Annotated in this window: 60 protein-coding genes (2 of these 60 running past the window's edge); 41 read left to right on the forward strand and 19 right to left on the reverse strand. The window is 29.3% G+C overall.

The features are described from left to right. Positions 1 to 236, forward strand: partial view of an HAD family hydrolase gene (locus tag C7U55_RS00920; protein WP_106986937.1) — the end only. Its footprint begins 571 nt before the window's first position; only the last 236 of its 807 coding nucleotides appear in the window; its start codon lies beyond the left edge, outside the window; it ends in the stop codon at positions 234 to 236. A 1-nt stretch (position 237) separates the two neighbouring features. After that, positions 238 to 936: a pseudouridine synthase gene (locus tag C7U55_RS00925; protein ID WP_227213582.1), complete on the forward strand. Its 699-nt coding sequence runs from the start codon at positions 238 to 240 to the stop codon at positions 934 to 936. A 5-nt stretch (positions 937 to 941) separates the two neighbouring features. Here C7U55_RS00925 and C7U55_RS00930 read toward each other — a convergent pair whose 3' ends face one another. Continuing rightward, complete coding sequence (locus C7U55_RS00930) at positions 942 to 2,126, reverse strand: MFS transporter (RefSeq protein ID WP_106986938.1); 1,185 nt, start codon at positions 2,124 to 2,126, stop codon at positions 942 to 944. Positions 2,127 to 2,293: 167 nt separating this feature from the next. Between C7U55_RS00930 and C7U55_RS00935 the strand changes: the two genes are divergently transcribed. The 7 genes from C7U55_RS00935 (at position 2,294) to C7U55_RS00965 (ending at position 7,767) form a co-directional block, all read left to right on the forward strand. Further along, positions 2,294 to 3,085, forward strand: coding sequence for an SDR family NAD(P)-dependent oxidoreductase (locus C7U55_RS00935; protein ID WP_162297382.1), 792 nt, complete (start codon positions 2,294 to 2,296; stop codon positions 3,083 to 3,085). 93 nt (positions 3,086 to 3,178) lie between these two features. Next, positions 3,179 to 4,417: an aminotransferase class I/II-fold pyridoxal phosphate-dependent enzyme gene (locus C7U55_RS00940; RefSeq protein ID WP_106986940.1), complete on the forward strand. Its 1,239-nt coding sequence runs from the start codon at positions 3,179 to 3,181 to the stop codon at positions 4,415 to 4,417. Between the two features lie 22 nt (positions 4,418 to 4,439). Continuing rightward, positions 4,440 to 4,709 carry an acylphosphatase gene (locus tag C7U55_RS00945; RefSeq protein ID WP_032090427.1) on the forward strand — a complete coding sequence of 90 codons (270 nt, stop codon included), beginning with the start codon at positions 4,440 to 4,442 and terminating at the stop codon, positions 4,707 to 4,709. 9 nt (positions 4,710 to 4,718) lie between these two features. Then, on the forward strand, positions 4,719 to 5,696 hold the full coding sequence (locus tag C7U55_RS00950) for an asparaginase (RefSeq protein WP_106986941.1): 978 nt from the start codon (positions 4,719 to 4,721) through the stop codon (positions 5,694 to 5,696). Positions 5,697 to 5,977: 281 nt separating this feature from the next. Further along, positions 5,978 to 6,328, forward strand: coding sequence for a MazG nucleotide pyrophosphohydrolase domain-containing protein (locus C7U55_RS00955; protein WP_106986942.1), 351 nt, complete (start codon positions 5,978 to 5,980; stop codon positions 6,326 to 6,328). Next, entirely contained in the window at positions 6,316 to 6,804 is a 489-nt protein-coding gene (locus tag C7U55_RS00960; RefSeq protein ID WP_032090425.1) for a hypothetical protein, read from the forward strand. Before C7U55_RS00955 ends, C7U55_RS00960 begins: the two co-directional genes overlap by 13 nt. A gap of 72 nt (positions 6,805 to 6,876) precedes the next feature. Continuing rightward, positions 6,877 to 7,767, forward strand: a complete 891-nt coding sequence (locus C7U55_RS00965; RefSeq protein WP_106986943.1) for an NAD-dependent epimerase/dehydratase family protein — start codon at positions 6,877 to 6,879, stop codon at positions 7,765 to 7,767. 773 nt (positions 7,768 to 8,540) lie between these two features. On the opposite strand, the gene C7U55_RS00975 is transcribed toward C7U55_RS00965, so the two are convergent. Then, the gene (locus C7U55_RS00975; protein ID WP_106986945.1) at positions 8,541 to 9,965 is read right to left on the reverse strand and encodes an alpha-amylase; all 1,425 of its coding nucleotides are present in this window, start codon (positions 9,963 to 9,965) and stop codon (positions 8,541 to 8,543) included. 89 nt (positions 9,966 to 10,054) lie between these two features. Between C7U55_RS00975 and C7U55_RS00980 the strand changes: the two genes are divergently transcribed. From C7U55_RS00980 to C7U55_RS00995, 4 genes are all read left to right on the forward strand, one after another. Further along, entirely contained in the window at positions 10,055 to 11,353 is a 1,299-nt protein-coding gene (locus C7U55_RS00980) for an ATP-binding protein (protein WP_106986946.1), read from the forward strand. 2 nt (positions 11,354 to 11,355) lie between these two features. Then, positions 11,356 to 11,865: a nitroreductase family protein gene (locus tag C7U55_RS00985; RefSeq protein ID WP_106986947.1), complete on the forward strand. Its 510-nt coding sequence runs from the start codon at positions 11,356 to 11,358 to the stop codon at positions 11,863 to 11,865. A gap of 10 nt (positions 11,866 to 11,875) precedes the next feature. Beyond that, positions 11,876 to 12,562 carry a Bax inhibitor-1/YccA family protein gene (locus C7U55_RS00990; protein ID WP_162297383.1) on the forward strand — a complete coding sequence of 229 codons (687 nt, stop codon included), beginning with the start codon at positions 11,876 to 11,878 and terminating at the stop codon, positions 12,560 to 12,562. 70 nt (positions 12,563 to 12,632) lie between these two features. Beyond that, a complete protein-coding gene (locus C7U55_RS00995; RefSeq protein ID WP_106986949.1) occupies positions 12,633 to 13,997 on the forward strand; it encodes an MATE family efflux transporter in 1,365 nt (454 codons plus the stop codon). Positions 13,998 to 14,154: 157 nt separating this feature from the next. Here the strand turns inward: C7U55_RS00995 and C7U55_RS01000 are convergent, their stop codons facing one another. The 4 genes from C7U55_RS01000 to C7U55_RS01015 form a co-directional block, all read right to left on the reverse strand. Next, the gene (locus tag C7U55_RS01000) at positions 14,155 to 16,062 is read right to left on the reverse strand and encodes an ABC transporter permease (RefSeq protein ID WP_106986950.1); all 1,908 of its coding nucleotides are present in this window, start codon (positions 16,060 to 16,062) and stop codon (positions 14,155 to 14,157) included. A 1-nt stretch (position 16,063) separates the two neighbouring features. After that, positions 16,064 to 16,822 carry an ABC transporter ATP-binding protein gene (locus C7U55_RS01005; protein WP_106986951.1) on the reverse strand — a complete coding sequence of 253 codons (759 nt, stop codon included), beginning with the start codon at positions 16,820 to 16,822 and terminating at the stop codon, positions 16,064 to 16,066. Positions 16,823 to 16,924: 102 nt separating this feature from the next. After that, positions 16,925 to 17,896, reverse strand: coding sequence for a sensor histidine kinase (locus C7U55_RS01010; RefSeq protein ID WP_106986952.1), 972 nt, complete (start codon positions 17,894 to 17,896; stop codon positions 16,925 to 16,927). Next, on the reverse strand, positions 17,878 to 18,561 hold the full coding sequence (locus tag C7U55_RS01015) for a response regulator transcription factor (protein ID WP_106986953.1): 684 nt from the start codon (positions 18,559 to 18,561) through the stop codon (positions 17,878 to 17,880). The genes C7U55_RS01010 and C7U55_RS01015 overlap by 19 nt, the downstream gene beginning before the upstream one ends. A gap of 100 nt (positions 18,562 to 18,661) precedes the next feature. Between C7U55_RS01015 and C7U55_RS01020 the strand changes: the two genes are divergently transcribed. The 5 genes from C7U55_RS01020 to C7U55_RS01040 all read left to right on the forward strand — a co-directional run bounded on the left by C7U55_RS01020 (position 18,662) and on the right by C7U55_RS01040 (position 24,071). Next, positions 18,662 to 18,991 carry a cupin domain-containing protein gene (locus C7U55_RS01020; protein ID WP_106986954.1) on the forward strand — a complete coding sequence of 110 codons (330 nt, stop codon included), beginning with the start codon at positions 18,662 to 18,664 and terminating at the stop codon, positions 18,989 to 18,991. A 68-nt stretch (positions 18,992 to 19,059) separates the two neighbouring features. Then, positions 19,060 to 20,454 carry an ROK family protein gene (locus C7U55_RS01025; RefSeq protein ID WP_162297384.1) on the forward strand — a complete coding sequence of 465 codons (1,395 nt, stop codon included), beginning with the start codon at positions 19,060 to 19,062 and terminating at the stop codon, positions 20,452 to 20,454. 106 nt (positions 20,455 to 20,560) lie between these two features. Continuing rightward, complete coding sequence (gene nadA, locus C7U55_RS01030; protein WP_106986956.1) at positions 20,561 to 21,466, forward strand: quinolinate synthase NadA; 906 nt, start codon at positions 20,561 to 20,563, stop codon at positions 21,464 to 21,466. Positions 21,467 to 21,475: 9 nt separating this feature from the next. After that, positions 21,476 to 23,503 carry an L-aspartate oxidase gene (locus C7U55_RS01035; RefSeq protein ID WP_106986957.1) on the forward strand — a complete coding sequence of 676 codons (2,028 nt, stop codon included), beginning with the start codon at positions 21,476 to 21,478 and terminating at the stop codon, positions 23,501 to 23,503. A gap of 22 nt (positions 23,504 to 23,525) precedes the next feature. Next, positions 23,526 to 24,071 carry a transcription repressor NadR gene (locus tag C7U55_RS01040; RefSeq protein WP_106986958.1) on the forward strand — a complete coding sequence of 182 codons (546 nt, stop codon included), beginning with the start codon at positions 23,526 to 23,528 and terminating at the stop codon, positions 24,069 to 24,071. 23 nt (positions 24,072 to 24,094) lie between these two features. On the opposite strand, the gene C7U55_RS01045 is transcribed toward C7U55_RS01040, so the two are convergent. Continuing rightward, positions 24,095 to 25,012: a PD-(D/E)XK nuclease family transposase gene (locus C7U55_RS01045; RefSeq protein WP_106986959.1), complete on the reverse strand. Its 918-nt coding sequence runs from the start codon at positions 25,010 to 25,012 to the stop codon at positions 24,095 to 24,097. Positions 25,013 to 25,114: 102 nt separating this feature from the next. Here C7U55_RS01045 and C7U55_RS01050 point away from each other — a divergent pair, with 102 nt between their 5' ends. After that, positions 25,115 to 25,663 carry a D-glycero-alpha-D-manno-heptose-1,7-bisphosphate 7-phosphatase gene (locus C7U55_RS01050; protein WP_204638373.1) on the forward strand — a complete coding sequence of 183 codons (549 nt, stop codon included), beginning with the start codon at positions 25,115 to 25,117 and terminating at the stop codon, positions 25,661 to 25,663. Between the two features lie 5 nt (positions 25,664 to 25,668). Here C7U55_RS01050 and C7U55_RS01055 read toward each other — a convergent pair whose 3' ends face one another. From C7U55_RS01055 to C7U55_RS01065, 3 genes are all read right to left on the reverse strand, one after another. Then, positions 25,669 to 26,529 (reverse strand): Cof-type HAD-IIB family hydrolase, encoded by an 861-nt coding sequence (locus tag C7U55_RS01055; RefSeq protein ID WP_106986960.1) that lies wholly within the window; start codon positions 26,527 to 26,529, stop codon positions 25,669 to 25,671. A 79-nt stretch (positions 26,530 to 26,608) separates the two neighbouring features. Next, positions 26,609 to 27,247, reverse strand: a complete 639-nt coding sequence (locus C7U55_RS01060; protein WP_106986961.1) for a ribonuclease HIII — start codon at positions 27,245 to 27,247, stop codon at positions 26,609 to 26,611. A gap of 53 nt (positions 27,248 to 27,300) precedes the next feature. Continuing rightward, the gene (locus tag C7U55_RS01065; protein ID WP_106986962.1) at positions 27,301 to 27,951 is read right to left on the reverse strand and encodes a Crp/Fnr family transcriptional regulator; all 651 of its coding nucleotides are present in this window, start codon (positions 27,949 to 27,951) and stop codon (positions 27,301 to 27,303) included. Positions 27,952 to 28,036: 85 nt separating this feature from the next. Here C7U55_RS01065 and C7U55_RS01070 point away from each other — a divergent pair, with 85 nt between their 5' ends. The 5 genes from C7U55_RS01070 to C7U55_RS01090 all read left to right on the forward strand — a co-directional run bounded on the left by C7U55_RS01070 (position 28,037) and on the right by C7U55_RS01090 (position 31,372). Beyond that, positions 28,037 to 28,888 carry a YitT family protein gene (locus C7U55_RS01070; RefSeq protein ID WP_106986963.1) on the forward strand — a complete coding sequence of 284 codons (852 nt, stop codon included), beginning with the start codon at positions 28,037 to 28,039 and terminating at the stop codon, positions 28,886 to 28,888. 64 nt (positions 28,889 to 28,952) lie between these two features. After that, positions 28,953 to 29,543, forward strand: a complete 591-nt coding sequence (locus tag C7U55_RS01075) for a GNAT family N-acetyltransferase (protein WP_106986964.1) — start codon at positions 28,953 to 28,955, stop codon at positions 29,541 to 29,543. Then, the gene (locus C7U55_RS01080) at positions 29,544 to 30,080 is read left to right on the forward strand and encodes a prolyl-tRNA synthetase associated domain-containing protein (protein ID WP_106986965.1); all 537 of its coding nucleotides are present in this window, start codon (positions 29,544 to 29,546) and stop codon (positions 30,078 to 30,080) included. After that, entirely contained in the window at positions 30,073 to 30,630 is a 558-nt protein-coding gene (locus C7U55_RS01085) for a hypothetical protein (protein ID WP_106986966.1), read from the forward strand. Before C7U55_RS01080 ends, C7U55_RS01085 begins: the two co-directional genes overlap by 8 nt. Next, complete coding sequence (locus tag C7U55_RS01090; protein ID WP_106986967.1) at positions 30,620 to 31,372, forward strand: hypothetical protein; 753 nt, start codon at positions 30,620 to 30,622, stop codon at positions 31,370 to 31,372. Before C7U55_RS01085 ends, C7U55_RS01090 begins: the two co-directional genes overlap by 11 nt. Here C7U55_RS01090 and dnaK read toward each other — a convergent pair. From dnaK to C7U55_RS01110, 4 genes are read right to left on the reverse strand one after another with little or no spacing between them, the layout of a single operon-like run. Then, complete coding sequence (gene dnaK / locus C7U55_RS01095; RefSeq protein WP_106986968.1) at positions 31,346 to 33,106, reverse strand: molecular chaperone DnaK; 1,761 nt, start codon at positions 33,104 to 33,106, stop codon at positions 31,346 to 31,348. The genes C7U55_RS01090 and dnaK overlap by 27 nt on opposite strands. Positions 33,107 to 33,118: 12 nt before the next feature. Next, positions 33,119 to 33,748 carry a DnaJ domain-containing protein gene (locus tag C7U55_RS01100; protein ID WP_106986969.1) on the reverse strand — a complete coding sequence of 210 codons (630 nt, stop codon included), beginning with the start codon at positions 33,746 to 33,748 and terminating at the stop codon, positions 33,119 to 33,121. Then, the gene (locus C7U55_RS01105; protein WP_106986970.1) at positions 33,745 to 34,578 is read right to left on the reverse strand and encodes a DUF5685 family protein; all 834 of its coding nucleotides are present in this window, start codon (positions 34,576 to 34,578) and stop codon (positions 33,745 to 33,747) included. Before C7U55_RS01105 ends, C7U55_RS01100 begins: the two co-directional genes overlap by 4 nt. A 2-nt stretch (positions 34,579 to 34,580) precedes the next feature. Continuing rightward, positions 34,581 to 34,973, reverse strand: coding sequence for a hypothetical protein (locus C7U55_RS01110; protein ID WP_106986971.1), 393 nt, complete (start codon positions 34,971 to 34,973; stop codon positions 34,581 to 34,583). A gap of 213 nt (positions 34,974 to 35,186) precedes the next feature. On the opposite strand from C7U55_RS01110, the gene C7U55_RS01115 reads away from it, so the two are divergent. The 12 genes from C7U55_RS01115 (at position 35,187) to C7U55_RS01170 (ending at position 48,419) form a co-directional block, all read left to right on the forward strand. After that, complete coding sequence (locus C7U55_RS01115; RefSeq protein WP_106986972.1) at positions 35,187 to 36,767, forward strand: vWA domain-containing protein; 1,581 nt, start codon at positions 35,187 to 35,189, stop codon at positions 36,765 to 36,767. 159 nt (positions 36,768 to 36,926) lie between these two features. Next, the gene (locus C7U55_RS01120; protein ID WP_106986973.1) at positions 36,927 to 38,612 is read left to right on the forward strand and encodes a hypothetical protein; all 1,686 of its coding nucleotides are present in this window, start codon (positions 36,927 to 36,929) and stop codon (positions 38,610 to 38,612) included. A gap of 48 nt (positions 38,613 to 38,660) precedes the next feature. Next, positions 38,661 to 40,412, forward strand: a complete 1,752-nt coding sequence (locus C7U55_RS01125) for an ABC-F family ATP-binding cassette domain-containing protein (protein ID WP_106986974.1) — start codon at positions 38,661 to 38,663, stop codon at positions 40,410 to 40,412. Positions 40,413 to 40,469: 57 nt separating this feature from the next. Beyond that, entirely contained in the window at positions 40,470 to 41,363 is an 894-nt protein-coding gene (locus tag C7U55_RS01130; RefSeq protein WP_048923275.1) for a DUF7916 family protein, read from the forward strand. A 106-nt stretch (positions 41,364 to 41,469) separates the two neighbouring features. Next, positions 41,470 to 41,649 carry a hypothetical protein gene (locus tag C7U55_RS01135; protein WP_106986975.1) on the forward strand — a complete coding sequence of 60 codons (180 nt, stop codon included), beginning with the start codon at positions 41,470 to 41,472 and terminating at the stop codon, positions 41,647 to 41,649. Between the two features lie 55 nt (positions 41,650 to 41,704). Then, complete coding sequence (locus tag C7U55_RS01140; RefSeq protein WP_162297385.1) at positions 41,705 to 42,565, forward strand: diacylglycerol/lipid kinase family protein; 861 nt, start codon at positions 41,705 to 41,707, stop codon at positions 42,563 to 42,565. Between the two features lie 10 nt (positions 42,566 to 42,575). Further along, positions 42,576 to 43,949 (forward strand): UDP-N-acetylmuramoyl-L-alanyl-D-glutamate--2,6-diaminopimelate ligase, encoded by a 1,374-nt coding sequence (locus C7U55_RS01145; protein WP_106986977.1) that lies wholly within the window; start codon positions 42,576 to 42,578, stop codon positions 43,947 to 43,949. After that, entirely contained in the window at positions 43,942 to 44,742 is an 801-nt protein-coding gene (locus tag C7U55_RS01150) for a Cof-type HAD-IIB family hydrolase (RefSeq protein WP_106986978.1), read from the forward strand. Before C7U55_RS01145 ends, C7U55_RS01150 begins: the two co-directional genes overlap by 8 nt. Continuing rightward, complete coding sequence (locus tag C7U55_RS01155) at positions 44,739 to 45,023, forward strand: hypothetical protein (RefSeq protein ID WP_106986979.1); 285 nt, start codon at positions 44,739 to 44,741, stop codon at positions 45,021 to 45,023. The genes C7U55_RS01150 and C7U55_RS01155 overlap by 4 nt, the downstream gene beginning before the upstream one ends. Before the next feature lie 65 nt (positions 45,024 to 45,088). After that, positions 45,089 to 46,426 carry an MATE family efflux transporter gene (locus C7U55_RS01160; RefSeq protein WP_318025900.1) on the forward strand — a complete coding sequence of 446 codons (1,338 nt, stop codon included), beginning with the start codon at positions 45,089 to 45,091 and terminating at the stop codon, positions 46,424 to 46,426. 9 nt (positions 46,427 to 46,435) lie between these two features. After that, complete coding sequence (gene pepD / locus C7U55_RS01165) at positions 46,436 to 47,848, forward strand: beta-Ala-His dipeptidase (RefSeq protein ID WP_106986981.1); 1,413 nt, start codon at positions 46,436 to 46,438, stop codon at positions 47,846 to 47,848. A 1-nt stretch (position 47,849) separates the two neighbouring features. Beyond that, complete coding sequence (locus C7U55_RS01170) at positions 47,850 to 48,419, forward strand: 3'-5' exonuclease (protein ID WP_106986982.1); 570 nt, start codon at positions 47,850 to 47,852, stop codon at positions 48,417 to 48,419. A gap of 11 nt (positions 48,420 to 48,430) precedes the next feature. Here C7U55_RS01170 and C7U55_RS01175 read toward each other — a convergent pair whose 3' ends face one another. The 4 genes from C7U55_RS01175 to C7U55_RS01190 all read right to left on the reverse strand — a co-directional run bounded on the left by C7U55_RS01175 (position 48,431) and on the right by C7U55_RS01190 (position 52,905). Continuing rightward, a complete protein-coding gene (locus tag C7U55_RS01175) occupies positions 48,431 to 50,779 on the reverse strand; it encodes a homocysteine S-methyltransferase family protein (protein ID WP_106986983.1) in 2,349 nt (782 codons plus the stop codon). Further along, positions 50,761 to 51,408, reverse strand: a complete 648-nt coding sequence (locus tag C7U55_RS01180; protein WP_106986984.1) for a vitamin B12 dependent methionine synthase — start codon at positions 51,406 to 51,408, stop codon at positions 50,761 to 50,763. The genes C7U55_RS01175 and C7U55_RS01180 overlap by 19 nt, the downstream gene beginning before the upstream one ends. Beyond that, positions 51,389 to 52,276 carry a methylenetetrahydrofolate reductase [NAD(P)H] gene (gene metF / locus C7U55_RS01185; protein ID WP_106986985.1) on the reverse strand — a complete coding sequence of 296 codons (888 nt, stop codon included), beginning with the start codon at positions 52,274 to 52,276 and terminating at the stop codon, positions 51,389 to 51,391. Before metF ends, C7U55_RS01180 begins: the two co-directional genes overlap by 20 nt. An 89-nt stretch (positions 52,277 to 52,365) precedes the next feature. Further along, positions 52,366 to 52,905 (reverse strand): DUF1836 domain-containing protein, encoded by a 540-nt coding sequence (locus C7U55_RS01190; protein ID WP_106986986.1) that lies wholly within the window; start codon positions 52,903 to 52,905, stop codon positions 52,366 to 52,368. A 141-nt stretch (positions 52,906 to 53,046) separates the two neighbouring features. Between C7U55_RS01190 and lspA the strand changes: the two genes are divergently transcribed. The 3 genes from lspA to C7U55_RS01205 are packed head-to-tail and all read left to right on the forward strand — an operon-like array spanning position 53,047 to position 54,896. After that, positions 53,047 to 53,547, forward strand: coding sequence for a signal peptidase II (gene lspA / locus C7U55_RS01195; protein ID WP_106986987.1), 501 nt, complete (start codon positions 53,047 to 53,049; stop codon positions 53,545 to 53,547). Beyond that, on the forward strand, positions 53,522 to 54,427 hold the full coding sequence (locus C7U55_RS01200; RefSeq protein ID WP_106986988.1) for an RluA family pseudouridine synthase: 906 nt from the start codon (positions 53,522 to 53,524) through the stop codon (positions 54,425 to 54,427). The genes lspA and C7U55_RS01200 overlap by 26 nt, the downstream gene beginning before the upstream one ends. Before the next feature lies 1 nt (position 54,428). Continuing rightward, entirely contained in the window at positions 54,429 to 54,896 is a 468-nt protein-coding gene (locus C7U55_RS01205; RefSeq protein ID WP_048923255.1) for a deoxycytidylate deaminase, read from the forward strand. A 25-nt stretch (positions 54,897 to 54,921) separates the two neighbouring features. On the opposite strand, the gene rnhC is transcribed toward C7U55_RS01205, so the two are convergent. Further along, positions 54,922 to 55,680, reverse strand: a complete 759-nt coding sequence (rnhC, locus tag C7U55_RS01210; RefSeq protein WP_106986989.1) for a ribonuclease HIII — start codon at positions 55,678 to 55,680, stop codon at positions 54,922 to 54,924. Between the two features lie 107 nt (positions 55,681 to 55,787). On the opposite strand from rnhC, the gene C7U55_RS01215 reads away from it, so the two are divergent. Beyond that, complete coding sequence (locus C7U55_RS01215) at positions 55,788 to 56,537, forward strand: CvpA family protein (protein WP_230324208.1); 750 nt, start codon at positions 55,788 to 55,790, stop codon at positions 56,535 to 56,537. A 2-nt stretch (positions 56,538 to 56,539) separates the two neighbouring features. Continuing rightward, positions 56,540 to 57,671, forward strand: partial view of an endonuclease MutS2 gene (locus C7U55_RS01220; protein ID WP_106986991.1) — the beginning only. It continues 1,172 nt past the right edge of the window; 1,132 of the gene's 2,304 nt are visible here — the first part of the coding sequence; its start codon is at positions 56,540 to 56,542; its stop codon lies beyond the right edge, outside the window.

Genomic DNA, 57,671 nt, shown 5'->3' on the forward strand with positions numbered 1-57,671 from the left:
TACCACAAAAAGCGACAAAAGCGCATGCTATTTTACAATTAAAAGACTATCTAAAATGTGAGAAAGTCGTTGCTTTTGGAGATGGGTTGAATGATCTATCAATGTTTGAAATAGCCAATGAGAGCTATGCAGTAGAAAATGCCTGTAAAGAACTCAAAGAAAAGGCAACAGGCGTTATTGGTCGTCATGATCAAGATGCGGTGGCGCATTGGTTAGAAAAGAATTATAAGGGTTAAGATGAAAGATTTATATTATATTTTAATGTACAATAATTTAGGTAATACAAAGGAATGCAAAACACTTATTAAACATGGGTTCATTCAAGTTAATGGTGTTGTTGAAACGAATTGTAAAAGAAAGATCCAAGAAGAGGATGTTCTTATTTATCAAGGAAAAAAGCTCAAGAGTCAACCATTTCACTATCTTATGCTCAATAAACCAAAAGGATATCTTTGTGCCAATAAAGATGAAAAAGAAAAATGTGTTGTTGATTTAATTGATTATTTAGATTGTTTTTGTTTAGGAAGATTAGATCGTGATACGACAGGACTTTTGATTCTTACCAATGATAAAAGTTTAAAGAAGCTTTTATTACCACAAAATCATGTAAAGAAAACCTATCTTGTTGAAACAAAAGAAAAGCTAAAAAAAGTAGATCAAGAAGTTTTTAAAAGGGGAATCATCATTGATCAAAGTATTCAATGCTTACCGGCTAAACTTGAAATTTTAGATGATTTTCATGGCTATGTAACACTTGAAGAAGGAAAATATCATCAAATCAAAAAGATGTTTTTATCATTAAAGAATGAAGTTGTTTCTTTAAAAAGAATTTCTTTTGATGAAATCTATTTAGATGAAGACTTATTGGAAGGTATGTCACGTCCTTTAAATAAAGAAGAAAGAAATAAGCTCATAAAAAAAGCGACTCAATGTTGAGTCGCTTAAACTTTTTCTGTCATTGAAATAACAATAACAGCTCCTACAATAGATAGAACTACTCCAGCAAGTAAAACATGTCCAACACCTAAAGCATCAAGCATAATTCCACCTGCAAAGTTTGCAAATACTCCTGATAATGTCATTGAAGTTGTAACAAGTGATTGTCCTTTAACACGATCAGCAACAGCAATTTTCTTATTAACATAATAAACAGAAGCTGGAACAAATAAAGCATAGGCAAACATTTGACATACTTGAGCAAGATAAATCATGATCATGTTTGTTGCAAAATATGTAAGTGCATGTTTTACGACAAACATTAAAATGGAAAATTTAATAAGTGTACCACAATTAATTTTTTCAGACATCTTTGTAAAGAAAGCCATTGTTGGAAGTTCCAACATTGCTGCAACGAAAACTGCATTTCCCATATCAGCACTTGTCCCACCAATATTAGTAATAATTTGAATAAAGAAGTTATTGATGATTGTATGAGCAAAATAGACAAGTACAAAACCAACTAAAAATAAAATAAATTTTTTATATTTCATACAGAACTTACCAAAAGAAAGTTGTTCTGTTTCTTCTTGTTTTGTATCTTCTTTGGTAATTTCTTTTTCATAACCTTTTGGTAAAACAAACATTTTAACAACAACAAATAATAAAGCTGTAAAAATAATATAGAATAGAGGTAAAATACCTGGTGAAAAACTTTCGACAACATGTCCTAAAACAAGAGAAGCAATGGCATAAGCTACAGAACCTAATCCACGAGCAAGACCATAGTTAATTTCAATACCATGTTGTTCAAAAACAAAGGCAAGTGAATTCATCAATGGCATGATTGATGACATGATTGAAAAAATAGTCACTACTAAAAATAAAACAAATAAAGCACTTCCGGGAATTAAATAAAGAATTGCGGATAAAGCAATGACTAACAATACAATTGGGGCAATGATATTCCGCATTTCAATATTTTTATGATTGTCTGCAAAAGAAGCAAGCATTGGTTGTAATAAAACAGCAATAATACTTGAAAGAGCAAGAGCAATACCAATTTGTGAGTTTGTACATCCTTTATCTAATAAAAAGACAGAAGCATAACCCATCATTGATGCAAAAGCAGCAAAGTAGAAAATTTGGCTACCAGCATACTTCAAGTTTAAACTACGATTTTTTTTCATAAACATTTCCTTCCTTAAATAATAATCATATTGTATGTCTAAATATGAATAGCTTATCTATATTTTATCATAAAAGCAATGAATGTAAGCGTTTTTTTGTATTATGAAAAAAAGAAGAATATTTTGACTTACTTCGAAAGAAAATTATAATAAAAAGTGGTGATATGATGAAAGAAATAATAATGATTACAGGTGCAAGTTCTGGAATGGGAAGAGAATTTGCCATGCAAATTGAAAAGAAGTATCAAGTAGATGAAATATGGGTGATTGCTAGAAGAAAAGAAAGATTGGAAAATTTAAAGGAAAGACTACAAACAAAGGTAAGAATTTTTGCTTTAGATTTAACGCAAAAAGAATCCTTTGAAATTATTCAAGAAGCTTTATTTCAAGAAAAACCTAGAGTAAAAGCCTTGATTAATTGTTCAGGCTATGGAAAATTAAATCATTATGAAAATATGTCGATTGAAGTCATTGAAAATATGATGAATTTAAATATGCTGGCAGTTGTTAAAATGGTCAATAGTGTTTTACCTTATATGCATAAAAAAAGCTCTATTGTTAATCTTGCTTCATGTAGTGGTTATATGCCGATTCCTTACTTAAATATTTATGCTTCTACCAAAGCTTTTGTCTTAAGCTATTCAAGAGCTTTAAATGAAGAATTAAAATATCGACAAATTCATGTTTTAGCTATATGTCCTTATTGGGTAGAAACAGAGTTTTTTGATCGTGCTGTTGTAAAAGATAAAAAACCTGTTGTGATTCGCTATGGAAAGGTTTATAAAGCGAAAGATGTTATTAAAAAAGCGATTAAGGATATGGAAAGTTCTAAGGATGTTTCTTTATATGGAACAATCAATCGAATACAAATCTTAGGAATGAAGGTTTTGCCACATCGTTTAGTTAAGAAAATTTGGATGATTTATCAAGAGTTAGATGGAACAAAAGAAATAAGATAAATTGTATTTAATTAAAAAATCTTTAAAATTAGAGAATTTTTTATTAAAGTATGATAAGATACAAGTAATAATGAATATGAAGAGGTATGTGTGATGAAAAAATTTATTAGAGAAAATATTGATCATCAGCCAATTGTTGATAATGTTTTTAAGATTGTAAATCTAGCAAATGATGCAATTGCTAAAAAAGGAAAAGAAAATATTATCAATGCGACAATTGGTTCATTATATGATGAAGGTGGAAATTTAGTTGCATTAGATACCGTATTTAATACGTATAACAGTTTAGATAATAGAACAAAAGCAAAATATGCTTCTAGTTTTAGTGGGAATCCAAACTTTAGAAAACAAGTTTATAATTGGGTCGTACAAGATACAAAACTTGATTTATGCCATAGTGTTATTGGAACACCTGGAGGATCAGGAGCAGTAAGTTCAACCATTTTAAATGTGTTAGATGAAGGGCAAACTTTAATTATTCCTCATATTGCATGGGGTAACTATAAATCAATGGCAACGATTGCTAATTGTAAAGTACAAGCCTATCAAATGTTTGATGGAGATGCATTCAATATTACAAGCTTTAAAGAAACTTGTCATGAAGTAATGGCAAGACAAGGTAAAGTTTTAGCGATTATCAATGATCCATGTCATAACCCAACAGGATATTCTATGACAGTTGAAGAATGGAATCAAGTGATTGATTTTTGTAATGAATTATCAAATGAAGGACCTGTTATTATCTTAGATGATATTGCTTATATTGACTATTCTTATAACTTAGAAAGATCAAGAGATTATATGAATGCATTTAATCGTATGAATGATCAAGTCATGATTGTTGTAGCATTCTCTTGTTCTAAAACACTTACATCTTATGGTTTAAGATGTGGGGGTGCTGTTATTTTAGCAAGAAATCAAGAAGATGTTCGAGCACTTGAAATCTTAATGGAAAAACATGCAAGAGCTTCTTGGTCAAATATTCCTAATGCAGCAATGGAAAACTTTGTTAAAGTTACAACTGAACATAAAGATGAATTTAACGAAGAAAAAGGAAAATATGTTGATTTATTAAGAAAGAGATATGAAATCTTTACAAGTGAAGCTAATCAATGTGGTTTAGTTTATTATCCATATAAAGAAGGTTTCTTTGTTACTTTAAAAGTAGAAGATGATGATTTATTAACACGATTCCATGAAGCAATGCTTGCTCAAGATATTTATACAATTAAAGTCAATAAAGGTATTCGTGTTGCTTTATGTTCTTTATCAGTAGAAAAATGCCAAGGACTTGCCTTTAAAATGAAAGATATTTTAGATAGTTTAAAATAATCGGGGAAACCGGTTATTTTTTATGGAAAGAAGAAAGTATTTATTTAAAGGCAGAGTTCAAGGTGTTGGTTTTCGTTTTCGTTGCTTTTCTATCGCAAATGAATTAAAATTAACGGGGTTTGTAAAAAATGAATATGATGGTTCGGTTTCTATGGAAGTTCAAGGAGAAGGAATGCAAATAGAAAGAATGATTGAAAAGCTCTATCAACAACCATTTATTGAAATAGAACAAATCCATTACCATTTATTAAATATAAAAGAGTATGAAAAATCTTTTGAAATACGATATTAAGGAGGAATTATGAAAACAATTGCTATTGTAGCAACAGGTGGTACAATTGCTGGTACAGGAAAAAAAGGGAAAACTGCAGCATATCATGCAGGAGAAATTGATATTGATTCAATTATTGAAACAATTCCAGAAATCAATGAAGTGGCGCATATTAAAGAATATCAATTAATGAATATAGATAGCAATGAAATGACTCATGAAAAATGGTTGATCTTAAAAAATAATATTGAAGAAATTTTGTCGGATGATACGATTGATGGTGCGGTTGTTACTCATGGAACAGATACTTTAGATGAAACAGCTTATTTTTTAACTTTAACATTAAATACACCAAAACCTGTTGTTTTAACAGGAGCAATGCGTCCAGCAACAGCAACGAGTGCAGATGGTCCATTTAATCTTTATCAAGCTATTTGTTTAGCTTGTCATGGAGAATCTTATAACCGTGGGGTTCTTGCTTTATTTTCTAATACAATTTATTCAGGAAGAGATATTGAAAAAGTTAATAATTTTAAAATTGATGCCTTTGATCAAAGATCTCTTGGATGTTTAGGATATATGCAAGATCAAGAAGTCTATTTCTATACACAAACAAGTAAGATTCATACGGTAAAATCACGTTTTAACAAACGTATTGATTCTATTAAAAGTGTAGCGATTGCTTTTTATTACAGTGGTGCGGATGCTAAAATCTTATATGATCTTGCAAGTGATCATGAAGGAATTGTTATTGCAGGGTCAGGAAGTGGAAATTATAGCCAAGCTTGGTTAAAAGCAATCGAAGAACTTTCTGAAAAGGGTACAATTTTTGTACGTTCTTCACGTATTTCACAAGGAATTGTTTTTGATGATGAAATCTTTGATCCACATCATTTATGTATTTCATCAAATACCTTATCGCCACAAAAAGCGAGAGTTTTATTAATGCTTGCTTTAACACAAACACATGATCGTGATGAAATAAGAGAAATCTTTTTACAATATTAGAAGGAGAAATCCTTCTTTTTTTTATTTTTAGTAAGTATTAATATAAAATTAAAAATGTTTATAGGTAAGAATAATTGATAGCTATGATACAATTTATGTTTAGAGAAAATCAATTATTTTTGATGGATATTAGATCAACATTTATCAATTAACGGTAAGACAACTTTTTGGATAAAAAACTATTTTATGTTATTTTTTCAACTTTATGCATTGTCTGGAGTATAATGAACTTATAAGGAAAAGTATTATTTTAATTTTATGTGAAAAAGGGGGAGAGGAATATGAAAACTCAAGAAGAATATTTTAATGATTTAAAGAAAGATACATCATTAGTGGAACTACAAAATTATATTAATAATGTTTTAGAAATTAGAGGGTTCAATAATCAGTCAATAGAATTAAAATTAATGTTATTAATGGAAGAAGTGGGTGAGCTAGCAAAGTCTATTAGAAAGGATTCGACAAGGTTACCAATTGATAGATGCAAAATAAATAATTATTCTTCTATTGAAGAAGAAATTGCGGATGTATTAATAGTTTTATTTTCAATAGCTAATAAATTACAAATTGATTTGTATGATGCATTTTTAAAAAAGGAAAAGGAAAATATAAAGAGAAAATGGAAGAAATAAATAAAAAACAAATGTATTATCTTTTAATATCAACGATATTTCATCAATCACAAAATACAAATACTACACTACAAAATAGTCTTAAATTAGTAGAAGAATTGGAAAAAAAGAACTATATATGTACTGAAAGAGAATTAACGGATTTATTTTATAAACAAGGCATTAAACACAGATTTCCTAATAAAATGATAGATTATCTAGATAGTACGTTTGACACTTTAAAATATGATTTTAAAGATATAAATAATGTTTTTCAAGTAACTAATTTTATTGAATTAAAAAATAATTTATTGAAATTTAAAGGTATTGGGGAACATAAAGCACAAATTTGCATACTAAAGTATATGATTTTGCAAGGAAAAAGTATTGATATTGATGATTATGATCAAATGTTAAATAATTGTTGTTCCTTGGATGAAACTTTATTTCGTGAAATAGAAATAATTAAGAAATTAAGTACTAAAAATACAATTTGAAAATTATGTGCTTATATATAAAATCTTTTAAAAAGCATTAACTCTATATTTTTATATAAAGGAGAAAGCGTGATGAAAGTTTTAGTTTTAGGTGGTACAAGATTTTTTGGGATTCATTTGGTTGATGAATTATTAAAAAGTAATTGTGATGTAACAATAGCAACTAGAGGGTTAACTAGTGATTCTTTTGGAAATAAAGTTAAAAGAATTAGATTGGATAGACATGATGAATTAAGTATAATTAATAACCTTAGTGATAAATATTTTGATGTAATATATGATAACTTGGCATATTGTTCCAATGATATAGAAATATTATTACCACATATTCATTGTGGAAAATATGTTGTTACATCTTCTACATCTGTTTATAATCCTTTAAAAGGAGATGTAAAAGAAACTGATTTTGATTCAATAACTTATCCATATATTAATTGTAAACGAAATGAAGTTGAATATGCAGAAGGGAAACGTCTTGTTGAGGCTGCAATATTACAAAAATTTAATGATATAAACTATATTTGTGTTAGGTTCCCATTTGTTATAGGAAAAGATGATTATACAGGAAGATTGATTAAGTATATAAAATGTTATAGAGAAAAGAAAAATTTATATGTAAATAATATAAAAAATAAGATGAGTTTCGTAGATTCTAAAGAAGCTGGGAAATTTCTAGCATTTTTAAAAGATGTAAATGATTTTAAGGGATGTATTAATGCTGCTAGCAATGGGGTTTTATCAATGTATGAGATTTTATCAATACTTGATCCGAATAAAAATATTCTTGATAAAAACATTTCTGAGTTGTTTTTAAGAAAGAGCGCAGAAATTGCTCCGTACAATGATGTAGAAAGTTATCAAATAAATACTGCTCTTGCTAAAAAATTAGGTTTTAGATTTTCAAATATTAATTCATGGATTGATTCATTAATTAAAGATTGTATAAAAGAGATCATTGGTTAAAATATAGTGATAATAACAAGGACAATGCATCTAGTAGATTCATTTAATCTTTATCAAGTAATTTGCCTAGTATGTCATGGAGAATCCTATAATTGAGGTATTCTTGCATTATTTTCTAATACGATTTACTCAGAAAGTGGGAAAGTCAATAACTTATTGATGTTTTTGCCCAAAGACTACGTTAGTATGCAAAATTAAGAAATATACTTCTATACGCAAATAAGTAAAATTCCTATGGAAAAATAAAGTTTTAGTTAACGTATTGATTCTAATGTTTGCTTTAACACAAAAACATGACCGTGATGAAATAAGAGAAATCTTTTTACAATATTAGAAGGAGAAATCCTTCTTTTTTTTAAACAGGTATGAAAAGAAGATAGATTTATGGTACACTCTACTTACAATAGAAATCTATTAATTGGGCTGGTCGTAAGACCAGGGTCCCTCAATTTGCGGGTAAGACACCTGCTTTTTTTAGGAAAGAATAAATTTTGAGAGGTTTAAGTACAAAAATAATTTCAATGAAAAATATAAGAAGGAGAAAGAGTATGAAATTATATTATCCTGCCATTTTCTTAAAAGAAGATGATGGAAGAAAGATATTCGGTTTCATTTTCTGATGTTTCAGAAGCAATAACATGTGGGAATGATTTTGAAAATATTGATATAAAAGAAACTGTTGTAAAGATTGAATTGAATTTAACTGGATTAAATGACAAAAAAACTAATTTTATAATTATAAAAAAGAGTAATGAATTAGTAAAACTGATTCATTACTCTTTTACGTATACAGCAAAGTTTTTATCCTCACAATAAAAATCACCGTAACCATCTTCATTAATAAGCACTCTTTGATAGCCATTAAAGACATTGACATAATAACAATGACTATATTCTTTACCAACATGCATTGATTTAATACCACCAGTTGAATTCGTCATAATAATTGCCATTGCTTTTGTTTGGGTACGCCTAATCCAACCAATTAAATGAGGATGATCAAAATAATCTTCTTGATTTCCTTCGTTATATTGTTTTCTTAAAGAAAGGAGCTGTTGAAGCATTTCTTTTTTTGAAGAAACATTTTCATAATCAATACCTTCTAAATCACCATAGAAAACACAAGGATACCCTGCTTTTCTTAAAAGAGTTAAACAATAAGCATGTCCTTTAAACCAATCAGGAATGAAAGAAGCTAATGATTGACTTGGTTCCGTATCATGATTATCGACAAAAGTAACTGCATTTGAAGGATACATGGAAACAAGCGTTTGATCAAAAATATGAGAAAAATCATAATTTTCATTATGACTTGCATCATAAAAATGATAGTGAAGAGGAACATCAAATAAAGACATTTCAAAATTGACTTCTTTTAAATAATTTTCTAAATGATACACATCTCCGTGCCAATACTCACCAACCGTAAATAATTCTTTATTAAAATCGCGATATATTTTTGGCAAGAGGTTTTTATAAAAAGAAGCGGGAATATGTTTAACGGCATCGAGACGTAAGCCGTTGATTTTAGTTAAATTTATATACCAGTAAAGCCATGAGGTAACTTCTTGAGCCGTTTCTTCATTTCCAAAATCTAAATCAGCTCCCATTAAATAATCATAATTGCCGTTTTCATCATCTACTTCTTGATCCCAACTTTTTCGATTAAAAAGGAAAATAGTATTACGATGTGTTTTTTCATCATAATCGATACCATCAAAATGATACCAATGCCAAATAAAATCAGAATATTTTTTATTTCTACCGGGAAAAGTAAAAAGGGTATAGACTTCAATTTGTTCATCATCAGAAATGATTTCATTGGTATTTTGGCGATTGACTTCTTTTGCCATAACGATTTCAGTACCATCAGCACCCATTTTATGATTCAAGACAATGTCTCCATAGACATCGATTCCTGCTTTTTGAAAAGCTTGAATACACGCTAAATAATCTTCTTTTGTCCCATATTTTGTTTCAATACTTCCTTTTTGATTGAATTCTCCCAAATCATAAAGATCATAAACACCATAACCATTATCATTGATGCCACCAACTCCTTTATAAGCGGGTGGTAACCAAATAGCTGAAAAACCCATTTCTTTATAAGATTTTACTTTTTCTTGAAGTTGTTTCCAAAGTTTTTCTTCAGGTTTTATATACCAATGAAACCCTTGTAATAAAACACCATTTTCCATTTTTTTCACCTCATTGAAACTATTATACATCATTTTATTTCATTTTCCTAAAAGATGCGTTAAAATAAAGGAAATTAGGGGGATTATATATGTATGAATTAATATCAAACTTAATTCTTTATGGGAATTTACCAGAGGATGAAATTTTAGTACAACTTGCCAAGTTGTTATCAGATGATGAAAAATCAAATCATGAACTTCGTCAAGAAATTTATGGTCAAATAAAAAGATTATTAGAACTTGCGACTCAATATGGATTTAATGATAATTTATGGCATAATTATTTAACTTATTTATTAATGACAAATGAAAATCCATTTAGTATGACTTGTGAAAAACAAGGAGCAAGAGAAGGAACTGTTAATCATTTTGCTTTAAATGATTTTAAAGTATTTTATGATCTTTTCCATTATGATTTTAGGAGTATTGAAAAAGAATTAAATATTGATTGTTTTTCAACACTTGCTGATTATCAAGCTTTATCTAAACCAGAATTGATGTATAACAAGAATGTTTCTTTAAAAGTACAAGAGCTTTCTAAAAAACTAGAAGAAACAAAGAATGAACAAGAGTTCTTTGATGTTGTAACACAATTCTATAAAGATTATGGAGTAGGTATGTTTGGTTTAAATAAAGCCTTTAGAATTGCGACAAGTCATGAAAACTATGTAGAATTAAAACCAATTAATAATATGGATGAAGTTGTTTTAGATGATTTAGTTGGTTATGAAATTCAAAAGAAAAAGTTATTAGATAATACTGTATCTTTTGTTGAAGGAAGAAAAGCAAATAATGTTTTACTTTATGGGGATAGTGGAACAGGTAAATCAACAAGTATTAAAGCAATTGTAAATGAATTTTATGATCAAGGTTTAAGAATGATTGAAATCTATAAACATCAGTTTAAAGATTTATCAAATATTATTGCGATGATTAAAAATAGAAATTATCGTTTCATTATCTATATGGATGATTTATCATTTGAAGAATTTGAAATTGAATATAAATTCTTAAAAGCAGTAATTGAAGGTGGGGTTGAAACAAAACCTGAAAATATTCTTATTTATGCAACAAGTAATAGAAGACATCTTATTAAAGAAAACTGGTCTGATCGTAATGATGTTGTTCAAGAAAATGGAATGCATCAATCAGATACCATGGAAGAAAAACTTTCATTAGTTAATCGTTTTGGAGTTAAAATCAATTATTCTAAACCAATGAAAAAAGAATTTAATCATATTGTTTTAGAATTAGCACATAAAAATAATATAGAAATGGATGAAAAAGAACTTTTATTAGAAGCCAATAAATGGGAATTATCTCATGGTGGAACTTCAGGAAGAACTGCTCAACAATTTATCAATTATATTTTAGGATTGGAGAGATAAAAATGGATGCAATTGAAGCACTTACAACAAGAAGAAGTTGTCGTAGTTTTAAACAAGAACAAATTAAAAATGAAGAATTACAAACGATTTTAGCTTGTGGTTTAAATGCCCCTAGTGGTAAAAATAAACAATCAAGTAAAATTGTGATTGTTCAAAATCAAGAAGAAATCAAAGAACTTTCAAAACTTAATGCAATTATTTTTGGAAAAGATGTTGATCCTTTTTATGGGGCACCAACAGTATGTTTTATCTTTGTCCCAAAAGATGAAAGTAATGGTATAAAAGATGGTTCATTAGTGATTGGTGCTATGCAAACAGGATTTTATGCTTTAAATATAGGTTCTTGTTGGATCAATCGTTGTAAAGAAATGTTTGAGTTAGAAAAGGGACAACAATATCTTCAAAAATGGCATTTAGAAGATTATGTTGGGGTTGGTTGTTGTATTTTAGGATATGTTGAAAAAGCTTTACCTGAAAAGAAAATTTTAGAAAATCGTATTATTCAAGGATAGGAGAATGAATATGGATAACAAAACTTATGAATATGTTGAAGATCGTTCAATGACGATACAACAATACATTAACAATATTTTTAAATGGATGATTATAGGTGTTTTAACAACTTTTATGACAGCTTTTGCTTTAGAAAAATCATCATTTATGTCTTATGCAGGAATGCTTCCCTTAATTTTAATTATTTTTCAATTTGCGGTTGTTATTGGTTTATCAAGACGTTTAATGACAATGAAACCAATTACGGCAAAAGTTCTTTATATGATCTATTCAGTCATTACTGGTGTGACATTTTCTTATGTTATTGCAAGCTATACTTCCTTTAGTGTTGCACTTGCTTTTTTAGTAGCAGCTATTTACTTTGGTGTGCTTGTTGTATTAGGAACAGTTATTAAAATGGATCTAACAAGAATTGGAACAATCTGTCTAGCAGGATTATTTGTTTATATTATTTTTTCAGTTATTGTGATGATTTTTCATTTAGGTGTGGGAACACTTATTATGCCACTTATTTCACTTGCATTATTTGCAGGAATTACGGCATATGATATGCAAAAATCCTTACAATTTTATAATCATGCTTCATCTAATCCAGAAATGTTAGAAAAATTAAGTATTTATGGAGCATTTAATCTTTATTTAGACTTTGTTAATATCTTCTTAGATATTCTTCAATTATTAGGAGATAATAAATAACCAAAAGAGCGAAAGCTCTTTTTTTTAAATGCAAAATCGATTATAATATCTTTTACACATAGGAGGGAATATGAAAAAACTAATTGGAAGTAAAGGATTTTATAAAATGGTTCTTGCGATTTGTATACCCATTGTTATTCAAAATGGTTTTACAAATCTTGCAAGTTTATTAGATAATATTATGATTGGACAATTAGGAACACTTTCTATGTCAGGAGTTTCTATTACTAATCAATTATTACAAGTATTTAATGTCACGATTTTTGGCGCTATGTCAGGCCCAGGAATCTTTATGGCACAGTTTTATGGAAAGAAAAATAAAGAAGGAGTGGAGAATTGTTTTAGGATCAAATTGATTATAGGAATTATAATTGCACTGCTAGCTATTTTTTTATTCTATACATTTGGACAACAATTGATTTCTTTATATTTAAATGATAATCCGCAAGATAGTTTAAAAACTTTAAATTATGGAATGGATTATTTAAAAATTATGCTCATTGGACTGATTCCTTTTGTAATTACACAAGTTTATTCATCATCACTTAGAGAAACAGGAAATACGATTTTACCAATGATTGCCAGTGTGGTCGCCGTGATTGTCAATTTCTGTATTAATTATATTTTGATCTTTGGACATTTTGGATTTCCACAATTAGGGGTTTCAGGAGCGGCGATTGGAACGGTTGTTTCTCGTGTGATTGAAATGAGTATTAATATTATAGGGGGTTCTCGAAATCTTTATTTAAAAGATGCTATTAAGATGAAGAAAGTTCCTTTTGATACAACTAAAGAAATGTTGAAAAGAGGATTACCTCTTTTATGTAATGAAATCTTATGGTCTATTTCTATTGCCTTGATTTCTCAAAGCTATTCCACAAGAGGACTTGTTGCCGTTGCAGCGATTAATATTACCACAACCGTTACTAATTTCTTTATGATTGTTTGTTATGCCATGGGAAATTCTATTTCAATTGTTGTTGGACAACAACTTGGTGCAGGTGAAATTGAAAGAGCGAAAGATTATGATTTGAAAATGGTGTTTATGAACTTTATCATGTGTTTTACGTTGGCTGTTGTTTTATTTAATGTTTCTATTTATATTCCACAAATTTATAACACATCTGTAGAAGTAAAGAATCTTGCAACATTTTTACTTAAAGTAGCAGCATGTATGCTACCGGTTATCTCTATTTATTATAGTAGCTATTTTACTATGCGTGCAGGGGGAAAAACATTTTTAACGTTCTTATTTGATAGTGGATATACATTTGTCTTTACTTTTACGACAGCTCTATTACTAACAAGACTTACAAGTCTACCAATTCTTATAATTTATATACTTGTTCAATGTGTTGATATTCCTAAGGCAACACTTGGTCTTATTCTTGTAAGAAAAGGAATATGGGTCAATAATATTGTTAATGAATTATAGGATTATTGTGTATAAATACACAAAATGTTATAATTCTTGTAGAAAGGCCATGCTTTAGTTGGACATAAGTCGGAGAATCAGAGCCTTAGTTGAATAAACAGAGAAATTTTCTCTGTTTTTTTATTATAAAAGCGAACTTGTTAAGTCCGCTTTATATTTATCTTTTAACAATACGATAATAGGCTTTAGAAGTCATCAAATAAACAATCGTATAAATAATAATGAGACCTGCAATGCAACTAGTAGTTGAGATAAGATAAACGTTGTCATTACATTGTAATCCTTTTAAAATACGAAGGATTAAAGGATAGGCAAAGGCTAAATGAATGATGGCAACAATCAATGGGACAAAGAAGAAAATCAATACTTGGAATTGAATCGTCTGTTTAACTTCTTTTTGTGACATACCAACATTTTGTAAGATTTCAAATTTATTTTGATCTTCAAATCCTTCAGAAATTTGTTTATTATAAATAATTACGATTGCTGCTACTAAGAACATCATTGATAGAAAAATTCCAATAAATAATAATGAACCATATAATTCATAAATAACATCAATATCTTCATAACTATTTTGTATACTTAAATAATATTTATTGCCTAAGTAATTATAATCTTTATGAATAATAGCAGTAGTTACTTCCTCTACAACTTTTTTACTTGCATTAAAACCTATGAAATAACTTTTTGATTTAAGCTTATAGTTATTTAAAGCACTTTGATTGATTACTATTGAGATATTATTTGGAGCAAAACAATTATTTGCTTGAAGTTGACGATTTTTAATTTGTCCTTTTATAGTATAAGGAATATTCTCTAATGAAATGGTAGGGTTATTATAACCTTCATAACTATAAAGATAAACTTCATTATTATTTAAAGATAAATTTTGATTAAAATAATGATTATAATCCTCCAAAGAAATAAGATTAATAGAAGCTAAATGATTATAGTCATAATCATTTAGATGTACTTTATTTTTCTTTAAACTTCCTGTGTAATTATAATAAGAAAGAGCATAAAGAGAATCATATTTTTTATTTTTTAATAATCCTTTAACATCTTCATAGACTTGGTTTGGATAATCCGAATCAGTTACAGTAATAGTTCCATCCATGTAATATTGTCTTTTGATACTATCTTGAATACCATTATATAAACAAATTGTTGAAGAAAGTGTCACTAAAACACAAGTACATAAAATACAAATATTAGCAAGACCAACAGCATTTTGTTTCATACGATATAAAAGACCTGAAATAGAAGTAAAGTGTGTTGGTTGATAATAAAAGTTTCTTCTTGATTTTAAGAACTTTAATAAAGCAATACTTCCTGCTGTAAATAAACAATACGTACCAATCATGACTAAAATAACAGCAACAAAGAATAAAACCATAGCTTGCATAGGATCAGTAATGGACAAAGCAATATAATAACCTGCACTTAAAGCAATAATCCCTAAAAGTGTTAAAAAGATTTTTGTTTTAGGTTCTTTTTCACCAATATTCTGTCCTTTTAAAAGTTCAATGGGATTACTTCTAACAACAACAGAAATATTATAAATAAGTGATAAAAAGAAAATAATACTGAAAATAATAATCGTTTTTATAAAAGCATCTATTGAAAAAATAAGAGAAAAATGAATACTTTTATGAATGATTCTTAAAATAATGACAGATGTAATTTGCGAAAGAAGCATTCCAATAACAATACCACTTACAAGAGAAATAAGAGCAATAACGATAGTTTCTAATAACATCATAGAACGCACATTTCTTTTTTCCATTCCCAATATATGATAAAGACTGATTTCTTTTTTTCGATTCTTTATCACAAAACTATTGGTATAAAATAAGAAAATCAAAGAGAAGAGGGCAATCACATAGCCTCCTAGGTTTAAAAACATAGTAATTGAATCCTGACCCTTTAAAGTAGGACTATTTCCTACAGTTTTAATAATGAAATAAAGGGCGATAGAGAAAATAGTAGAAATAAAGTAAGAACTATAAAGCTTTTTATTCTTTTTGATATTTCTTAAAGCCAATCTTAAATAAAATTTCATTTTATTGACCTCCCGAAAGAAGCATTGTTAGAGTATCGCTAATAGCTTGATACATTTCTTGATTAGACATATCTCCTTTATAAAGTTGATGGAAGATTTGTCCGTCTTTAATAAATAAGACACGACTGGCATAACTAGCTGCTTTACTACTATGAGTAACCATTAAAATTGTTTGTCCACTTTGATGAATTTGATCAAAAATAGATAAAAGTTGATCGGTTGATTTTGAATCAAGAGCACCTGTGGGTTCATCGGCTAAAATAATTTTAGGATGGGTAATTAAGGCTCTTGCAACCGCAACTCTTTGTTTTTGACCACCAGATATTTCGTAAGGATATTTTTCTAATAAATGATTAATTCCTAATGGTTTCGCAAGTTTTTCTAGTTTTGGTTTCATTAAAGCATAGGGTTCTTTTGATAAAACAAGAGGTAAATAGATATTGTCAGCGACATTAAAAGTATCTAATAAGTTAAAATCTTGAAAAACAAAGCCAAGATTATCTCGTCTAAAAGCTGAAATATGTTTATCAGAAATTTTTGTAAGATCTTTTCCATCTAATAAAACCTCTCCACTTGTTGGTTTATCTAATGAAGCAAGAATATTTAAGAGTGTTGTTTTTCCACTTCCAGATTCACCCATAATGGCGATATATTCTCCTTCTTCAACATCAAAAGAAACATCTTTTAAAGCTTCTACCTTTTGGTTTGAAAAACGCGTTGAATAAATTTTTTGTAAATGTTTAACGTTTAATAATGACATTTTTGTGTCCTCCTTTTTACACACTTATTGTATTCTACTTCTAAAATATGACCTATCGATTTATCTTACAAGTAAGTAAAATAATCTTACATTTTTGTAAGATTATTCAATAAATATTTCTTTTTTACTAAAATCAAGACAAACAGTTGTTCCTTGACCTACTTTTGATTCAATAGAAATCAAATGACCCAATTGATTAAAAATATTTTTACATAAATAAAGACCTAAACCACTGGCTTTTTTATCATTTCTTCCTTGAAAACCTGTAAATCCTTTTTCAAAAACACGTGGCAGATTACTTTCTTTAATTCCAATACCGCTGTCTTGAATATAAAGCTTTTCACCTTCATTATAAAAAGTAATACTTCCTTCTTTCGTATATTTTAAAGCATTAGAAAGAACTTGTTCAATGACAAAACCACTCCATTTTTCATCTGTTAAGATTTTTAGGTCTTTAATTTGATAATCTACTTTTAATTTTTTTTGAAAGAAAAAGAGTGATTGTTTTTTGATTTCTTGACTAACAAGATGATCTAAAGAAACTTTTTGAAAAGAAAGATCATGGTGAATAGAATCTAAACGTACATATTGTAAAGCCATATTGACATATTGTTCTATTTTTAAAAGTTCTACAAGCATTTTTTTATCTGGGTAATCATTTTGAATGATGAGTTTTAATCCAGCAATAGGAGTTTTGATTTGATGGACCCATTTTGTATAATAATCTATCGTGTTATTGTATTTTTGTTGATTTTCTTGTTTAAGTTGAAATATCTTTTTTTGTAACATTTGAAGCATTTCTTGATATGTTTTTTCTTCAAGATAGCTTTCTTGAGGTAAATTATCAAACAATTCAGGATTGTCTTTTAAATAAATCAAATATTGATGATGTTGTTTGTATTTTTTATAATCAAGTAAAAAATAAAGAAGGATGATAAAAAAATAGAGACTTAACATATAAATAATTAAATCTAAAATCATTTGACATATCATTAAAACAACAAAAGTACATAAGACAAACAACAAATAAAGAAGATAGACGGGATATGTTTTCTTTAAATAGTCTTTAAACATAATAAATACCCTAAGCCTTTCTTAGTATGAATAAAATCATGTAAACCAATATCTTCTAATTTCTTTCTTAAACGATTCATATTAACACTTAAAGTATTATCATCAATAAATTGGTGATCATCCCATAAATGATTCATTAAATCAATACGAGAAACAATCACTTCCGCATGTTCAAATAAATATTCTAAGATTTTTAATTCATTTTTAGTTAGAATAAGTTCCTTTTGTTGATAAGTGATTTTTCCAGCTAAGATATCTAAATGAACATCTTGATAAGTTAACAAATGAAAATCTTTAGAAAAACTATAAGTTCTTCTAAGAATCGCTTGTAATTTAGCTTGTACAACCTGTAAATCAAAAGGTTTATTAATAAAATCATCACCACCCATATTCATTGCTAAAACAATATTCATATTTTCATTAGCGGAAGAAATAAAAACAATAGGGACTTGTGAAATTTTTCGAATTTCTTGACACCAATAATAACCATCAAAAAAAGGAAGATGGATATCTAATAAAACAAGATCAGGTTGAAACTCTAAAAAATCATCTAAAACATGTTCAAAATCTTCTATATATTGAACATCATAATGATATTTTTCAAAATGTTTTTGTAAGCCTTTTGCGATAATAAAATCATCTTCAACAATTAATAATTTATACATAAAATCACCTTCTTTTAATATTATATAGAAAATCATGCAGTTCGTCATCTTAAAATTGTGTAAGATATGTTATAATGAAAAGCGATTGGGGGATATAAATATGATTTTTGAATATGATGAAAATAATTTAGAAAAATTTGAAAACTTTAAAGGTGGCGAAAAATACATTGGAGCAAAGATGTATTTTGATGGTTTAAATCGTTTTATGATTGGACATATTCCATATGGCGGAAGTGTTGGAGAACATGTTCATGAAACAAACAGTGAAGTGATTTATGTTATTTCTGGTAATGGTTATGTTATTTATGATGGACAAAGAGAAGAACTTCATAAAGGAAGTGTTCATTATTGTCCTAAAGGTCATAAACATACAATGGTCAATGATCATGAAGAAGACCTTGTTTATTTCGCAGTTGTACCTGAACAATAATTCTTGATTATTATCAAGAATTTTAATTTCTGGATGAAAAAATGTATAATAAAAAAGAGGTGAGGACGATGGATTCTTTTTTAAAAGAGATTGATACAGAACTTTTAAAGAGATGGCTGTTGAATCAAAATGAAGATGATTGGGATGTCAAAGAAGTAAATGAAAATATTGTGATTGAAACAAAATATGGTTTAGGATTTATTAATTTTTATCCTGATTGTATTATTGAACTCGATGTTGAAAATAAGATGACTAAAGAAAAAATCTTCTTTATTCATTTTCAAATGAATAATTTTCATCACGCTTTAGGTTTACTTTATGACATGCGTCTTTGTTTACAAAGGTTGACAACTTCTAAAAAAACAAAAGTACTTCTTTCGTGTACAAGTGGACTTACTACAGGTTTCTTTGCGGAAAAATTAAATGAGGGTGTACAGCTTCTAAATAAGGATTTTGAATTTAATGCTGTTTCTTATGGTAATCTTTATGACATGGCGAAAGATTATGATGTTATTCTACTAGCACCACAGGTATCATTTCGTTTATCTGAAGTAGAAGGAGTCTTAAAAAATAAGCGTGTTTATGCTATATCACCTGCATTATTTGGAAAATATGATGTGGGAAATACGATTACTTTTTTAGAAGATGAACTTTATAAAGAAAAAGAAGTTCAAAGTCAACAAGAAAATCCTTTACCTATTAAACAAATGTTGAAAGCTCATCAACAAGTTTTAGCACTTGCTTTTATTCAATTAGATCAAAAAGTAAGACTTGTAAGTCGTCTTTATGATGAAAATAATATGATTTTAGAAGATTTTGAAGTCTATAAAAACACTATTTCAGTCGATGATATTGTTGATTTAATTAATACGGTTTTATATGGATATCCTGATATAGAACTCATTAGTCTATCACTACCTGGGGTTGTTTATAATGGAGTAGTAACTTTAAAAAAATATGGCTTGAATGAATGTCGTTTACAAGCTTTTCTTGAAGAAAAATATAGTCAAAAGATTGTCATTAATAATGATGTTAATACAATTGTGATGGGATATTTTGCTTCACAAGATGACTATGAATCGATTTCTTTCCTTTACCAAGCACGAATTGGTGGTACTGGTGGGGTAGGACATATTCATCGAGGACATTTAATTAAAGGAAGGCATAATATTGCGGGTGAAATTCAGTATTTACCGATTTCTTTTAGTGAGAATTATCAAGAAATTAAGAAAACTCCAGAAGGAGCTCTTGAATGGACAATGAAGTATTGTTTAGGGATTACTTCGATGTTGGCACCGGATGCAATCATTATTTATAATCGGTTGATTTCTAAAAGTGATGATGTAAAAAAAGAAATGGAAAAATATATGCCAAAGAGTTATATACCTGATTTGATTAAGATTGAAAGCTTAAAGGAATATATGTTGATTGGATGTATTTTATTGGGGTTAAAAGAAATGTAAGAGGTATCTTTGAGAAAAGATACCTTTTTTACATTTATTTTTGACAACTGTCTTGTCAGGTGTAAACAAAAGGAGTATACTCTCCTCGAGAAAAGGGAGAAGTTATATGGATAATATAGAAAAAATTAAAAAGTTAAAAGAAGAAAAAAATGCGATTATTTTAGCACATTATTATGTAGATGAAGAAGTGCAAAAGATTGCTGATTATATCGGAGATTCGTTTTATCTTGCTAAAGTTGCAAGTCAAACAGAAGCTGATCGTATTGTTTTTGCGGGTGTTGAATTTATGGGGGAAAGTGCCAAAATCTTAAATCCAAATAAAAAGGTTTTAATGCCTGATGCCTTTGCGGATTGTCCAATGGCACATATGATTACAATTAAAGAAATTAAAGAAATGAGAGAAAAATATGATGATTTAGCTGTTGTTTGTTATATTAATTCGACAGCTGAAATCAAACAATATGCGGATGTCTGTGTGACATCGTCAAATGCTGTAAAAATCGTTAAAGCATTACCACAAAAAAATATTTTCTTTATACCAGATCAAAACTTAGGAGATTTTGTAAGAAGACAAGTCCCTGAAAAAAATGTGATGACAAATTATGGACATTGTCCTCGTCATACCAATATTACTTTGGATAAATTAAATGAAGTGAAACAAAAATATCCAGAGGCTAAAATTGCAGTGCATCCAGAATGTAAAAGAGAAATCGTTGAAGCTGCTGATTTTGTAGGAAGCACTTCTGCCATTATTGATTATGTTGTTCAAACAGATGTGAAAGATTTTATTATTGGGACAGTAGATGGTGTTTTTGCGAAAATCAAAGAATTAGCACCAAATAAAAATTTACACACTATTATGGATGTACAAGTTTGTCCAAATATGAAAAAAGTGACATTAGAAAAAATCGTTGATGTTTTAGAAAATGATACAAATGAAGTGATTTTAAATGATGACTTTATGCAAAAAGCATTCAGTCCACTTAAAAAAATGTTAGAACTTGCAAAATAGGAGTAGAATATGAAAACAGATGTATTAATAGTAGGAAGTGGATGTTCAGCCCTTTATATGGCTTTACATTTACCAGAAGATTTAAATATTTTAATGGTTACTAAAAAAGAAGCGGAATTAAGTGATTCATTTTTAGCACAAGGTGGAATCTGTATGCTTAGAAATGAAGATGACTATGATAGTTATTTTGAAGATACGATGAAAGCAGGTCATTATGAAAATGATGCTTATTCAGTTGAATTAATGATTAAATCATCACCAGATGTTATTCAAGATTTAATTAGTTATGGGGTTGATTTTGAAAGAAATGAAGACGGAAGCCTTGCTTTTACAAGAGAAGGGGCTCATAGCCAAAAACGTATTCTTTATCATGAAGATATTACAGGTAAAGAAATTACGAGACATTTATTAGAAAAGGTAAGACAAAAAAAGAATGTGACACTTTTAGAAAATACACCTCTTGTTGATTTAATTGTTCGAGGAAATGTTGCTTTAGGTGGAGTGATTAAAAGAAATAATCAAGAAGAAAAGGTATACGCTAAAAAAGTTGTTTTAGCTACTGGAGGAATCGGAGGACTTTATAAACATTCTACAAATTATCCTCATTTAACAGGAGATGGTATTGAACTTTCTAAAAAATATCAAATTGAACTTAAGAATTTAGATTATGTACAAATTCATCCAACAACTTTATATACAACAGATCATGAAAGAAGCTTTTTAATTTCTGAATCTGTTCGTGGTGAAGGGGCTATTCTTTTAGATAAAAATGGAAATCGTTTTGTCAATGAACTTCTTCCAAGAGATGTTGTGGCAGAAGCCATCTTTAAACAAATGGAAAAAGATCAAACAGATTATGTTTATGAAGATTTAAGACCAATTGGTAAAGAAGAAATTGCTAGTCATTTTCCTCATATCGTTGAACATTGTAAAGAAAAAGGATATGACGTTTTTAAAGAACCTATTCCTGTTGTACCTGCACAACATTATTTCATGGGTGGTATCAAAGTAGACTATGATAGTCATACCAGTATGAAACATTTATATGCTATTGGAGAAACAGCATGCAATGGTGTTCATGGAAAGAATCGTCTAGCAAGTAATTCACTTTTAGAAAGCCTTGTTTTTGCTAAACGTGCTGCCAAACGTATTGAAAAAAGTTTAAAGGAGAGAGCTCATTATATGTTTGATCAAACAACTTTAAAATTAAATGTAGACCCACTTATTATTAGTGCCTTAAAAGAAGATATTACTAGTGAAGATGTTTCTACAAATAGTGTTATGCCTTTTTCTAAAACAGGTGTCGTTGATTTGATTTGTAAAGAAGATGGTGTTATTTGTGGATTACAAATATTTGAACGTACTTTTGAATTATTAGATGAAGCGTGTGATGTCGAATTCTTTGCAAGTGATGGCGACCGTGTAGAAAAAGGGCAACTTTTAGGACGTGTCAAAGGGGATGTTCGTATTTTATTAAGTGGAGAACGTGTTGCTTTAAATTATTTACAAAGAATGAGTGGAATTGCTACTTATACAGCGAATGTTCAAGAATATTTAAAAGATTCTTCTATTCGTTTATTAGATACACGTAAAACAACACCAAATAATCGTATCTTTGAAAAATATGCAGTAAGAGTTGGTGGCGGACATAATCACCGTTATAATTTAAGTGATGGTGTTTTACTAAAAGATAATCATATTGGTGCTGCTGGTGGTGTTAAGGAAGCCATTATGCTTGCTAAAGAGTATGCACCATTTGTCAGAAAAATCGAAATAGAAGTAGAAAATATGGAAATGGTCAAGGAAGCTGTAGAAGCAGGTGCGGATATTATCATGTTAGATAATATGGATGATGATATGTTAAAAGAAGCTATTGCTTATATTGATCATCGTGCTGAGATTGAAGTTTCAGGAAATGTCACAAAAGAAAACATTGCAAGACTTACAAATTTAGGAGTGGATTATGTTTCAAGTGGTGCTTTAACACATTCTGCACCAATATTAGACCTTTCATTGAAAAATTTACATGTGCTATAATATCAATTAAGGAGGGCGAGTTATGGATGGAAATAAAAGAAGAGAAGCCATTATTGATATTTTAAAAAACAGTTTACAACCTGTATCAGGAACATATTTAGCGAAAACCCTCCAAGTAAGTCGGCAAGTCATTGTTCAAGACATTGCTTTACTTCGTGCTGGTGATTATGATATTTATTCAACACATAAAGGATATGTTTTAAATACACAAAAAGTTTGTAAACGTATTTTTAAGGTACATCATGATGATAATGAAGTAGAAAAAGAACTTTCTTTAATTGTTGACTTAGGTGGGTTTGTTGAAGATGTCTTTGTTTATCATAAAGTTTATAATATTGTAAAAGCAACATTAAATATTGCTTCAAGAAGAGATATTAAAAATTATATGACAAATCTACAAACAGGACATTCAAGCTTACTAAAAAATGTAACATCAGGATATCATTATCATACAGTTCATGCAGACAATGAAGAAATTCTCGATGAAATTCAAGAAGAACTTCAAAAAGCTGGATTTCTTGCACAGTTACAAGAATATGAACCTGTTGATTTCTGGAAAGATAAATAAAATAAAAAGCGTCAATAACACAACTATTGACGCTTTTTTACGCTATTTTTTAATTCTTTAATACTTGTATAATCAAATAAATGATCTTGAATATCAAGAATTTGTTGTTTAGAAAGGGCGCTTATAAAATTACTGATATCTTCATGAAATTGCATTTTAATATATTTAACAATATTTTCTTTTGCTTTACTAAGCAAATGATCTATTTCATTATTTGCTTTTTCAAATTTTTTATTTGCTTCCTCAATCTTTCTATCACGAGAACGAAGTAATATCTCATTATCTAAACGATCTAGATATTCTTGGTATGATTCATCAGAAGATATATATCTGTCATGCATTTGTATCGCTTCCTTTATTCTATAATCTATCTCAATTTTATCATATGGTTTTTCATTTTTAAAGAGATACATTAACTGATTAAAAGTCGTCATTTCATTGATTGCTTGATTGATATATTCAAGTTGAATAATTGTTATCTCAGCACGATTAAAGGGATAGACAATATGATGTTCGTCATCAACCATTCTAAAGTGACATTTATAAAGAGGAGCATTATCTAAAATATGCCCATAACTAATAATTAATGATCTTACAACATGAGCACTAGTATAATCTTCTCCTTGCTTTACTTGTTGTCTTAAAAGTTCAGCATTATAAAGTTCAAAACGAACAAGTATTTCTTCGTTTAAACCATAGGGTTGTAGTTCAATATTGTAGATATCGCCGATATCATCAACAGCTAAAATATCTAAAATAAGTTTCTTTTCGTAATAGCTTTTACCATATTGCTGCGCATTCTTTAATTTAGTAGAAATAATTTTCCTATCTGAAACGAGTTCTTGATAAATAAGGGTTCTTATTCTTTCGTTTTCTACAAGCAAATGATGAAAATATAAATCATTTGAATATTTTATAAAATTCTCTCTATTTTTGTTCATATAGATTCCTCCCTATATATATTGTCTTTTTTTGAGGAGTTTTCTTCTTTTTAGTAAAAATAAATGATAAAATTTTAGAAATAGAAGCTTTGGAGGTAAAGTATGAATCAAGAGGTTAAAATGAAGCCATCCTATTTAAAAATTGCTTTTTTGGATAGAGATGGAACTATTATTAAAGATTATCCAGATGAAAAATGGAGAGAAATTAAAGAACCTGAATTTTTAGAAGGTTCAATAGAAGGTCTTAAGAGATTAAAAGAGATGGGCTACTATTTTATCATTATAACAAATCAATATCTTATTAATGATGGAATTATTTCATTGAATGATTATCAACAGTTTACAGGAAAATTTCTAAAAAAATTAAAAGAAGAAAATATAGATATTCTAAAAATCTACTTTTGTCCGCATAATGAAAAAGATCATTGTCATTGTAAAAAGCCAAAACCAGGGATGATAGAACAAGCTAAAAAAGATTTTTTAATTGATATGAATAACTCTATCTATATAGGGGATAGTCATGTTGATTATTTACTAGCAAAACATTTTAATTTAACTTTTTATGGAATAAATTATCATGATGATAATGTTAAAAGTTATCATAGTATTTTAGATATTTCTAAACAAATAAAAAAGATTCAAAATAAATGAATCTTTTATAAATTTTCTAAAGCATATTCAATAGCTTCACTAACAGCTCCATCTTTACAACTTGAAACAACTTTATAAGCTTTTTCTTGAATAACTTTTTCAGCATTATTTGGTGCAAATGAATAGGGAAAACGTTCAAAGAGAGTAATATCATTCATACCATCACCTAGAACGATGACTTCTTCTTTTTTGATGTTTAATTGATCAATTACTTTTTCTAAAATAAGTCCTTTTTGTGCATTTTCATTTGTAATTTCTACATTATCTGGATAGGAAGATAAATAAGCAATTTCTTTCATATCTTTAAAATAAGGAATGACTTTTTGAATTTCTGTTTCATCATGTGAAAAAGCTTCCACTTTAATCACTTCTAAATCTCTCTCAATGAATTCATCAATTGAATCGAATTGTTGAATTTGACAGGCTGGAGAATCACTCAGTGGACCTCCTGGTAAAAAATCTTCCATCTTATTACCAAAGCGTACACTTCCACGATAAGCAAAACGATCTCTTACATAATCAGGTTCTAAAGTACTATAAAAACCGTTTGTTGTAAAAATCATATAAGAAGTATGGTGTTCAATAAAGATAGGAAGAATTTCTTTAAGTTTCTTTTTATTTAAATAACAATCCATTAATACTTTTCCTTCTTTATTACAATATTGAGCACCATTTCCTAAAATAGCAGAACATTTTATATCTAAAGGATCTAAAACACTTGTTATGCCATAATAATCTCTACCTGAAGCCACTACAAATTCAACACCTTTATCTTGAGCTTTTTTTATACTTTCAATACATTTAGGGTTGATGTAACCATGAGATAATAAAGTTCCATCAACATCACTCACAATCATTTTAATCATATTTCTTTCCTCCGATAGTTTTATTATATAAAAAAATTAAGTATCATTTAATTTTTTTACTTAATAAGAAAAAAAGAGTTTATTTAACCCTTTCTAAAATCTGTTTATAATTAGGAAAATTGGTTTTAGAAACTTTATACAAGATATCTTTACCATATTCTTGTACTAAAAAAGTTCCAGTATCATTAGCGAGAATATTAAAACCACGAGGAAGTGTTGTATTTAATGATTGACACATATTTTGATAATATTGAAGATAAGCATATTGTGAAAGAATACGTGCACATTTCATAGCAAGTGACATTTCTTCTTTAAATTCAATATGACGCACAACAACGATTTTATTTTTCAAATAACGATAATATTTTTTAGGAGATAAAAAAGCATCAATTGTTACTTTAGAAACAGGGTGTTCGATACGTTGAATAACATTGATCATCGCTTGATTGTAAAGTTTCGCTTTAATACATGAGAGCTTTTGTCCTTCATTTACATATTGATTGTAATGGCTATTATCAAGCAAAAGTAAACTATAATTGAGTTTTTCTTTTAATATCTTTCCAATTCTTTCAATATCGCTCGATGACATTTCTTTATCCAATTCCAGTGCATTCAGTTCTTTTTCATCTTTTTGATCTACATAACAGGCAACGACACATAATGGTCCAAAGAAATCAAGCGAGCCTGTTTCATAACATCCTACATGATTTTCTATCATAAAAATTCCTCCCTCTTTGTATTTATTATAGCATAACTTTTTTTGATTATTCACTAAACAAGTGTTGAAAGATAACGTTCATAGAGTTTGTCACGCTTCAAAACTTTTATATGACCGTATTCAATTGAAATCAAACCTTCTTCTTTAAATTGATTTAAAACCTTCGTGACAGTGACTCTTGAAATAGCTAAAGAATCCGCAATTTCTTGATGAGTATAAGGAATATCCCCAAAAAGTAAATTCTTTTCAATATTATTTGTAGCACTTAGTTCGTATAAAAAAGCAGCTACTTTTTCAAATCGATCATAGGTTTGTGCCCATTTTAAAAGTTGCGTCAAATGATTACAGTTATCATTAAACATCTTTAATAAAGTAATCGTAAGATCAAGTGATGATGACAAATAAGGATAAAGATCCTCTAAATGACACGTAATGATTTCTACATCATTGATGGCAGAAACAGTTGTTGGGCGATAAGCATTCTCATAAAGCGAAGACTCACCAAAAATACGACCTTTATCTAAAACATCATAATTAATTTCATCACCATTTTTCGTAATATGATACACCCGTACACGACCTTTTAAAACGAGACATAATTCATCAGCATGGTCGTCTTGCATATAAATAATATCATTTTTTTGATAGTGTTTAATGGTACCAGCTTGTTTAAAATAATCAAAAAGTTCGTCATTAATTTTCATTTTTTTCACCTTCTTGTCTAAATTGTAACATATATTACATTCTTAAAAAAGAAAAATTGTTAGGATAGTTCCCGAGGTGAGAGATATGAAAAAAATTATTCAAATTATTATTGGTAATATTTTAATGGCATTTGCTTTTAGTACTTTGATTTTAGATAATTCCATTGTGGCAGGAGGAGTTTCTGGTATTAGTACAGTCTTTCATTTTTATACAGGAATTTCTATTTCTCTTTGTGTAGGAATTATTAATATTGCTTTATTTATTATTGGATTTTGTTTTTTAGGAAAAACATTTGCGATGAAAACATTGATTTCAACATTCTTGTTTCCTATTTTATTAGAATTCTTTAATCAACAATCTTATTTACATGGTTTATTAAATGATCAATTATTGATTTGTATATTAGGAGGATTCTTATTAGGTCTAGGAATTGGTCTTGTTTTAAAAGCGGGAGGTTCTACAGGAGGATTTGATATTTTAGCGCTTGTTGTTGAAAAAAATTTTAAAGTTCCTGTAACTTTACTTGTTAATGGAATTGATGCGACAATCCTTGTTCTACAAATTTCTTTCCATAGTGTTCCTGAAATTGTTTATGGGATTATGACGATTCTTATTACAGCTTATATGATGAATTATTTATTATCATCAGGTAAAGGATGTGTTCAAGTTCTTTTAATGTCTAAAGAAATTGAACGTATGAAAATGATGATTTTAAATGATATGGATGCAGGAGTGACTTTATTAGATGGTAAAAGTGGTTTTTATGGAAATGATACAGAAGTTGTTTTAACGATTTTACCCTATCGTAAACTTCCTGATTTAAAAGATAAAATTAAAGAAATTGATGAAAAAGCATTTATTATTGTTTCCCATGTAGAAGAAGTTAGTGGAAATGGTTTTACATATTCTAAAGAAATGCGAGAGGCTTCATTTTAGGTGTTCATTTTTATGGACATCTTTTTTAATTTGGTAGATAATAAGGCAAACGGGGGAATAAGTTATGAAAATAGAGATCAGGTATGCAAAATTAGAGGATGCAACAAGATTAGTAGAAATCTATCGTTATTATGTTGAAAAGACGGCAATTACATTTGAATACAAGGTACCATCTATCGAAGAATTTCAACAAAGAATGATACATGTCATGGAAAAATATCCTTATTTGGTAGCCAAGGTGGATGATCAAATTGTCGGTTATGCTTATGCGAGTACCTTTAATGTCAGAATGGCCTATGATTGGTGTGCAGAAACATCTATTTATGTAGATCATATGTTAAGAAAATGTGGGGTAGGAAAAAGACTTTATCAAGCTTTAGAAAAAGTTTTAAAAGCACAAAATATTACAAATTTGAATGCGTGTATTTCTTCACCAATTGAAAATGATGAATATTTAGATACCAATAGTATTGATTATCATCATTATTTAGGATATCAAATGGTAGGAGAGTTTCATCAATGCGGGTATAAATTTAAACGTTGGTATAATATGGTATGGATGGAAAAATTTATTGGGGAGCATCAAGAAAATCAATTACCAGTGATTCGATTTAAAGAAATAAAAGATCAAGTGAATTTAAATGAGGTTGTTTAGATGGAATTAGTAGAAGGAAGACCACAAGATAAAAGAATAGATAAAGAAGAAAGAGTCTATGATTTATTAGATCAATTAAATATTGATTATCAACGCATTGACCACGAAGAAGCAAATACGATGGAAGTATGTTTAGAAATAGAAAAAACACTAAAATCAACAATTTGTAAGAATTTATTTTTAGTTAATTCAAATAAAAGTCAATATTATTTATTAATGTTGAAAGAAAATAAAAAATTTAAAACAAAAGTGATTTCAAAACAAATCAATAGTTCACGTCTTTCTTTTGGAAGTGATGAAAAAATGTTGGAATATTTGGATATTACACCAGGATCTGTGAGTCTTTTAGGATTAATGAATGATCATGATTTTAAAGTTCAATTATTAATGGATAAAGATCTCCTACAAGATGAGTATTTAGGGTGTCATCCTTGTATCAATACAAGTAGTTTAAGAATTAAAATGAAAGATGTATTTGAAAAAATCATACCATCCCTTCATCATGAACCTATCTTTGTAGAGGTTTATAATGAATAAGGAAGGTATCATGATTTATCTTGTCATGAAAGGACAAGATAAATTTGTTGAAAAAGTAAAAGCTTATTTTCAAAAGAGCTTATATCTTTTAGAAGTCATTGTCATTAATGATTGGCAAGATGAACTTTCTTTTGAATCAAAAGCGGGGAAAAATTTATTACATACAATTAAAAAAATTAAACAAAAGAATGCTTCTTTAAAATGTTATATCAGTGGTTATTCACTCGCAGGGCTTTTTAGTCTTTATGCGATGCATGAATTGGATTTAGAAGGCGCTGTTTGTGTATCAGGTTCTTTATGGCAAGAAGGATGGTTGGTTTATTTAAAAGAACATCCTATTAATCATAAGAAAATTTATTTAAGTTTAGGAAGTAAGGAACATAAAACAAGAAATGTTTTAATGAAAAATGTGTTAAAAAACACATTAGAAACATATGAAATTTATCAAAAAGAAAATCAATGTATATTTGAAAAGAATGTAGGCAATCATTTTTTTCAAAGTGAAGAAAGAATGATGAAAGGATGGGATTATATTCTTTATGAAAAATAGGAAATTAACAGAGAAAAGGCTTTTATTAATTAAAAAATTATTATTTGTTTTAACGATTTTATTACTGATTTATCATGTGGGATGGACAATCTTTATTTTGGCTTATCGTCATCATATTGGTGATGCTTACATAAAATATGTAACAACTATGATTTTTCGTATTTTACAGTTTAGTGCGATGTTACTTGTTTTAGCGACGCCTAAGTTTTTAAAGAAATGGTTTAAGATCAATGTTCCTTTAGCACTTTATATTGTTATTGCGCTTTTTGCGTTTAATGCTTTAGTTTTAGGAGATGGACTTGATTTTTATGGAAAATACCCATGGTGGGATTCTTTTTTACACTTCCATTCGGGAATTATTCTATCTTTTGTAGCTTTATGGTTTATACATATTATGATGGCAGAAAAAAGCAAATTTATTTATATGAATAAATATTTTACATGCTTATTTTTAGTGATCTTTTCTTTAGGAGTTGGTGCTTTTTGGGAAATTCTTGAATATAGTTGTGATGGGATTTTTCATACAAATTCTCAACAATATATGGCTTCAACAAAGGGAACACTTGTTTCTAAAAATGATATTCCTTTAAAAGGACATGAAGCGTTAAAAGATACGATGAAAGATTTAATGCTTGATTTAGGAGGGTCATTAATTGTCGCAACGTATGGTTTTGTAAGACATGATAAAATTGTTAAAAAAATATCGAGAGACCATTTATCTCCCGATGATATTTTGAGCTAGAGATTCTAAATGCTTTTTAGAATCTCTTATTTTTTGTATTTCTTTGGATGAAGCTGTTTCATAATTGAATTTTCTTGTCATTTTCATTAAAGAAGAAAGTTCTGCTTTAATTTGTTTTCTTAATGCTTTATCCATTTCTTTTTTATGTGAGGCAAGACCATTTTGAACATTGATAATGAGAGTTTCTACTTCATTTTTTAAAAGCATATTATCTTTTGTAACTTGGTCTTGGCTTTCATACATTTTAGCTTGTTTGATTGCTTCTTCAATATCACTATCAGACATTTTAGAAGAACCTTCAATAGTCATACTTTGACTATTTCCAGAGGCAAGATCTTTAGCAGAAACATGAACGATTCCATTACTGTCAATATCGAAAGTGACTTCAATTTGTGGAACACCGCGCATGGCACGTTTGATTTTTTTAAGTTTGAATTTTCCTAAAGATTGGTTATCTTTAGCAAGCGGTCTTTCGCCTTGTAAAACATTAATTTCTACTTGTGTTTGAAAGTTAGCAGATGTTGTAAAGACTTGACTATGGCTCGTTGGAATCGTTGTATTTCTTGGAATTAGAGGTGTAGCAACACCACCAACGGTTTCAATAGAAAGTGTTAAAGGTGTGACATCTAATAAAAGAACATCATTTTCTTCACCATATAAGACCATTTCACCACTTAATTTACCAGCTTGGATTGCGGCTCCTAAAGCGACACATTCATCTGGATTTAAAGACTTACTTGGTTCCATGTTTGTAATTTCTTTCACTTTATCTTGAACCGCTAAAATACGTGAAGAACCACCAACTAAGATAATCTTATTAAGATCTTGTGGAGTCAGTCTGGCATCGTTTAAAGCAGTTTGCATTGGTAAAACGAGACGGTCAATAAGTCCTTTTGTAAGCTCATTAAACTTTTGCCTTGTAAGTGTGATTTCTAAGTTTTTAGGTCCATTTGTATCTTGATAAATAAATGGTAAATTAATAAGGGTACTTGATTGACTTGAAAGTTCAATTTTAGCTTTTTCACTTGCTTCTAAAACACGACTATAAGCAACTGTATCTTTTGTTAAATCAATACCTTCTTGTTTTAAAAAGATTTCGATGACAAAATTACAAATAGCTTTATTAAAATCATCGCCACCTAAATGGTTATCACCGGCTGTTGATAAAACTTCAATAACACCATTACCAATTTCGATAATAGAAACATCAAAAGTACCACCGCCTAAATCAAAAACCATTACTTTTTGACCATAAGCATTTTCAAGACCATAAGCCAGCGCGGCAGCTGTTGGCTCATTAATAATTCTTAAAACTTCTAAGCCTGCAATTTTTCCAGCATCCTTTGTTGCTTGTCTTTGAGCATCATTAAAATAAGCAGGGACAGTAATGACAGCTTGTGTTACTTGTTCTTGTAAATAAGTTTCTGCATCATTTTTTAATTTTTGTAAAATCATTGAAGAAATAAGTTGTGGAGAAAGTTTTTTTCCATCGATTTCTACATGATAATTTTGTCCCATTTCTCTTTTAATAGATGAAATCGTACGTTTTGGATTCATTGATTGTTGACGTTTAGCAAGTTCTCCAACAAGTTTCTTTCCATCTTTATCAAAAGCAACAATGCTAGGTGTTGTTTTTTGATTTTCTTTATTTTCAATAATTTTAGCTTTTCCATTTTCATAAAAAGCCATACAACTATTCGTTGTTCCTAAGTCAATCCCAATAACCTTTGCCATAATTTTCTCCTTCTAACAACATAAAATAGGGTAATGATATCCGCCACCACAACAACAAGACATCATACAATTCAACAATAATACAGAATAGCAACAATTCATCATACTTGCAGGGTTTCCATATTGTTGACTTGTTTGACGATATTGTCTTGAGGTTCCTTGTAATTGGTTTAGTAATAAAATATATTGCATATTCATTGGTTCCATTTGCAGGGCTGTTTGAGCGTATTCTTGTGCGCGAATATTATTTCCTAAACCATTTTCTGCAATGGCAGCTAAATAAAACCACATACTTGTTTTATTTTGAATTTGATTTAAAACATTCAAAGCTTCTTGATAACGTCTACCTTGAATAAAACCGTTAGCTTCTTGGTAAGCTTCCTGATCATTTCCTTGATATTGATAACCACCCGTTCCCGTTGTTTGACTACCATAGCTTTGTTGTTTAAAACCTCTTTTTCTTTCATCCATAATGGTTTTATACGCATTTTGGACTTCTTTAAATTTTTCTGTATATTCTGCTTGATGAGGATTTCCAATATTAGCGTCTGGATGATATTTTTTAGAAAGGGTACGATAAGCCTTTTTGACTTCATCATCACTGGCACTAGGGGATATTCCTAATATTTGATAAGGATTCATGATTTTTCCTCCATTCGTTTCTTTTTAATCAGTTCAAATTTTGTCCAAATACCACTATAGATAATATTTCGTAAAAGTTCAACATTTTCAATTAAAGGAAGCTTTTCAAAATAAAAACTACTATTTGAAATCATCATTTCTAAAAGATGAAAACAATCTTCTTGAAAATGTTCATCCTTGAATTTTTCTTTAAATGGATTATAGGTTTGTTTTTTGATATCTTCTTCAACATCTTCAAAAGCATCAATCAAATAAATAAATTTACCTAAATAAAAACCCATTTGATAAAGATCTTCCTTAAAAATATCATCTTGATAAACACAAATACTTGCCATGATATGACCAAAATGTCCAGAGACTTCATCGAGATCCAAACAATGCTTTTGTTCCAATACATGGATTTGATCTAAATGATATTTAATTGTATCTACTTTTTTAGGATATTTTTCTTTTACTCTTTGAAAATCTTTTTTTAAAAGCTGTTTAAATGATTTACTTTTTAAAGAGTTTTCATCTAAAACATCATCTTCTAATTTAAAATAAGTCAAGATGATATTCATATCACTGACATAATCCATGTATTGATTTGTACGTACACTCTTTTTATGAAAAGGATGCATTGGACAACGAATCCAATACTGCTTTTCTTCAGGTTCATACAAACTTGAAAGTAAGATTCCTACAAAGTTTAAATCATAATTTAAAGTCAATTGACCACGTCGACCATGATTTTGTTTTAAAGATTGACATAAGCCACAATAATATTCTTGATATTTATCAAAGTCTTTGATCTTTAATTCAGGTTTGTTAATAACGACATAACCAAACATAATTATGTTCTCTTTTCAAATTTATGATGACAGCTAGGGCATGTCACAATAATTTTTCCTTTTCCTTTAGGAAGTCTTACCATTTGTTTACAAGATGGACAACGATAATATTTATGACTACGGTCAGACATTCTTTTCTTTTGAAGATTGAAGAATTGTTGAACAGGTTTGATTGCTGTTAAATATTTTTCATTTTCTTGATAACGTTTATACGTTTGTCTTGAAAACATACGATAGATGACAATAAACCAAATAAGATAGCCAAATAACATCACGATTCTATTGTTAAAAAATATATTAATGACAAAAAGGGCAATGACTAAAAACAAAGCATGATTGTTTAAAGTATCAACACCATATCTTCCTTGCATAAATTGTATAAATTTTTCTTTCATTTATATCTCTCCTTACTTTGATGAAGTGATTATAGGCTTTAATTATGTATTTTACATGAACTCTAAAATATTTTAAAAAGAGTGTTTTTATGAGCTTGTTGAACAAATATCTATTTTATTTTTAAAAATAAAAATAGATAAATATACATGATTCATTTAATCGACATTTTTTCCTTGCTGTTTTTTTTAGGATAAAAACGAAAGGAGGAAAAAATGAAGAAATTATTATGCTTTTTAACCGCAATATTAAGTATTTTTTTAATGAGTGTTCCCATTGAAGCTAAAGAAAATCAATGGGATATTTCAAAATCTAAAACAGCAACACAACTTGATGAAAAATATCAAACAAAAGTAACACTTTCCCTTCCCTCTAAAAGTGAAAAGCTTGAAAGCGATGTTGTCTTTGTTTTAGATAAATCTACAAGTGCACAAATTGAAAATCAAGCATTAGAAATGTTGAAAAAACTAAGAATGCAAATTGATAAAACAGATGCTAAAGTGAAAGTGGGAATTGTGATTTTTAATAAAATTGCTAATGTATCATCATGGTTTGATCTTTCAAGTCAATTTGATCAAATTAAAGTAGCTATTCGAAAAAATATTACTTCCGGAACAAATTGTCATGCGGGGTTACTTGCTGGAAAAGAAATGTTGGATCAAGATCAAGAGGTGGAAGCTAAACGCAAATATATGATCTTTGTCAGTGATGGCATTACTTATATGTACAATCAAGAACCAACAGTAACGGCTTGGTCTTTTGAAAATGATGGAAGTATTCTTTCTTGGGCTGGACCAGATAACTTTAGCTCTAAATATGGACAAACTCTTCCTGATTGGAATACGTATTTGAAAGATGTAAAAACAAAGTTGGAAAGTCAAGGAAATACGTATGATTATCCTTATGGAACAACACCGACAAAGACAACTCCTGTCGATCAATCTAAAGAGTATTTAAATTCTGTTGATAAAGCACTTTATTATACGTATAGCACGTATGAAAGTATGAAAGATGAGGGATATCATTGTTATGCCTTAAAAGGGAATAGTGAAGGAAATTATCCGTGGGCTTTTTCTTTTATGGACTATTTAGAAAATCAAAAAGAAGTCTCTTTTGAAAGTATTCAAAATGATATTTATTATTTATTAGATCAAGGTTCTTACGTTGAAGATTATATGGGATCAGGTAAAGATAATTATGGAAATGAATATGAGTTTGATTTTATAAATGACATCAATTCATTTTACATGATGGTTGGAAACAAGAAATATTTACCAGAAGTTATTAATGATCAAAGTTATCATTATGGTTTTGATAAACAAGAAAAAGGGTATGCTTATGAACTTTATTACTACCCTGGAAAACAAGAATATTTTATTTGGAAAATGAACGTACCAGTGACACAGTTTGATCTTGTACAGCTTATATATACTTTACAACTTGCAAATCCACAAAAAGAGGCAGGAAACTATGGATTTTTTGATGAAGATGGGCATTTGAATAAAGATAACTTAAAAACCAATAACCAAGCAACGCTTCATCCAATTGATAGTCAAGGAAAAGAACAAGGGGTTGAAGATTTTCTAAATCCAACAGTAAGTTATACTGTTTATAAAACAGTAGAACCTGAAAAGATACAAGAAACACCAAAGGCACAAGAAAATATCACAAAAACAAAACAAACAACGAAAAAAGCGGTTAAAACAGGTGATGAACAAGTGATTTATCCTTATTTCGTGATTGTTTTAATGTCACTTTCAATAATGTATTTGATGAAAAGAAGATTACATGTTTAATCTTCTTTTTTCTTTTGCTTTTTTCAAAGAAAAGCAGGATTTTTTTTATTACAACAATTTTTTTAAATAGTCTAAATCACTCTTTTAATGAAAGGAAAAAAACTGACAAATTTTATTTTTAGAACTTTCTATGATGGAAAAGCAAAAGGAGGAATACTAATGAAAAAATGGATAAAAATGAGTTTATGCATGATGATTGGTTTCTTTTGTTTCTCTTTTCATGTAAAAGCAATGAATGTAGAAGCAAGAATTCAAGACCAAAACTATGAAACATTTCAGGAAGCTCTAGAAGATGTTTTAACAGGGGATCAAAAAGGTCCTATATATTTAATGGAGGATGTTATTTTAGATGTAGGAACGATTAATAAAGATGTTGAGATTATTGGAAATCATCATCAAATTACAGTGCCTTTACAAAGCCAAACAGATGATAGTGAAAGTCAGGGACGTTTAAATGTGCAAGCAACACTAACATTTAATCAATGTCGTGTTCATTTTGATAATACGTATCAAAATGGAAATAATATCTGGTCTGTTGTTTTAAGTAGTCAAGGTGTTTTAGAGTTTATCAATGATTCCAATGTCACTTTTGTTGGTCATGGAATTTATGCAAGTAATGGTTCCACAATTAATGTTGATCATTCAAAAGTTTCTTTAAGTCAGATGGAATATACATCAATGATGGCAGAATCTTATGGAAACTTAAATATAAAAAATGATTCAAATTATACAATTGACCATGCCGTTGAACCAAATGGGATAACTGGTTTCCATGTTTTTGTTGATCATTCATCACTTAGTGTTGAAAATTGTTTAAATCAAGCGATGGTCAAAGGAAACCTTACAATTACAAATCAAGGAAATGTATCATTTTCAAAAAATGATGTCGGTTACAACATGTATAGTGAAAATAACCTTTATGTAGATGAAACATCAGCTTTAAAAATGAATGAAAATAAAAACTGTGCCCTTTTAAGCCAAGGCAGAAAAAAACGTACGATAACCATTAAAAACGGAGGAAGTCTTGAAGCTAAATATAATGGGATAAATTATCAAGCAAGCGTTGATGAAGACAAATATTATGCACAAACTTCTGCTTTGAATTTTGGGGTTTATGGATGGTACGAAAATGCTCAAAAAATTCTTCTCTATCCAAATTTAGATGATGTTGTTTTTGAAGATGGAGCCAAAGTAACTATTGCCAATAACTATACACGCGGTATTTCAAATTATGGTAATTTGTATTTAGGTAAGCAAACAGTTATTACTCATAATGGAGGTTATCAACAAGGCGAAAGCTTACAAACATGCCGTATTGGAAAAGGAGGGGGTATTTATAACGCTGGAACAGTTACACTCTTCCATACGATTCTTTATAACAATCATGCCCGTTTAAGTGGTGATGATCTTTATAGTGAGGAAGGTGGAACGGTTCATTTATCATTTGTTTCTAACGATTGGATTTTAGATGATTGTCAACATTCTATAGATGGTTGGTATGATGATGGCCTTCAAAAAAGATGGAATGGGGATGACAAAGAACATCTTTATTTATCTTTAATAGAAGGTAAAAAAGATTATCATTTCTTAGAAGCTAAGGCAGCTCATGGTACTGTTCAAGAAGAAGTAAAAGAAGATGATTTTCAAGAAGAACCTAAACAAGATGAAAAAGAACCTGAAATTAAGAAAACAAATGAAAAAATAACACCAGCTAAAGCAGTTCAAAAACAAAATGTTCAAACAGGTGATGAATCTAATGGAGCTCTATGGCTTACTTTTATGGGGCTTTCTTTATTATTGATTTTTTTACTGGTGATAAAGTATATTAAGGGAAAACGCGATTAGTCGCGTTTTCTTCATTTATGTGGTATGATGTCGAGGGTGATATAAAAAATGTTAGTGTCAATGACAGATTTAACAAAATATAATGGAGAAAAATGTATTCTTGACCATGTCGAGTTACATATAGAAAATAAAGATAAAATTGGAATTTTAGGTGTTAATGGAACAGGAAAATCAACACTTTTAAAGATGATTGCGGGTGTTGAAAATTATCAAGGTAAAATCAGTTATCAAAAAGATATCCATATCAATTATTTACCACAAACACCACACTATGACGAAAATGATAGTGTTATGGAAACAGTCTATAAACAAATTGATACCAAAGATGTTCATGATTTTGAAATTAAAGCACAATTAGGTAAGTTTGGTATTTTAGATGAAAAACAAAAAATTAAGGAATTATCAGGAGGACAACTTAAAAGAGTTGCTTTAGCGATTGCGTTAATAAAACCATGTGATCTCCTTATTTTAGATGAACCGACAAACCATTTAGATAATGGCATGATTGAATATTTAGAAAAGTTTTTAATCAAATGGTCTAAAGGTTTATTAATGGTTACCCATGATCGTTATTTCTTAGAAAGAGTGGTTAATCGTATTATTGAAATAGATCATGGACAAATCTATAAATATGAAGCCAATTATTCAAAATACTTAGAACTTAAACAAGTACGTTTAGAAACACAACTTTCCTCGCAAAGAAAAAGAAAACTCTTTTTAAAGAAAGAATTAGAATGGGTACGTGCAGGAGTACAGGCACGTACAACAAAAAGTAAAGATCGTCTACAAAGGTTTGAAGAGTTATCAAAAGTAAAAGATGTTGAAGTTAATGGAAAAGTAGAAATGATTCATACTTTCTCTAGACTTGGGAAAAAGACAATAGAACTTCATGAAATTTCTAAAAGTTTTGGACAAAAGAAACTCTTTGATGAGTTTTCTTACATGTTTAAACAACATGATCGTATAGGAATCTTAGGCGATAATGGAACAGGAAAATCAACTTTACTTAATATCCTTACAGGAAATTTAAAAAGTGATACGGGATATGTTGAAATAGGAGAAACGGTACGTTTTGGTTATTTTAAACAAGGTTATGATGATCTACCAATGAATAAAAGAGTAATTGATTTTATTCAAGAAATTTCGAATGATTTTAAAGTAGATGGACAGGGACTTTCAGCAAAAGATATGTTAGAAAGATTTTTGTTTGATGCTCGGTTACAACATACACCTATTTCTCGTCTTTCGGGTGGGGAAAGAAGAAGGCTTTATTTATTACGTGTTTTAATGATGATGCCAAATATTTTGGTTTTAGACGAACCAACGAATGATTTAGATATTGATACATTAAACATTTTAGAAGATTATTTAGATAATTTTGAAGGAATCATTATTACAGTGAGTCATGATCGTTATTTCTTGGATCGTATTTGTGATGGATTGTTTATCTTACAAAATCAACATTTAAGATATGTTAATGGGGGCTATAGTCAAAATCTTGATACCTCAACTAAAGAAGAAAAAGAAAAAAGTCAAGGAGCTTTAGCTTATAAACAAAGTAAAAAAAAGAAAATCAAAATGACTTATATGGAAAAGAAAGAATTTGAAGAAATTGAAGATGTCATTATGAATTTAGAAACAAATTTAAATCAAATTGAAGAACAAATGAATGGTGTTACAGACTTTAAAGAAATCGACGAACTTTCTAGACAAAGAGATGACTTACAAAAACAAATCGATGAAAAAAATGAACGTTATATTTATTTATTAGAATTACAGGAACAAATTGACAATCAATAATTGACACTTGTATATACATATAGGATAATAGAATCATGAAAAGGAAGGTTTTAAGGAATGAAAAGATTATTAAGTTGTACAAGTAGTGAAATGTTGAAAATGGATGGACAAGAATTAAAACAAGCCATTCTTGCCAGTGAAGGAAGAACAGTGATGACAGAAACAGTTGTTGCGATTGAACCATTATTAGGAGATCTTACCAATGCAGAACTTGCAGTTTCATTTGGGAGTGATATGGTTTTATTAAACTGTTTTGATTGTAATAACCCAGTAATCAAAGGGTTACCAGAATGTGATAATCCAGTAGAAAAATTAAAAGAAATCGTAGGTCGCCCAATTGGATGTAATCTTGAACCAGTAGATTTAGATGCTGAATTAATGGAAGAAAGACGTGTGATTTCTACAGGTAGACAAGCAAGAAAGGAAACTTATATTAAAGCACAAGAATTAGGATTTAACTTTATTTGTTTAACTGGAAATCCAGGTGTTGGAGTTTCAAATCATTCAATTTGTGAAGCAATTAAAGAAGCTAAAAAATATTTTAAAGGATTAATTATTGCTGGGAAAATGCATGCAGCAGGAATTGATGAGCCAATCGTCGATATGAATAGTATCAAAGATTTTATTGAAGCGGGGGCAGATGTTATTTTAATGCCAGCTGTAAATACGGTTCCAGGTTTATCTGAACAAGAAGTGACAGAAGCATGTCGCTATATTAAAGCTCATGGGGCTTTATCATTAAGTGCTATTGGAACAAGCCAAGAAGGTGCTGATGAAGGAACAATTCGTGAAATTGCTTTATTAAATAAAAGATGTGGTATTGATATCCAACACATTGGGGATGCAGGATTCTGTGGTATTGCTTTACCTGAAAATATTATGGCTTTATCAATTGCGATTCGTGGTAAAAGACATACTTATCATAAAATCGCTTCATCAATTAATAGATAGAATGTCATTTATGGTTGAAAGATGTTATTTAAGTTGTAAATAATGAAAGAACGGTTGATTTATGATAAATTAATCATAGGTCAATCGTTTTTTTATGGAGGTTATTATGAAAAAAGGAATTATTATTGCTATTATCTTATGTTTATTTGGAATGATTTTTTTATCAGGAAGCATCGGCGTTTTTTATGAACCGGTAGAAGTTTTTAATAAAGCTATTGTTGTAGCTATTTTAATTATTGCTTTTATTATTTATTGTCTTTATAGAAAGAATAAGAAAAGAAGATAAGATGGAGAGTGTTAATTGCACTCTCTTTTATGTTATAATAGATAAGGTGATGAACATGAAACATATCTTTATATTAAAACCGAATACCTCAAAAGAATTGATTAGTTGTATTGTTTCTTCAATGCAAGGAAAACGCTATGAATTACGCTATACCAAAGATTTAGATGATGCCAGGAAAATTGCTTTGTCTTATCAAGAGGAAAAAGAGGTTTGTCGTTTGTATGCTATCGGTGGTGATGGCTTTGTTCATAAAGTAGTTAATGGCATGGTTAAGAGTCATCATGAACTAGTCGTAATTCCTCAAGGAACAGGCAATGACTTTGCGCGGAGTATTTATAAGGATTTAGATGCTATCAAAGTTTTTAAAGATTCTCTTAAAAAAGAAGCAAAACCCATTGATGTGATTCAATGTCGTGATGATCTTTATTGCGTGAATGTACTTTGTTGTGGCTTGGATGCAGATGTTGGCAATATCGTTAATACCAATCGAAAGACAACCATTGCGCCACGCATCTTACAATATAGTTTTACGATTTTAGATAAGATCTTTCATTTAAAATTTTATCCAACAGAGATTTATACTTATAATAAAGATATTTATCAAGGAAACGTTCTTATATGTACATTCTGTAACGGACATTATTTTGGTGGAGGATATCAGGCAGGGTATTATTCATCTTTGGATGATGGGATGATTGATATGTCTGTAGTAGGAGAGATTTCTAAAAAAGAATTACCATATTATTTAAAAGGTCTCATTACCAATACGTTACATAAAACAAAGAAATTTCATCATTTTAAAGAAGAAGATGTTTGGGTCAAAACAAGTCAGTATGTCAATATTGATGGAGAAAAATATGATCCAGGAACCTATCATTTAAAATGTATACATAATGCAATTCAATTAGTTTATTAAGGAGATTATTATGGAAATAGATTTAAAAACAGATTCACGAAAAGTAAAACCAGGAGATACTTTTATTGCGATTAGAAATGTTAATCGTGATGGTCATGATTACATTCCTCAAGCAATCAAAAATGGGGCAACAAAAGTCATTGTAGAAGAAGGAAATTATGATGTTGAAACCATTGTTGTTGAAGATACAAGAGCGTATTTAAAGGATTATTTGTACAAACATTATTATCCTTATTTTAAAGATATGAAATTAATAGGAGTTACGGGTACAAATGGAAAAACAACGATTGGGTATATGATGTATCAAATGATGACGATGCTTGATATTCCTTGTGCTTATATGGGAACCATTGGTTTTTACTATTGTGGCAATTTTATCAAGATGGTAAATACAACACCTGATGTAGATGTTCTTTATGAGTATTTTATTAAAGCTAAAGATGCTGGGTGTAAAGTGCTTGTGATGGAAGTTTCTTCCCATGCCCTTGCAAAAGATCGTATTTATGGATTAGAGTTTGATGAAGTCGCTTTTACTAATTTGACACAAGATCATTTGGATTTTCATAAAACATTAGAAAACTATGCCAATGCAAAACAACTTTTATTTAAAAAGACCAGAGGAAAGAAAATTGCGGTTATTAATGGTGATGATCCACATGCCTTACATTTTGAATTAGAGGGTAATCAAAATCTTTTGATTTCTGATCAAAAAGGGGATGTTCTTATTCAAAATATTGAATTTTCACATTTAGGAACCACTTTTACTTTTAAATATCAAGAAAAAGAATATCAAACACATATTCAAATGGTAGGAAGATATAATGTTTATAATTATCTTACCGCAATGCTTTTAATTCATGAATTAGGTTATGAAATCAATACTATTTTAGCTTTAAATACAAAACTCAAAGCGCCTAAAGGTAGAATGGAGTTAATCGTTTGTGGCACAAATGGTATCTTTGTAGATTATGCTCATACCCCTGATGCCACTTTGAATGTTTTAGAAAGTGCACAAGAATTTAAAAAAGGAAAAATTATTACGATTATTGGTTGTGGGGGAGATCGTGATACGACAAAACGACCAATTATGGGTGAAATTGCCTGCAAACACAGTGATCATGTCATTATTACAGACGATAATCCACGAACAGAAGATCCTCAAAAAATTATTAATGATATTTTAAAGGGGGTTAGTGGTGATTATGAAGTCATCAATGATCGTCATCTCGCCATTGCTAAAGGAATGAGTTTATTAAAAGAAAATGATATCTTAATGATTTTAGGAAAAGGTCATGAAGATTATCAAATTATTGGAACAGAAAAGATTCATTTTTCTGATCAAGAAGAAGTAGAAAAATATATAAGGGAGCATACACATGACTAAAATTGCATTTTTTGATGTAGATGGAACCATGATTAATGTGCCTCATCAATTATTAAAACCGACAGATAAGACGATACATGCTTTAAAAGAATTTCAAAAACAAGGAAACTATATTGTTGTAGCAAGTGCTCGTGGCGTTAAACCAGAATGTTTAGATGAAATTCCTTTTGATGGCTTTATTGGATGTGATGGAGGCTATATTGAATTTCATCAAGAAATTTTATTAAATAACGTTTTTACGGTTAAAGATTTAAACTTACAAAATAGTATTTATGAAGCCACCAATGGTCAATATATTATCAATGAAAGAGCAACAAGTTATTTTAGTGATATAGATGGAGAGCTCATCAAAAAACATTTAAAACTTTATAATGGAACAGATAAACTACCTGATGATTATGACGATCATTGGCGTTTTCAAAATATTAAAGCCAATACAGTAACCGCTCTTTTCTATAATGCAAAAGACTTACATGAAGCTTTAGATATGTTACCACAAGAATGGTCTATCAATGCTTATGATACAGGACATATTCGTATGGATGTCCATCCTCAAGGTTACACAAAGGGGACAGCGTGTGAATATTTATATCAAAAATTAAATATTCCTAAAGAAAATACGTATGCTTTTGGTGATGGAGAACATGATATTGAAATGTTTCATCTTGTAGGAACTTCTATTGCGATGGGTAATGCGGATGTTGAAGTTAAAAAACATGCATCTACTGTGACTTTAACAGTAGATGAAGATGGTATTGCTGATTTTTTTGAAAAGGAATTTAAAATCAAATGAGAATTAGAAAAATAAATTTTCAAGAAATAAATTTTGAATATCGTTCTTATCCTCAATCAATGTATGATTCTGTAAGAAGAATAGGACTTTCTTTTCCTGTTAAAGTTGATATTATTGATGGTAAATATTATTGTAAAGATGGACATAAACGTCTTTCTATTATTCAAGATTTATTAAAAAATGAAGAAGGTTATGAAAAAAGAAGGGATGTTCCCTATATTATTTATAATGATGGAAGTTCTAGATCTAATGATTGTTGGCGTGATCGCAACATGCATTAGATCTTTTTCATTTTTTGAAAGCATAAAACGAGAATAAATAAGAGGTATATAATAGATGCGAGGAAGTGATTGATTTGTTATTTAGTAATAGAGATTTAAAAAAACTGATAATACCTTTAATTATTGAACAGGTATTAGCACTGACAATTGGGATTTTTGATACAATGATGGTTTCCCAATGTGGGCAAAGTGCGGTTTCAGGAGTGAGTATTGTTGATGGGTTAAATGTGTTGATTATCAATATCTTTTCGGCACTAGCTACAGGAGGAGCTGTTGTTTGTTCGCAATATATTGGTAAAAAAGATGAAAAGATGGCTTGCCATAGTGCTAAACAGTTATTATTTACCATCTTAGGTTTATCGCTTGTTATTATGGTTTTATGCATGGTTTTCAATGGGAATTTATTGAATTTGATTTTTGGACATATTGAAAGTGATGTGATGGCTTATGCAAGAACTTATTTTTTCTTTTCAGCCTTGTCTTATCCTTTTATTGGTTTATTTAATGGTGGGGCTGCTTTATTTAGATCAATGGGAAATAGTCAAGTGGCTATGACAAATTCATTTTATATGAATATTGGAAATATCGTTTTAAACTATCTTTTTATTTTTATTTTAAATATGTCAGTAAAAGGGGCAGCAATTGCTACTTTACTTTCAAGAATGTTCTGTTCATTTATTATTTTATATATGTTATTAAATAAAGAACATATTGTACATATTGATACGTATTTAAAATATAAGTTTGATTTTTCAACTGTCAAAAGAATCTTAAAAATTGGTATTCCAAATGGTTTAGAAAATGGAATGTTTCAAATGGGAAAAATCCTTGTGCAAAGACTTGTTTCAACTTTTGGAACAGCTGCCATTGCAGCACATGCTGTTGCCTTTAGTTTAACGTCTATTGCCGTTGTTCCAGGAATGGCTTTAGGACTTGCTATTTTAACGGTGGTTGGTCAATGTATAGGGGCTAATGATTATCAACAAGCCAAATATTATACAAAGAAATTGATGATTATTGCTTATATATCAACGATTGTTTCAGCAGGTATTTTACTTGTTGGAGTCCGATATATTTTAAGATTCTATGCTTTACCACAAGCAACAGCTAATTTAGCGGTTTCTATGGTTTCGCTTCATTGTGTTTTTGATTTCATTGTTTGGCCAATGGCATTTTCTTTTCCAAACGCTTTACGTGCAGCCAATGATGCAACTTTTACAATGATTGTTTCTACATTTTCAATGTGGACTTTCCGCTTTGCTTTAAGCTATGTTTTTGCTTTGTATTTACACATGGGTGTCATTGGTGTTTGGTGGGCTATGATTGTTGACTGGATTTTTAGATCAATTTGTTTTATGATTAGATATAAATCCAATAAATGGATGAATAGAACATTAGTATAGGGGAATTGTATGGAAAAAGTAGAATATTATTTTAGAGAAATTTCAAGGATTCCAAGAGGATCTTACAATGAAAAAGCAATTTGTGATTATGTGGAAAACTTTGCAAAAGAAAGAAATATAAAATATGTAAGGGACAAAATGCATAATATCGTGCTTTTTAAAGAAGCAACGGAAGGTTATGAAGAGCATGAAACGGTCATGTTAGAAGGACATATGGATATGGTCTGTGAAAAGAACAATGATAGCGACCATGATTTTTCAAAAGATCCCATTGAACTTATTGAAGAAGATGGTTTTTTACATGCCAATAAAACAACATTAGGAGCGGATGATGGTGTTGGTGTTTGTTATATGCTTGCTTTACTAGATGATAAAAGCTTAAAACATCCAGCTTTAGAATGTGTTTTTACCGTTCAAGAAGAAGTAGGTCTTAATGGAGCGATGGGTCTTGATAAAAGTATTTTAAAAGCGAAAAAGATGATTGGACTTGATAGAGGGAAAGAAAAAATTATTACTGTAAGCTGTTCTGGAGGAAGAAGAGCTGTTGTTGAAAAAGAACTTTCTTATCTAAAAAATGAATCACCTTGTTATCAACTTTATGTGGGTGGCTTACAAGGAGGACATTCAGGAGGCGTTATTCATTTAGAAAGAGGGAACGCTAATATGATTATGACACGTGTCTATTATCATCTTTCTTTAAATAACATTGAATTTTTATTAGGAAGTTTTAAAGGTGGTTTAAAAGATAATGCGATTCCTAGAGAATGTGTCAGTGTCTTTGCTTCAAATGATGATTTTAAAAAAATAAAAGAAGTTGTTTTAAAAGTAGAAAATGATTTAAAAGAAGAATTAAAAGAAAGTGATAAACATATATTTGTTCATTTAGAAAAAGTAGATTCTTTAAATAAAGTGATTTCAGTTAAAGAAAGCCAAGATCTTATTTCGATGATGTATTTAATGCCTAATGGTTTTATGCATAAATCTTTTAAAATGGATCTTACCAATGTTTCTTTAAATATGGGTGTGGTGGAAATGAATGAAAAATTCAATATTTATTTTTCAATTCGTTCTCCAATGGAATCGGCCAAAGATGAATTATCAAATAAATTGAGTTTAATTGCATCAATGTTTAAGGCAAAATATGTTTTAGATAATAACTATCCAGGATGGAATTATGATGAAAGTTCAAAACTTAGAAAACAATATGTTGATTTTGTTAAAGAAACAGAAGGAATCACTTTAAAAGAAGAAGGGACACATAGTGGTCTTGAAACAGGTATTTTCAAAGGGGCACTTCAAGATTTAGATATTATTACTTTAGGTCCAGATATGTTTGATATTCATACACCTGATGAAAGATTAAATATGAATTCATTTTATAAATGTTATCAAAGATTAATTCATTTTTTAGAGAGATTATAAAATGTTAGAACTTATTAAAGTAAAATATGATCAAGATATCAAAAATCAATTAGAAAAAAGATTTATTGCTTTTGACGTAGAAACAACTGGTTTGAATCCAAAAGAGGAAAGAATTATTGAATTAGGAGCTGTTCTTTTTGAAAATGGACAAGCTGTTCAAAAATTTAATACACTTGTTAATGCAGAAGTAGAAGTTTCTGAGTTTATTTCTAATTTAACACATATTACTAATGAAATGTTAGAAAACCAACCAAGAGAAGAAAAAGCGTATAAAATGTTTCAAGAGTTTATGAAAGAAGCACTTCAAGGAGAAGTTCTTGTTTGTGCGCATAATGCTCAATTTGATATGTCTTTTTTAAAAGAAACCTTTGATCGACTTCAATTAACAGGAAAAATCTGTTATGTAGATACCTTGCAATTGTCAAGAAAGTATATTCATGGACCTTATAATTATAAACAAGGAACGATTGCTCATTATTTACATATCAAGAATGAAAATGCGCATCGTGCTTATGATGATGCTTATGTTTGTGGACAAATATTAAATCATATAGTAAAAGGAAGTTTTTAATAAACTTCCTTTTAATGTACAATTTCATTAAGTAAATTAACGGCAGCCATGGCATCTTTTGTATAGTAATCGGCATGAATATCTTGAGCGATATCTTCTGTTAATACAGCACCGCCAACAAAGATTGGACACATATTTTCTTCTTGTTTTAATAAAGTAATTGTTTCTTCCATTGAAACAACTGTTGTTGTCATTAAAGCTGAAAGACCAATAGCTTTAGGATGATGCTTATGATAGGCTTCTAAAACGACCTTTGCAGGCACATCTTTTCCTAAATCAATGACTTGATAACCGTAACTTTCTAAAACAACTTTTACAATATTTTTCCCAATATCATGGATATCACCATGGACAGTCGCAATTAAAACAGGACCTTTAGAAGATTTCGTTGTTTTAAATGTTTGTTTGATCACATCAAATGCAATTTTGCTTGCTTCTGCTGATTGGATCAATTGAGGTAAAAAGATTTTACCAGTTTCATAATCCTTCCCAATTTGATCAAGAGCAGGAATTAAAATTTCATTAACAATGGCTAGACCATCTTGACTTTTTAAAGCTGTTTCTGTTGCTTTTTTTACTTCATCTTTTAAACCGTGTAAGACAACATCGTTTAAAGAAAAGGATGTTGTTTGTTTTGGTAAAACAACTTGACTTTGTGCTTGCTTTTGAATGTAGTTTGTAGCGTCTCGGTCATAATTGTAAAGTACATTAAAGGCATCAATTGTGTTCATCAGTTCTTGATCTAATGGATTGATAATTGGTAAATCAAGTCCTGCCGACATGGCCATTGCTAAGAATGTTTTATTAAGTAAAGGACGATTTGGTAAACCAAAAGAAACGTTACTTACTCCTAAAACAGTATGAACACCCAATGTTTTAACCATAGAAACAGCTTTGACTGTTTCCATAACTTCTTTTTGTTGGGCAGAAGCGGTTAAAACAAGACAGTCAATAATAATGTCTTTTTTATCAATGCCATATTCTTTTGCTTTATTAATGATTTTTTTAGCGATTTCAAATCTTTGCTCAGCCTTTGGAGGAATGCCATTTTCATCTAAGGCTAAACCAATGACAACACCACCATATTTTTTTACGACAGGGAAGACGGCTTCCATAGTTTCATCTTTACCATTGACAGAGTTAATAAGCGGTTTTCCATTATAATAACGACAAGCTTCTTCAATTGCGTGGAAATTAGAACTATCAATTTGTAAAGGAAGTTGAATAACTTCTTGTAATAATTTAATAACATGTTTCATTACTTTTGGTTCATCAATACCAGGTAAACCGACATTGACATCTAAAACATGAGCTCCTGCTTGTTCTTGCTTAATAGCTTCTACAACAAGTTCATCATAACGTTCTTCTTTTAAAGCCACTTTTAATTTCTTCTTTCCTGTTGGATTTAAACGTTCTCCACAAACAACAACATGTTTTCCAAATTCAACAGTTGTTGTTCCTGAAGAGACTCGTGTCAATAAAGAAACTTCTCTTTGGGTTACTGTTGCTGGACAGTTTTCTTTTAATTTTTGAATGAATTCAGGTGTTGTTCCACAACATCCACCAACGATGGCGATTCCTTTTTTAACAAGGGGAACAATCGCATCAATAAATTCATCTGCTTTCATTGGATAAACGGTTTGTCCATCTTCTAAAAGAGGAAGACCTGCATTTGGTTGAATCATAACAGGAAAAGAGGTACTTTCTAAAATGCTTTCAATAATTGGAGCCATTTCATTTGGTCCTAAAGAACAGTTGATCCCTAAAGCATCCACTTTTAATCCTTCTAAGACATTGACCATTGTAAGAGGATCACATCCTGATAAACTACGACCATTTGTTTCAAAGGTCATCGTCGCAAAAATAGGAAGATCACTACATTCTTTAACGGCTAAAATACTTGCTTTTAATTCATAAATATCTGTCATTGTTTCAAATAAAACAACATCAATATCCTCTTTTACAAGTTCTACCATTTGTTTAACGCTTTGATAAACTTCATCAAAAGTCAAAGTTCCCATAGGTTCCATAAGTTTACCAATAGGTCCAATATCTAAAGCAATATAAGCATCAGGTTTGATTTTTTTAGCTTCTTTTGCATTTTGAATAGCCGCTAAAATCACTTCTTGATAACTATATTTATGTTGCTCTAATTTAAGAGGATTTGCGCCAAATGTATTTGTGGTAATAAAATCAGCTCCCGCTTTTAAATAACGATGATGAATATCAATAATCGTTTCAGGATGTTCAATATTATAATATTCTGGGATTTCGCCAGCTTTCATTCCCAGTTCTTGAAGTTGGGAACCAAAACCACCATCAAAAATAAGAAGATCTTTATTTAATCTTTTGCGTAACATGTTTGACCTCTCTTTCTAAAATTACAATCTTTTATATGTAAACAATTCTGACATGTTTTTTCTTTTCTGTTATCACCTAAACCAATCAAACCAATCATTGATTTTTGTGGTAATAAAATATTACTTTCTTGGACAGTCAAACCAATTTTTTTAGAACTTTCGATAATGAATGCAAGCTCTTTATTGAGTTCAATAGGGACACGACCATAACCTGGACAAAAACGAAACGTTCTTTTACCAATCAGTTGTTCATCTTCATATTCATTACATTTCACTTCTAAAAAACTACTTGCGACAGCATCAAAAATCGTCGCTTTGGTCATGTCAATATGACTATAATAATGAGATCTTTTTTCTACCTGTAACCCTAAAGTACAGCCAATAATAATAAGTTCATGACAATTTTGAAATAAATCATTCAGCTCTGGATAATTGAGATTTAAAGAAATTTCATCTATTCTTAAAGGATGAAAAGAAAGAGGAAATTTACGATAAGTTGCTCTAAAAGAACTCATTTTTTCAATTTCCTCTATACATTCATCAATCAAATTGTTTAATTTTTCATCAAGTGTTTGATGATGATATCCTAAATACTTTAAAGCATTTTCTTTAATCTTTGAAAAATTCATCACGAATATATTCCGTTCTCTTTAAAATTTCTTTCGCAATCTCTGGTTTATTCATTGTATAAATATGAATTCCATCTACACCATGAGTCATTAAATCAATGATTTGATACGTTGCATAATGAAGTCCAACTTCTTTTCCCGCTTTAGGATTTCCAGCAAAACGATCAATCATGGCTGCTAGATCAAATGGAACAGAACAGTTTGACATTTTTGCAATATTTCTTAATTGTTTGGGATTATGAGCTGGCATAATCCCTGCAAGAATAGGAACATTAATTCCAATTTTTCTTGCTTCTCTTACAAGACGATAATAATATTGATTGTCATAAAAAATTTGTGTGACAAGATATTTTGCGCCAGCATCTACTTTTTTCTTTAGATTTAAAAGATCTTCATCAAAGTTTCGTGCTTCGTAATGTGTTTCTGGATAACATCCGCCAGATAAACAAAAATCATTTGGAAAGTTTTCTTCAATATAGCTATTTAATTCACTGGCATACTTAAAATCTCCATGATTAATGCCATCACCATCTTTAGGATAATCCCCTCGTAAAGAAAGGACATTTTCGATGCTATTTTCTTTAAGTTCAGTTAAAATATCTTTAATTTCTTCTTTTGTATTATTCATACAAGTAAGATGTGCTACCGATTCAATCCCGTATTTGTTTTTAATAGTAGAAGCAATTTTACAGGTATTTTTAGAGGTAGAACCATTAGCTCCATAAGTGACAGATATAAAATCAGGATTCATTTTTGCTAGTTCATCAATGGTTGCATAAATAGATGTAATATCGTTTTCATTATTTTTTGGTGGAAAAATCTCAAAAGATAATGTTGGTCTTTTCTTTAATAATTCATTAATTTTCATATATTTCCCTCACTTTGTTTACTATTATATAGAGAATAGAAGAGAGAGTAAATGAATAAATGAAAGAAGTTGGGTATAGTTTTAAACTATTATGACTTCTTTTCATTAATAAGTGCTTCGGCAATATTGGTAAGCGAATGGCTTAAAGAAGAAAGACTGGCAACAAGTAAAAAGAAATCTTCTTGATTTTCGATTTGTAAGTTAAAATCTTCAAGAATTTGTTGAATGAGTTTTTGAAGTTGGTGGTTCATTACTTGTTTGATATCTATGAAATGATCATAAAGTAAAGATAAATCTGTATCACTTTCATAAATAGGAGTAAGGAGTTCTTTGATTTCTTGAATCGAAAGATTGTTTTTAAGTTGATAAATAATCAACATTTGAATGATTTGTTCCTTTGTATATTTCTTTCCTTTAACAGGGGTAATGACTTTTGCCTTAGAATAGTTATTGATCATGGTTTTTGTAAGAAGCTTATCTTCTTCATTTTTTTTATTATTTGCTAGATGGGTTTCAAAAAGAGTCATAATTTGATCCATATAGAGATCTAAATCAGGAATATCTTTTGAAACAAGAGAACTTTTTTGACTTTCTTTTTCTATAATGTTTTCAAGTAATTCTTTATTCATGTTTTCACCTCTATGTTATTGTATAAGGAATACACTTTCTTTTCAATACAAACTATATAAAATGGTATTTAATACTATATACCTAGAAAAATCTTACTAGGATTTTAAAAAGCTTTATTGTATAATGTCTTTGGTGATTAGATGAAAAATGTAAGTAAGAAAAATTGGGTATTATATATTGTAACTTTTTTAGTGGTTGTTATTGGTGATCAACTTACCAAAATTTTTGTTTCTTCTTCGATGAAACTAGGACAATCACAAACAATTATTGATAATTTCTTTTATTATACTTATTCGCACAATCAAGGTGCTGCATGGGGGATTTTATCAGGACATATTAGTTTATTTGTAGTATTTTCTTTAGGAGCAGCGATATTTATGTTTTATTATTTTAATAAGACAACAAAGGCGCAAAGACTTACACGTTATGGGATTGTTTTAACGTTTGCAGGATTGGTTGGCAATTTAACGGATCGACTTTATTTAGGGTATGTAAGAGATTTTATTGATTTTATTATTTTTGGTTATGATTTTCCTATTTTCAATATTGCGGATATGGCCGTTGTAATTGGAGTAGGATTGATAATTTTAGAGATTGTATTTGAGGATTATATAGATGGAAAAAAGAAAATTAGAAATTAATGAAGAAAATGTACGTTTAGATAAATTTGTGATGCAAGAAATGCCCAATTTATCAAGAACCCTTATTCAAGAATATATTAAAGAAGGACATATTCTTGTAAATGGTAAAAATGAAAAAGCAAGTTATAAAATTAAAATGAATGATGATATCGAAGTAACCATTCCTGATAATAAGGATATGGATGTTTTGCCAGAAGATATTCCTTTAGATATTGTTTATGAAGATCAAGATGTGATTGTGATCAATAAACCTTCAGGGATGATTGTTCATCCAAGTGCTGGTATTTATAGTGGCACTTTAGTGAATGCGCTTCTTTATCACTGTAAAGATTTATCGGGTATTAATGGTGTCAATCGTCCTGGTATTGTTCATCGCATCGATAAAGAAACCAGTGGTTTATTGATGGTAGCTAAAAATGATAAAGCGCATCAATCATTAAGTGAACAATTAAAAGAACATAGTGTGACACGTCGTTATGTGGCGTTGGTTCATGGAGTGATTCCTCATACCCATGGAAAAGTCAATGCACCAATTGGCCGTGATGTTAATGATCGTCAAAAAATGTCGGTCACAAAAAACAATAGTAAAGAAGCGATTACGAATTTTACAGTTTTAGAAAGATATAAAGACATGTCTTTAATTGAATGTCGTTTAGAAACAGGAAGAACACATCAAATTAGGGTGCATATGTCTTATATTGGTTATCCAGTTTATGGAGATCCAAAATATGGTAAGAAAAAAGATGATCAAAGTCACGGACAATTCTTACATGCTAAAAAATTAGGTTTTATTCATCCAACAACAGGGGAATATTTAGAGTTTGAATGTCCATTACCTGATTATTTTCAAGCAAAACTTGATGAATTGAAAGGAGAATAAGATGTCTAAAAAAATTATTTCTTGGCAACAATATTTTATGGGAGTGGCAAAGCTTTCAGCCCATCGTTCTAAAGATCCCAATACACAAGTAGGTGCTTGTATTGTTTCTCCAGAAAATAAAATTGTGGGAGTTGGCTACAATGGATTACCATGGGGATGTGAAGATGATAAATTTCCTTGGCAAGCAAGAGAAGGGGATTTATATGATACAAAATATCCATATGTTGTTCATGCTGAATTGAACGCTATTTTAAATAGTATTGGTGATTTAAAAGGATGTACGATTTATGTTTCTTTATTTCCTTGTCATGAATGTGTCAAAGCCATCATTCAAAGTGGAATTAAAGAAATTATTTATGAAGATGAAAAATATAAAGGAACAGACAGTGATCGTGCTGCAAAACGTATGTTAGATGCGGCAGGGGTCAAATATACAAAAATTCCTGCTTTTGAATTGAATAGTTTGTAAAAGAAAAGACCTTCCTAGGAAGGTCTTAAATTACATCTTTAATACGTTTGTAATTTGTCATATTTGTTTTTGTTACTTTAAGCAACATTTTTTTACCATATTTTTGTGCAATTGTTATAGCAACATGATCTACGACAGAACTTGTATTACCTCTTGGTAATTTCATTTTTAAACTACGTGACATGTTATTAAAATATTGGTAAAAGGCGTATTTCGAAAGAATAGACGAACACATAATTGCAAGGTATTGTTCTTCTCCTTTTTGTTCAAATGATAAATCTTTTACAACGATTACTTCATTTTTTAAATAATTATAATACGTTTTAGGTGAAACAAATTGATTTACGACTTTTTTATCAATTTTCATTGCAACTTTTTGCATTACATTTGTAACGGCTTGATTATAAAGTTTTGCTTTGATGTTTGCAAGATTATGTCCTGCCGCGGCCATTTGATTATAGTGAGAATTATCAAGAATCAATAAACTATAAACAAGTCGATCTTTGATTTCTCTAGCAATATCAATAACTTCTTGTGGAGTCATGAGTTTAGGGTCGCGAATATTTAAACTCATCAACCAATCATAATCACGTTCATCGATATAACATGCAACAACACAAAGAGGTCCAAAAAAGTCACCAGAACCTGTTTCATCACAACCAATATGAGATAAAGGATAATAATTCTTTTCTCCAGTAGATGAACCAGCTTCAGTTACAGGGGCGTACTTTTCAACATGCATATCGATAATATTCATTAGTTTGTTATTATTTGCTACATTCATGTCATTTCTTTCCTCCTACCATATATACCAATTATAACATATTTTTCATTTTTTGACACTATATTTTTGTTTTGATACAATTATTGCGAGGTGATTTTGTGAATCCAATGACTTTGGATCTTGTTATTGTACTGTTCCTTATTATATATACAATTATGGGATATATAAGAGGATTTATAATAAGACTTTATGACTTTTTTACGTTATTTTTCTCACTTTTTTTGGCATTTAATTTCTCTATGCCACTTTCTAAGTTATGGACACTCTATTCTTTAGAAGGATTACTTGCTCCTCTTGGTGAGAAAATGAATCAAATACTTATTTTTGTGATTATTTTTTTTATTACAAAATTTTTATTTCAATTATTAGGAACGCTTTTAAAACCTTTTTTAAAGAAGATTGTTTCTTTATTAAAAATGACACGTTTTTTTGATGGATTACTAGGAAGTATTCTTTCAATTATTCAAGGGGTAATCCTTGTTTATCTGGCTTTATCAATGATTTTTATTCCTTTTATTAAAGATAGTAAGAAAACAATTCAAGAAAGTAGGGTTGCTTCTTTTATTATGGAAACCATGCCGGATTATTATTCATCGTTTATTGAATACGATCAACTTGACCAATTAACTTCTTTTGATTTATCATTACCAAATGAAAAACAAGCAGAAATTGTGACGGATTTTATCGAACAAGCAGATCAAAATCAATGGTTAGAAAAAGAAACGATTAAACAATTTATTCAAGATTATTATAGTGAATTAGCTAAAGATGATTTAAGTGAAGAAGATTATCAAAAATTACAAGATCTTTGTCAAAACTATCAAATAGATATTAAAAGTATATTAAAGGGGGAATAGCTTTGAAAAAATATTATGAAACATTAGAATTTTCCATGATACAAAAAGCAATCAAAAACTATTGTTTTAGTGAAATGGCTAAACATCAAGTAGATGCTTTAAAACCTTATCATGATTTAGATGATTTAAAACTTTATCAAGATGATGTTTTCCATGCTATGACAATTATTTATGCTTATGGAAGAATTCCTCTTGCACCTTATGAAGATATTGAAGAAATCATTCAAAAGGCACAAAAGGGAGGCGTTTGTTATCCTCAAGATTTTTTAAAAATTATTCAAATATTAAAAAATGTTTTAGAAATACAAAATTATTTAGAAAATGATATTGAAAAAAGTCATTTAGTAGAAACAATGGAACTTTTCTATTTACCTAAGGATTTATATAATGAAATTCAAAAATGTATTGATCCTTCTGGAAATATCTATGATCATGCAAGTCCAGAACTTTATCGTTTAAGAAGACAAATCAATGCGATTGAAGTCAATATGCGAAAGAAAATAGAAGCATTGAAACTACAAAATAAAGATTATCTTTCGCATGATGTCATTTCAACTAGAAATGATCATTTTGTTTTACCAGTCAATGTTTCTTATAAAAATCAAGTTAAAGGAATTCAACATGGACATTCTTCTTCAGGAAGAACAACCTATGTTGAACCAGAAGCCATTGTGGCTTATAACAATCAATTAGCGCAAGTTAAACAAGATGAACAAATCGAAATTCATCGTATTTTATTAGAACTTACGAAGAAAGTAAAAAGCTATGATCGAGTTTTAAAAGAAAATTTAGAAATCATGATTGATGTCGATGTTATTTTTGCAATTGGTGAATATGGTAAGAAGTTAGACATGGTTTTACCAATTGTTGATGAAGATTTTCAAGGAATTGAAATGTTGAAAGCAAGACATCCTTTGATTGATCAAAATAAAATTATCGCTAATGATATTGTTTTAAAGAAACCACAAGACATTTTGCTTATTAGTGGAAGTAATACCGGTGGGAAAACAGTAGCGTTAAAAACGGCAGGATTACTTTCTTTAATGGCAATTTGTGGTTTACCTATTCCTGTTAAAGAAGCGAAAGTACCTTTATTTGATGAAATCTTTGTGGATGTTGGAGATGAACAATCTA

Source organism: Faecalibacillus faecis, assembly GCF_003024675.1.
Lineage (GTDB): Bacteria > Bacillota_I > Bacilli_A > Erysipelotrichales > Coprobacillaceae > Faecalibacillus > Faecalibacillus faecis.

What these genes read in the sequence shown, in the direction of transcription:
- C7U55_RS01080 (WP_106986965.1), top strand. Translation starts at nt 29,544, where the DNA reads ATGGAATTAGTAGAAGGAAGACCACAAGATAAAAGAATAGATAAAGAA.
- C7U55_RS01075 (WP_106986964.1), top strand. Translation starts at nt 28,953, where the DNA reads ATGAAAATAGAGATCAGGTATGCAAAATTAGAGGATGCAACAAGATTA.
- C7U55_RS01130 (WP_048923275.1), top strand. Translation starts at nt 40,470, where the DNA reads ATGAAAAGATTATTAAGTTGTACAAGTAGTGAAATGTTGAAAATGGAT.
- C7U55_RS01085 (WP_106986966.1), top strand. Translation starts at nt 30,073, where the DNA reads ATGAATAAGGAAGGTATCATGATTTATCTTGTCATGAAAGGACAAGAT.
- pepD (WP_106986981.1), top strand. Translation starts at nt 46,436, where the DNA reads ATGGAAAAAGTAGAATATTATTTTAGAGAAATTTCAAGGATTCCAAGA.
- C7U55_RS00940 (WP_106986940.1), top strand. Translation starts at nt 3,179, where the DNA reads ATGAAAAAATTTATTAGAGAAAATATTGATCATCAGCCAATTGTTGAT.
- C7U55_RS00945 (WP_032090427.1), top strand. Translation starts at nt 4,440, where the DNA reads ATGGAAAGAAGAAAGTATTTATTTAAAGGCAGAGTTCAAGGTGTTGGT.
- C7U55_RS01215 (WP_230324208.1), top strand. Translation starts at nt 55,788, where the DNA reads ATGACTTTGGATCTTGTTATTGTACTGTTCCTTATTATATATACAATT.
- C7U55_RS01205 (WP_048923255.1), top strand. Translation starts at nt 54,429, where the DNA reads ATGTCTAAAAAAATTATTTCTTGGCAACAATATTTTATGGGAGTGGCA.
- C7U55_RS01105 (WP_106986970.1), bottom strand. Translation starts at nt 34,578, where the DNA reads ATGTTTGGTTATGTCGTTATTAACAAACCTGAATTAAAGATCAAAGAC.
- C7U55_RS00975 (WP_106986945.1), bottom strand. Translation starts at nt 9,965, where the DNA reads ATGGAAAATGGTGTTTTATTACAAGGGTTTCATTGGTATATAAAACCT.
- C7U55_RS01100 (WP_106986969.1), bottom strand. Translation starts at nt 33,748, where the DNA reads ATGAATCCTTATCAAATATTAGGAATATCCCCTAGTGCCAGTGATGAT.
- C7U55_RS01170 (WP_106986982.1), top strand. Translation starts at nt 47,850, where the DNA reads ATGTTAGAACTTATTAAAGTAAAATATGATCAAGATATCAAAAATCAA.
- C7U55_RS01155 (WP_106986979.1), top strand. Translation starts at nt 44,739, where the DNA reads ATGAGAATTAGAAAAATAAATTTTCAAGAAATAAATTTTGAATATCGT.
- C7U55_RS01175 (WP_106986983.1), bottom strand. Translation starts at nt 50,779, where the DNA reads ATGTTACGCAAAAGATTAAATAAAGATCTTCTTATTTTTGATGGTGGT.
- C7U55_RS01145 (WP_106986977.1), top strand. Translation starts at nt 42,576, where the DNA reads ATGGAAATAGATTTAAAAACAGATTCACGAAAAGTAAAACCAGGAGAT.
- C7U55_RS01025 (WP_162297384.1), top strand. Translation starts at nt 19,060, where the DNA reads ATGGATTCTTTTTTAAAAGAGATTGATACAGAACTTTTAAAGAGATGG.
- C7U55_RS00995 (WP_106986949.1), top strand. Translation starts at nt 12,633, where the DNA reads ATGAAAAAACTAATTGGAAGTAAAGGATTTTATAAAATGGTTCTTGCG.
- C7U55_RS01005 (WP_106986951.1), bottom strand. Translation starts at nt 16,822, where the DNA reads ATGTCATTATTAAACGTTAAACATTTACAAAAAATTTATTCAACGCGT.
- C7U55_RS01055 (WP_106986960.1), bottom strand. Translation starts at nt 26,529, where the DNA reads ATGATTAAAATGATTGTGAGTGATGTTGATGGAACTTTATTATCTCAT.
- C7U55_RS01135 (WP_106986975.1), top strand. Translation starts at nt 41,470, where the DNA reads ATGAAAAAAGGAATTATTATTGCTATTATCTTATGTTTATTTGGAATG.
- C7U55_RS01050 (WP_204638373.1), top strand. Translation starts at nt 25,115, where the DNA reads ATGAATCAAGAGGTTAAAATGAAGCCATCCTATTTAAAAATTGCTTTT.
- C7U55_RS00930 (WP_106986938.1), bottom strand. Translation starts at nt 2,126, where the DNA reads ATGAAAAAAAATCGTAGTTTAAACTTGAAGTATGCTGGTAGCCAAATT.
- C7U55_RS01020 (WP_106986954.1), top strand. Translation starts at nt 18,662, where the DNA reads ATGATTTTTGAATATGATGAAAATAATTTAGAAAAATTTGAAAACTTT.
- dnaK (WP_106986968.1), bottom strand. Translation starts at nt 33,106, where the DNA reads ATGGCAAAGGTTATTGGGATTGACTTAGGAACAACGAATAGTTGTATG.
- C7U55_RS01045 (WP_106986959.1), bottom strand. Translation starts at nt 25,012, where the DNA reads ATGAACAAAAATAGAGAGAATTTTATAAAATATTCAAATGATTTATAT.
- C7U55_RS01015 (WP_106986953.1), bottom strand. Translation starts at nt 18,561, where the DNA reads ATGTATAAATTATTAATTGTTGAAGATGATTTTATTATCGCAAAAGGC.
- C7U55_RS00950 (WP_106986941.1), top strand. Translation starts at nt 4,719, where the DNA reads ATGAAAACAATTGCTATTGTAGCAACAGGTGGTACAATTGCTGGTACA.
- C7U55_RS01200 (WP_106986988.1), top strand. Translation starts at nt 53,522, where the DNA reads ATGGAAAAAAGAAAATTAGAAATTAATGAAGAAAATGTACGTTTAGAT.
- C7U55_RS01040 (WP_106986958.1), top strand. Translation starts at nt 23,526, where the DNA reads ATGGATGGAAATAAAAGAAGAGAAGCCATTATTGATATTTTAAAAAAC.
- C7U55_RS01125 (WP_106986974.1), top strand. Translation starts at nt 38,661, where the DNA reads ATGTTAGTGTCAATGACAGATTTAACAAAATATAATGGAGAAAAATGT.
- C7U55_RS01190 (WP_106986986.1), bottom strand. Translation starts at nt 52,905, where the DNA reads ATGAATAAAGAATTACTTGAAAACATTATAGAAAAAGAAAGTCAAAAA.
- C7U55_RS00955 (WP_106986942.1), top strand. Translation starts at nt 5,978, where the DNA reads ATGAAAACTCAAGAAGAATATTTTAATGATTTAAAGAAAGATACATCA.
- C7U55_RS01065 (WP_106986962.1), bottom strand. Translation starts at nt 27,951, where the DNA reads ATGAAAATTAATGACGAACTTTTTGATTATTTTAAACAAGCTGGTACC.
- rnhC (WP_106986989.1), bottom strand. Translation starts at nt 55,680, where the DNA reads ATGAATGTAGCAAATAATAACAAACTAATGAATATTATCGATATGCAT.
- C7U55_RS01140 (WP_162297385.1), top strand. Translation starts at nt 41,705, where the DNA reads ATGAAACATATCTTTATATTAAAACCGAATACCTCAAAAGAATTGATT.
- C7U55_RS00935 (WP_162297382.1), top strand. Translation starts at nt 2,294, where the DNA reads ATGAAAGAAATAATAATGATTACAGGTGCAAGTTCTGGAATGGGAAGA.
- C7U55_RS00925 (WP_227213582.1), top strand. Translation starts at nt 238, where the DNA reads ATGAAAGATTTATATTATATTTTAATGTACAATAATTTAGGTAATACA.
- metF (WP_106986985.1), bottom strand. Translation starts at nt 52,276, where the DNA reads ATGAAAATTAATGAATTATTAAAGAAAAGACCAACATTATCTTTTGAG.
- C7U55_RS00965 (WP_106986943.1), top strand. Translation starts at nt 6,877, where the DNA reads ATGAAAGTTTTAGTTTTAGGTGGTACAAGATTTTTTGGGATTCATTTG.
- C7U55_RS01180 (WP_106986984.1), bottom strand. Translation starts at nt 51,408, where the DNA reads ATGAATTTTTCAAAGATTAAAGAAAATGCTTTAAAGTATTTAGGATAT.
- C7U55_RS01115 (WP_106986972.1), top strand. Translation starts at nt 35,187, where the DNA reads ATGAAGAAATTATTATGCTTTTTAACCGCAATATTAAGTATTTTTTTA.
- C7U55_RS01010 (WP_106986952.1), bottom strand. Translation starts at nt 17,896, where the DNA reads ATGTTTAAAGACTATTTAAAGAAAACATATCCCGTCTATCTTCTTTAT.
- C7U55_RS01000 (WP_106986950.1), bottom strand. Translation starts at nt 16,062, where the DNA reads ATGAAATTTTATTTAAGATTGGCTTTAAGAAATATCAAAAAGAATAAA.
- C7U55_RS01150 (WP_106986978.1), top strand. Translation starts at nt 43,942, where the DNA reads ATGACTAAAATTGCATTTTTTGATGTAGATGGAACCATGATTAATGTG.
- C7U55_RS00980 (WP_106986946.1), top strand. Translation starts at nt 10,055, where the DNA reads ATGTATGAATTAATATCAAACTTAATTCTTTATGGGAATTTACCAGAG.
- nadA (WP_106986956.1), top strand. Translation starts at nt 20,561, where the DNA reads ATGGATAATATAGAAAAAATTAAAAAGTTAAAAGAAGAAAAAAATGCG.
- C7U55_RS01035 (WP_106986957.1), top strand. Translation starts at nt 21,476, where the DNA reads ATGAAAACAGATGTATTAATAGTAGGAAGTGGATGTTCAGCCCTTTAT.
- C7U55_RS00990 (WP_162297383.1), top strand. Translation starts at nt 11,876, where the DNA reads ATGGATAACAAAACTTATGAATATGTTGAAGATCGTTCAATGACGATA.
- lspA (WP_106986987.1), top strand. Translation starts at nt 53,047, where the DNA reads ATGAAAAATGTAAGTAAGAAAAATTGGGTATTATATATTGTAACTTTT.
- C7U55_RS00985 (WP_106986947.1), top strand. Translation starts at nt 11,356, where the DNA reads ATGGATGCAATTGAAGCACTTACAACAAGAAGAAGTTGTCGTAGTTTT.
- C7U55_RS00960 (WP_032090425.1), top strand. Translation starts at nt 6,316, where the DNA reads ATGGAAGAAATAAATAAAAAACAAATGTATTATCTTTTAATATCAACG.
- C7U55_RS01070 (WP_106986963.1), top strand. Translation starts at nt 28,037, where the DNA reads ATGAAAAAAATTATTCAAATTATTATTGGTAATATTTTAATGGCATTT.
- C7U55_RS01110 (WP_106986971.1), bottom strand. Translation starts at nt 34,973, where the DNA reads ATGAAAGAAAAATTTATACAATTTATGCAAGGAAGATATGGTGTTGAT.
- C7U55_RS01090 (WP_106986967.1), top strand. Translation starts at nt 30,620, where the DNA reads ATGAAAAATAGGAAATTAACAGAGAAAAGGCTTTTATTAATTAAAAAA.
- C7U55_RS01060 (WP_106986961.1), bottom strand. Translation starts at nt 27,247, where the DNA reads ATGATAGAAAATCATGTAGGATGTTATGAAACAGGCTCGCTTGATTTC.
- C7U55_RS01120 (WP_106986973.1), top strand. Translation starts at nt 36,927, where the DNA reads ATGAAAAAATGGATAAAAATGAGTTTATGCATGATGATTGGTTTCTTT.